The following is a 57,671-nucleotide window of genomic DNA, read 5'->3' as shown; positions in this document are numbered from 1 at the left end:
GGCAGCGATAAGTCATGGGAAAAAGCATTAGGTGATTATGGTAAGTATTTAGGTACCGCTTTTCAGCTCACTGACGATTTACTCGATTACACCGCTGATGCTGAAGAGCTAGGTAAGAATATTGGTGATGACTTAGCAGAAGGTAAACCAACGCTACCACTTATCTATGCGATTAAACATGGCAGCCCATCAGAGCAAGAAATGATCCGTCACGCCATTGAACACGGCGATGGCACTAAGGATATCGATGCTATTATTGCTGCGCTGCGTCACTGCGGCGCTTTGGAATACACTCATCAACGTGCGTTAGAAGAATCACAAAAAGCCATTGATGCCTTAAGCGTATTACCTGATAGCGATTATAAAACAGCATTAGTGTCACTGGCTAAACTAGCCGTTGCCCGTAATCATTAAGCGCATATTGTCTTAATTAGCTTAATGACAGTAGCAACAAGTTAAAGCAGTGCTTTGGCTTGTTGCTCATATTAATCAGTCCTCCGCACTCACTTAACACCACAAACGACACAAACGTTTTAATCAACTGTAAGCGCTCAATATCTAATCGCACCAACAACTGCTTTACCCAGCTTGCCAATAAGGATAAAGTCTTACCACTTAACGATAAAAATCTAAGCCTAACCAACAAAGACGTTATGTTATGGCTCAACACTTTTGAAGATATAATAAACGTGAAAAAACACTCAGGCTTTACTCTGATTGAACTCGTAGTCGTCATTATTATCCTTGGTATCTTGGCGGTCGTTGCGGCGCCTAAATTTATTAATCTTGAAAATGATGCCTTAGACTCCAGTGTTAAAGGCGTCGGCGGCGCTTTTAAATCGGCGGTTGGTATGGCTCATAGCGCTTGGATTGCTAAAGGCGCATCCGGCCCGATGGAAGATGTACCTATTTACTCTAACAATGCAGATCGCTCCGGTACCTTAGATATCAATGCCAATGGGTGGCCAGCGCAGCATTTTCTTGGTCCAGTAGAAGAAAGCCCAAGCCTTGATAGTGTTGACGATTGCATGTCTGTATGGCGCATATTGTTTGCAGGCGCAGAGCCTAGCGTATCAGACACTGCTGAGACAGATAATACTACCTATAAAGCCAATTATACCGCAGCCGGTCAATGCCGCTTCGTGTTAGAACGCGACAATAGTTATTACATAGATTACAACTCAAACACAGGTAGCGTGATTACTCACATTCCTTAATGCTTAGATAATCCTCACCTATGCAAATCTAGTTAGATGAACTGACTTCACTAAGCTCATCTCACTAAGCTCATAACATAAGGCTCATAACATAAGGCTCAGCACATAAAGTTGATCACGTTAAGTTCATCACGTGAAGTACAACTCACTCGTTAAGCATGGCCAATAGCTAAGCTTGAGCCTTATACCTGCCAATCAATCGGAGTTTGGCCGTTTTCTAGCAATAACTCATTGATAGTCGAGAAATGCCGGCAACCAAAAAAACCGCGATAGGCAGACAACGGCGAAGGATGCGGCCCAGTTAATACCTTATGGTGCGCCGCAGTAATCACCTTACCTTTCTTGATGGCATGACTGCCCCAAAGCACAAAAATAATCCGTTGTGTTTGCTGATTTAACAGTTCAAGTACGGCGCCCGTAAACGTTTCCCAGTCAGCCTTAGCGTGCGAGTGAGCCTTGCCCTGCTCAACAGTTAATACTGTGTTGAGCATTAACACCCCTTGTTTAGCCCATGGCTCAAGAAAACCATGATGAGGAATAGTAAACCCCTCAATATCCGCGGCTAATTCTTTATACATGTTCACTAATGATGGCGGCGTTTTCACCCCAGGTTGCACTGAAAAACACAAACCATGAGCCTGCCCGGCTCCGTGATACGGATCTTGCCCTAAAATCACCACCCGCACTTGCGCTAATGGCGTTAATTCAAAGGCGCGGTACACATCACTTGCTGGCGGAAAAATAGTTTTAGTTTGGCGCTCAACAGCTACAAACTGCTCGAGGGTTTTAAAATAGGCTTGCTGCTGCTCAGCGGCAATAAAGGTTGACCAATGGGTATGATTTGACATGCTAGCTCCGCGGCTTACTCTGATGGCGCAAGGGTAAGAGTTAAGTCGCCGCAGAGCAAGCCTAGACGTTATTCTTGATGAAAAGCCGTTTCGCGTTCAAAAGAACATAGCCGCGGGGGCAGATGCAGACGACTTAGGTGGGCTAAGTGAGTTAAAAGAATCAAGATGACCATACATAGCTTGCGGGCGATAATCCCAAACGGATTCAATTAAATCTGCAGTTAAACACTCATTAGGAGTGCCACTAATAACCATGTTGCCTTGGTTTAACACCATAATTTGGTCAGCATATCGCGCGGCTTGATTAATATCGTGTAGCACACTTATCACGCAAAACTGCCTCTCTTTAGCTAAGGTCTGCAATAAGCCTAACACCCTGTGTTGCTGCGCTAAATCGAGCGCCGAGGTGGGCTCATCAAGCAATAACACCGCAGGCCTCGGTGCTTGCGTTAATTGCACTAGTACTCTGGCAATATGCACCCGCTGTTTTTCACCACCGGATAATGCGGGATAGCTCTGCTGCGCCAAATGCGTTAACTGCAATTGCTCGAGCATGGCAGCAACGCACTCCTCACCCGCCTTCATATCTAGGCTCAAGGGATAAAGCCCCATGGCAACCACTTGCTGCACAGTAAAAGGAAAACTCAGACTCGCGTATTGCGGCAATACCGCCATTTGCCGCGCAAGCTCAAGGCGCGGCAAATTTGTAAGCTCTCGATCATAAAGACTTATCTTGCCAGTATGCACTCTTGTATCTTGGCTAATACATTTTAATAAACTCGATTTTCCCGCACCATTAGGCCCAAGCAGTGCAGTAAAAGAGCCATAACTAAAGCGTGCATTGATATCGCGCAAAATAGCTTTATGGCCTTGCTGCACACTTAACTCTGTAATAGTTAAACACTGATGTTGAGCCACCACATACTCCTTAGCCAAGTGCGATGCGCACAGGGTAAAATTCAATTACGCTAAAATCATTCGTTCTACAGCATTCTTGCTAAACCATTCTTTCTCAATAAATGTTTCTACACCAATCTATGGCGCTGCTTGAGTAGCAAGTAGATAAAGAATGGCGCGCCGATTAAGGCGGTAATGAGTCCTACGGGCACTTCCGCGGGGGCCATCAATACTCGCGACCCAATATCCGCTAAGGCTAACAATATCGCGCCGAGCACAGCGCTCATGGGCAGTAACTGACGATGATCTGGCCCTAATAGCATTCTGACTATGTGCGGCACCACTAAGCCAACAAAGCCAATAATACCGGTCGCAGCAACGCTGACGCCGACACCTAAGGCGCACAATAAAATCATGCGGTATTTTAAGCGCTCCACATCTATGCCTAAATGGCGCGCCTCAGCCTCGCCTAACAACAAGGCATTAAGCGCGTTCGCATGGCGTTGAAATTGCCAAGATAAAATGACTAAGAAAGTAAAAGTGAGCCACACATACTCAAAACTCGCGCCAGCAATGGAGCCCATTTGCCAGAGACTTAAATCCCGTAAGGCGCTATCGCTCGCAAGATAAGTCAGCACCCCAATGCCAGCACCAAATAAGGCAGATACCGCAACGCCTGCCAGCAATAACATCACAACAGAAGTACCATCGCGACTTGCCGCCAATTGATACACCAATAAGGTCGTACCTAATCCCCCCGCAAATGCTGCCATGGCCAGTAAACTTGCGGGCGCCACAGGCAAGAGCACTATGCAAATAGCCGCCCCTAATGCAGCGCCTGTAGATACCCCAATAATGCCAGGGTCGGCTAATGGGTTACGAAATAAGCCCTGCATCACAGCGCCCGCTTGCGCCAACATAGCGCCAACTGTCATGGCCAGCAAGGTTCTTGGCAAACGTATGCTATCAATCACCACTTGCTCGTGGGGTGCTATGGCAAACGCATCCATAGCGGTCAAACTATGGAGCAGCGCTTTTAATGCTGAACCAAAACCTATGGCTAATGGGCCAACACTGATAGAAATAATGCTGGTAATCACTAACAGCACTAGCGCGCTATTTCGATAAAAAGAATAATTAGCCACTACGGAAAATCCTTAATCTGGCTTGAATGCTTGAGTGCCTAAATACAAGCACTGGCAAAGCAGTTAATTTAGGTCGATTAATTGATCCGCTAACTCATTGGCCGCTTGTAAGCTGCTGATCCCCAAGCCGCCAATTAATGCATGACTATTGATGGGATACACAGAGCCTTGCAACACCGCTTTGGCATGCTGCAACAATGGCATTTGTTGCAGCAATAATTGCTTAGCATCCATTGGCGTTTCATCGCGCACGCTTACAATAATCACATCGGCATCAAGCGCTAGAATCCCTTCTTGTGACACACTTTTATAGCCCTCAAAATCCGCGGCATTCTTGCCACCAGCTAAATTAATAATCACATCACCGGCTGACCCTTTACCCCCTACTCGCGCTGGGCGCTCTGGCATCATTAGCATAAACAGCACCTTAGGCGCCGCTGGGGCTACTTGCTGCTGTTTTTGCTGCAATAGCGCAAAGTCGAGATCAAGTTTGGTTTTAAGCTGTTGAGCCTGAATTTCACTGCTGAGTAACCGCCCTAGCGCATCAATATTACTCAGCAAACTTAAATAGCTAGTGGGGATAGGCAATTGCACGACATTTACCCCAGCGGCGCGCACTCTATCTATAGTGGTTTTAGGCCCCATTTCAGCGGTTCCAATCAATACGCTAGGTTGCAACGCCAAAATACCTTCGGCCGACAAGGCCCTGTGATAGCCCAAAGTGGTTAACGACAAATCAGCAGGCGCTTGGCTACTGGCATCAATGGCCACTAACTGTGAACCTGCATCGAGCACTAAAATTAATTCAGTCACGCCCGCCCCCGCCGCCACCACCTTGGCATTAGCACCAGCACTAACACCTGCACTAACTTCAGTGCTGGCAGCAATAGCTGCAACACACATCCACGATGACAAGCACAATACACTCACCAACAACCTCAACATAGTTATCTCCTTGTTAGCCAAAACGCGCGCACTCAGCGCTTATGGCTCCATTAAAATTTGGATTTGACTAATTTTTTGTGCCTGTAACATGGCAAGCAATTGCAGCAACAACTGCACTTCGGCCTGCTTGTCGGCGGCAACTATCACTTCAAGTTCTGGCTCCACAGTTAAGCGCCGCGCAACTTCAGCACTAAAATCACTAAAGGCTTCATACCTGTGGCCATCAATCGCCCAGTACGGCGCCTTTGCCATCACATTCACACTGATATTGGGCTTAGGCGCTAATACTTGCGCCTGCTCGCCGCCGTTCGTGGGAACATCAACCGGCAAAGCTAATAATTGGGTGTTGGCGGTCAGCATTAGAAACACTAGCAAGATGAAAATGATGTCGATAAGCGCGGTTAAATCTATGCTGAGCTCTTGATTATCCGCGCCTTTATCAAGCTCTATCACTGCGCGCCACCATGATATACAGCAAGCTCTGGTGTTAACCCCGCCTTGCTATGCACGCCATCAAGCCATAAATTAAGCTCAGTTAAGCCATGTCCGGTGCGCCGACATGTATCTACCACCCAAATATTCATGATTTGTGAAAACGTGAGTGCAGGCAGCGCAATCACTAAGCCTGCGGCCGTGGTATTCATGGCAAGGCCAAGGCCGGCGCTTAACATGGCGGGAGTAATGGGGCCAGCGCTCTGACCTAAACCAGCAAACATGTCAATGAGGCCAAGCACTGTCCCTAATAGGCCAAGTAAAGGACTGATGACTCCAATGGCTTGTAGTACCTTGATGCCAAACAATAATTGCCGCTGCTCTTTGGCTAGCCATAAGGTCATTAAGGCTTCGCGATCACGGCGGTGATGGGTTTTGCTATGCAGCAAGATTAGGCTGCCTCGGGCCAGCATGTCTTGGCGCGTACTGGCGCAAGACTCAAGCTTATCAATGGCTAAACTTGAAACCTTAACCGGAATAATTTGCTGCAATTGCTGGCAAAAAAACTGAGGTCGATGGCGCAAATTAACCAGCATAAAAGCCAAGCGCTCAACAATAATGACCAAGGTCACTAAGGCGCAGCAGACTAGCGGCCAAGTAAGCACGCCTAGATTGAGATCAGCAGCTAACATTGAATTTCCTTACTAATTTAGAGCGAAACGAACCGGCACTTCGACGCGAAACAAACCCGCGCTTAAGTGATTTGGTGCCAAAAAATGCCATTTTTTTACCGCGGCCAGTGCCGCCTCATCTAATACTTGATGACCACTGCTAGTCAGCACAGACAGCGATTGCGCTTGACCATAGTGGTTAAAGAACACTTCAAGCTGCACTGTGCCTTCAAGGCCACGCTTTCTTGCTAATTTGGGATACGTCGGCGGCGTTGGTGCACTGGCATAATCTGCCTGACTGAGTGACACCGGCGCCGCCTTTGATTGAGACTGAGATAAATACTGAGGCTGCGCATTGGCGCGACTGTCTAACATTGAATTTGGCATACGACTTGAGGCAGTTAACGGTTCAACCCTATTAACTTTTGTGGCCTCATTAAGCGCAAGCGCACTCTCATTAAGCACTGTCGTAGCCTCATTATCTTGGACAATTTCAGTCGCTGGCGCATTGTTGCTGGTCTGAACCTTAGGCCTAGCTTCACTGCTGAATGGCTTTGATAACGCTGAGCGTTCCGAGGTAATTTCAGGCTTAGTTGCTGGCTTATGAGCCCTTGTCTCGAGTGGTTTTTCGGCCGTTTTAGTCACTATTGGGCTATTTGGTGAGCTTGGTGCGCTTAACACATGCGAAACGGCAGCAGCTATTGGCTCAAATTTTACTCTTGGTTCAACTATTGATTCAGATGCTGACTCAGATTTTATCTGAGTCGTTGCCGCAGTTAACTGCAATTGCAACCTCTGGCTTACCTTATGGCCTACCCCAGATTTAATGGCCATAGGTTCTGAATGCTGGGCAAATGCTATAGCACACAATGCCAGCGCCAAGGGCGAACATAATAAATAGCGTTTAGGCGTCACAGCGCACTCTCCCAGCCAAAAGTAACCAAGTATTCCTATCTGTGCTTTTAGGCATGTAAGCTTCCATGCTAATCACCACTCCAAGTTGCTTCCACATGAGCTAAGCCACATGAGTTAATGCCGCGCTAGCAAAGACTCAAGTGTTAGTTTCTCAATAAAAATCAATCACTATTTCCCCCTTAACATCAGCTTATGCCCAAGCTTTCGCTAATTAAGATACTCAAGCATTAGCCCAAATGCAAATGGTAATAATTATCATTTGATCTATTATTTGTATTAAAGTAGAGTGCGTGACGTTCGAGTGAACACTGCCAATAACGCCCAACCACTGCGGAACAACAAGACTGAAGCTTATCGCTACTGCGCTGATTTTAATGATAAAAGGATATTGTACATGTCGGTAAAACCTCTGGCCTTGGCCGTTTTAGCAGGACTTAATCTCATCCCTTTGGCTCATGCCACCAGCCCAAATCAAACACTGACTGAAGTCTTAGTCAGCGCGAGTCGCATTGAAGAGCAAGCCTCAGATTCAAGTCGCTCGGTAGCTGTGATAGATGAGCAAGAAATCGCAGTGACTCAACCTCAGTCAGTTCCACAAGCGCTCGCAGGGGCTGCCAATGTCAATGCGACCAATGGCCCAAGAGCTAGCAGTCAAGGCGTTGAAATTCGTGGTATTGGCGGTGATAGAGTGCTGCAAACTGTTGATGGCACCAGGCAAAACGCCAGTTCAGGCCATAGAGGCACCTACTTTTTAGACCCAGAAATGCTCAAATCCATCGAAGTCATTCGCGGCCCTGCCAGCAGCCTGTGGGGCAGCGGCGCCATTGGCGGCGTAGTGGCGCAAAATACCCGTTCAGCTAAAGATTTTTTAGAGGACGAGCAATCATTCGGCGGCTATATCAAGCAAGGTTATGAAGCCAATGGTGATAGAACCAAAACCAGCGGCGCACTCTTTGGACAAGATGATGCTTGGGATTGGTTAGTCAATGGTGCTTACTTTGATGGAAATAACATTGATTTAGGCAATGGCCAGCAATTACAACACAGTGGTAATAATGGTTATTCTTCAATGGCTAAACTTGGCTGGCAAGCCAATGATCTTAATCGCCTGCAATTAACGGGGCGCGTTAATCAAATTAATGAACTGGTTCCAAGTAACCCAGGTGCAGACGTTAGCCGCAGCGTGCCATTAGTGCAGCGCAATACTGACGATAAGCACCTAAGTCTTGATTATCAGTTCCAATCGAGCAGCAGTACGTTACTCGATGGCAATGCCAAGCTGTATTACAACCAAGCTAAGTATGATGAACAGCGCATCGCGCTTAAGCAAACCGACAATACTGACTATCAAACCTTAGGCCTTAGCTTGGTTAATCGCTCACGCTTTGGTGAGCTAGCCTTTATTTACGGTCTTGATGGCTATCAAGATAAATTATCGACAGTGCGCGATGACAGCGGCCAAGTAGGCCAACGCCCCGATGATATTGACGCCAACGCTAAGGTTTGGGGCAGCTTTATTCAGGCCGATATTCCGCTGCTTGAGCATGTCACCTTAAGCCCAGCATTAAGATACGATAGCTTTAACAACACCAGTGACAGCTTAGATTTATCCAGTCGTGATGATAAATGGTCGCCATCTGTGGGGCTTACTTGGAAAACCGCCCAGTGGCTCACGTTAAGCGCTCGTTACGATCAGGCGTTTCGCGCCCCGAGCATGACAGAGATGTTCTCAACCGGTAGCCATTACTGCATTCCATCGATTCCAGGCTTTTTACCCAATGGATTATGTAACCGCTTTAAAATCAACCCCGACCTACAAGCCGAAACCGCTCGCAATAAAGAGTTAAAAGCGCAAGTGCAGTTAAGCGAGCTCATGGGTGATGATGACTTAGGCTTGAGCCTTAACTTATTTCGCAATGACATCGATAACTTCATTATTCAGCAAGTTGAAAATCCGCTCATGGGCATACCAGGCTTTGAGCAAACAACCACTTGGAATAACGTGCAAGACGCGAAATTACAAGGTTTTGAAATTAATGCGCGCTATCGCATCGAGCAAACACACCTAAGCCTCGACTATGGTCAAACTCAAGGCACAGATGATGCTACCGGCGAATATTTAGAGAGTATTCCGGCTAATAAGCTCACCATCGACTTAAGCCAAGGCCTGTGGAGTAACGATGTCACTCTTGGCACGCGCTACATGTATACCGCAAGCCAAAATAAGCTGCCAAGTGCCTCAAGCCACACTGACTTTGACGCTTATGGATTATGGGACGTCTATGTCGCGTGGGAGCCATCAAGTGGCAGCTTAAACGGTTTACGCCTAGATGCTGGCATAGACAATTTAACCGATGAGTATTACCGCCAAGCATGGCAGACCTTGTACTCCCAAGGCCGTAATTTCAAATTATCCGCGCGCTTTACTTTCTAAGGCTCACTATGAATATGATTAACCACCACATAATAGCCACCTTGCAGGCAGAACCCCAAGCAAGCCCAAGTGATCTCGCCCAAAAGCTTGAAGTCAGTGAACTCTTGATTTATCAACATTTACCGCCACAGCAAGTGCATTGGCTGCCAAGCGCGCTGGCGCAAGAGTTACTTGAAGCTCTGCCAGAGTGGGGCAACTTAATGACCATAGTGCTGCTCGCAGGTAATGTTTTTGAATTTAAAGGCCCTTTCCCTAAAGGCAAACTCGGGCACAAGTATTTTAATCTCTACAGTAAGCACGATGGCATGTATGGCCACTTGTTACTGTCAAGCTTTGCCGCCATTGCGCTCGTAAGCCGCCCTCTGCGTGGGCGAGCAAGCTATGCCATCTGCTTTTTTGCGGCCAGTGGCGATGTCATTTTCAAGATTTATTTAGGGCGAGATCACGCGGGAGAATTATTCTCAGAACAAGTACACAATTTCAATCAACTTAAACAGTTAACCGCAGACTGTTAAATCGAAATCATCGCAACTGACGGCTCGCCGCAGTGCAGGACAAATAGAGGCCACAATGACAACCCGTATTGAACAACGCATCGATGAACAGCAGGCTGAAAACCACAAGCAAGAACGTTTAGCCAGTAAACTATTGCCTGAAATTAATCAATTTAAACACAGCCGCCATACCTTGCAGCTCGCCACTTGCGATCAACATGGTTTACCTAACGCAAGCTATGCGCCTTTTGCATTGGCAGATAAAGGTTTTTATATTCTGGTTAGCGATATGGCGCGCCACGGCATGAATCTTAAGCAATCATCTTTAGTGTCTGTCATGCTGCTTGAAGACGAAAACGAAGCCAAAACCGTATTTGCGCGCAAGCGTCTTACCTTTGATGCTCATGCCAAATGCATTGGCCGCGATAACCCTGATTTTAACTTAGGAGTTGCCGCCTTAACCGCGCGATTTGGCGACATGAGCGCTGAACTTGCCGCCCTGGCCGATTTTAATCTTTATCAATTAAGGCCGCAGCAAGGTCTGTACGTTAAAGGCTTTGGCCAAGCATTTAAGCTAAGTGGTGATGAGTTATTAGAAGTGAGTTGGCAAAACGCAGGTCAACATGGTGTAGCGCAACCCCTTAGCCCAGCGTAATTAAAACCGATAGCGCTAGAGCCTTGACCCGTGCTGATACCCGTGGTGGCTCTAGCGTTATTCCTGTCATTGCACTGTTGCTATGCGCCCGCCCTTCTTGCACACTGATGCACTATCTATCATCTGAACATAATGAAAACACTCACGCCTAACCGCGCAAACTAGTGTCATAATGCCTTTGTGTAGCAAGCAATCTGTGTTCAATAACCTAGCCATTTTCAACCCTATTCACCTAAACACGCCCAGACGTCAGTAAAGTGCCTGCACTATCGCCAAGGATACCGAATGAGTGAGTCGAACCACTTAAGCTCAACAGAATCTGTCAAAGTAAGCACGCCCACTGCGGGCCAGCATAAAGCCATAAATCAAACCGCTGACACTGCGCGCATCCCCCTTAAAAACACGCCTGCGGTACTGCGCTGGATTGCTGCATTTCTTAAGCCTTATCGTTATAAAGTCATCGCTGCCTTAGTGTGTTTATTGGTGGGCTCTGTCGCTTGGTTATCTTTAGGCCAAGGGGTTAAATTATTAGTTGATAACAGCTTTAGTCGCGGCGAAACAGAGGCGCTTAATCAAGTGATGCTGACATTACTCCTCATTATCAGCATAAGTAGCACAGCAGTTTTTTGCCGTTTCTATCTAATGAGTTGGCTAGGTGAGCGCGTGACTAACGATATTCGCCAGCACGTCTATCAGCAATTATTGCAACTATCCCCCGCGTTTTATGCCAAAGAGCGCTCTGGCGAAGTGATTAGTCGCTTTACTGCCGATACCAGTCTTATTCAAACCGTTATAGGTTCCAGCTTATCTATGGCGCTGCGCTCAAGTGTCACTGCCATTGGCGCTTTAGTGATGATGGCCTTTACCAGTTGGCAATTAACTGCCTTGGTGCTTGTAGCTGTACCTGTGGTATTTGGCCCCATAATCTTGCTGGGTAAGCGCGTGCGTCAATTATCCCGCACCAGTCAAGACAAGGTGGCAGAGCTTGGCGCTTACATAGATGAAACCTTACATGAAATTCATACAGTGCAAGCCTATGGCCATGAAAGCATAGATAAACGTCACTTTGCTGAGCAAACCCAAACCATAATGCAGGCGGCGACTGAGCGCATTAAGTATCGCGCGCTGCTTATCGCCATAGTGATGTTTTTATCCATTGTCGCCATAGTGTTAGTCACTTGGCATGGCGCCTTTCAAGTCATGAGTGGTCAATTAAGTGGCGGCGAATTATCGGCCTTTTTGTTTTATGCCGTGATGGTAGCAACCGCTATGGCCACGATTAGTGAAGTCATTAGTGATATTCAGCGCGCAGCGGGCGCCACCGAGCGCTTAATTGAGCTTGCAGACTCTCAAAGTGAATTAGTGCAAATAGCGATGCCAACCACGTTGCCGCACTCCGCCAGCTTAGATATTCACTTTGAGCAAGTGCACTTTAGTTATCCAAATCATCAAGAAAACCCCGTATTTAGTGACTTAAACTTGCATATTGCCACAGGTAGCAAAGTCGCGTTAGTGGGGCCAAGTGGTGCTGGCAAGTCGAGTATTTTAGCCTTGCTACAGCGCTTTTATGATGTGCAGCGCGGCAGCATTCGCTTGGCGGGTATTGATATTAAGCAGTTAAGTTTGCAGCAACTGCGGGCGCAATTTGGCCTAGTGCCGCAAGACCCTGTGATTTTTGCCACCAGCGTGCTGGAAAATGTGCGCTATGGCCGCGCAGCCGCAAGCCTTGATGAAGTAAAGCAAGCCTGCAAAGCCGCCAGAGCGGATGAGTTTATTGCCGATTTCCCTGAAGGCTATGACACTTATTTAGGTGAGCGGGGGGTGCGTTTATCCGGTGGACAAAAACAGCGGATTGCCATTGCTCGAGCCATATTAGCCGACCGCCCAATCTTACTGTTAGATGAAGCCACCAGCGCGCTCGATGCCATTAGTGAAATCAAAGTAAAGCAAGCCCTTGATCAGTTAATGCAGCATAAAACTAGCCTCATCATAGCCCACCGCTTAAGCACAGTCATGAATGCCGATTGCATAATAGTGTTAGATAAGGGCCAAATCATAGCCAGCGGCACCCATGGCCAATTGATACAAACATCGCCTTTATATCGCGACTTTGCGAGCTTGCAGTTATTAGATGAACAGCACCCAGATTTTAGGGCGGCAGCAGGCCTTGCTACTTCTTAATTAAGTTACCAGAGATGGATATGAATTAATCGCAGCCATAAAAAAGGCCAATCCTATGATTGGCCGTTATTTATGAAGCGCGGCTTATTTGCCGTCGCCTTCATCTAAAAATTTGCGCCAGCTAATCAGCGCAGTAGCAAAGTCATCTAAGCCACAACTACAGCTAGATTCGGCATCATACAAGCTCATACCGTCTTCTAAATCATAGTCTTCATTAAAACCAATCACGTTAGCGAACACTCGAACTTGCTCAAAATCCATCTCTAAGGTGAAATCACTGCCAACTAACTGAAAATACCCTGCTTCACCTTGCTGCAGTTTAGCGATAACATTCATCAGTTCGCCAATAATATCATCATCTTGCCCAAGTTCTTCCGAGAACCAGCGACCTAATACTTCATGATCCATACTGAAAATAGCTGTGGCTGTTCCATCGAGGGAATTACGCCGAAATTCATACTCCATCGGAGATCTCTTTACTTAGGTAACTAATGTCACAATTCTAACTCATAGCCATTAAAAATTCCCGTTCCAAACGCCTATTGGCTTAAGTTTCAATCAATGGAAGTTAATTTGCTTCAATTGGCCATTAAGGTAACAATGGCGGTAATTTACTGTTAAGAGTGGGAGTGAGTGGATAATGCATTACGATGCACAATTTGCCTATCTGTTAGGGGTCGACGGCGCCCGTAAAATATCAATTGAAGACGCTATTGCTTGGCAACCCAGCTCACCTGATGATACTAACCAGCTGTGGCTGCATTTAGACTATCAATCCACTGACTGTAAAAAGCATTTACTCAAACTTGGACTAGTGCCAAGCGACATTAAGGTGCTGCTATCGGCCTCACCGCGGCCTCGAGTGCAAAGCGCCAGCAATCGCTTACTTATCTGTTTGCGCGGTATTAACCTTAATGCCGGCCATAATCCGCAAGATATGATTGCCATTCGCATCTATCAAGATAAACACAGATTAATCAGCTGTGGTAAACGTCAGCTCGCCTCCATTCGAACGGTTATTGATTCGCTGTCAGAACTTAAGCCTTGCGCCATTACGCCGCTATTAATGAATTTGTGCGATCAGCTCACGCAAAAACAGGCTAAATACGTCGATGGCTTACAAGATAAACTAACGATTTTGGAAGATCAGCTAACGTTAACCCCAGACGATACCTTACATAATTTGCTCAATGATGTTCGCCGCCAAGCACTAGCGTGTCGCCGTTATTTAGCGCCGCAGCGAGAAGCGTTAGCACGCTTAGGTAGCTGCGAGTACCCCTTATCGCAAATCGAGCGCAATCAGCTTAAAGACTATAACGACAGCTTAGTGCGCATGATTGAAGACTTAGATCTTATTCGTGAATTGGTTAAGGTCAATCAAGATGAACTCGCAAGCATAGCCTCTGGCAAGCTTAACCAGCGCCTGTATTTCTTATCTATTATCACCAGTATTTTTATGCCATTAGGTTTTTTAACTGGCCTGCTTGGGGTCAATATCGGCGGTATTCCAGGCACAGAAAGCCATTGGGCATTTACGGCATTTTCAGGCTTTTTAGTGTTATTACTGGCGGTGCAGCTCTACTTGATTGCGCACTTTAAATGGCTGAAATAAGCTGAGCCAAACTAAACAGCAAATGGTAACAAAAAAGGCGCCTAAGGCGCCTTTTGGTTGAGTGCTATTTAATAGCTGAGCTTATTTGGCAGCTTTAGCCGCAGGAGCTTCTGCAGCGCCCGCTTTCTCAACACCTAACAACTCAACTTCAAACACTAAGGTTGAATTTGGTGGAATAGTACCAGTGTCACGATCGCCATAGGCTAATTCAGCGGGGATCACGAACTTATACTTAGAACCGACGTTCATCAACTGCACGCCTTCAGTCCAACCTGGAATAACGCGGTTCAGCGGGAACTTGATTGGCTCGCCACGATCATAAGATGAATCAAACTTAGTACCGTCAGTTAAGGTACCTAAGTAGTTCACTTCAACAGTGTCTTCAGCGCTTGGCTTAGCGCCTTTGCCTTCAACCAATACTTCGTATTGCAGGCCAGATTCAGTTACTTTTACGCCAGCGTTCTTAGCGTTAGCTTCTAAGAAGGCTTTGCTATCAGCCGCTGATTTATCAGCTAATGCTTTAGCTTCAGTCATGCGCTTGTCATTGAGCTTCTTGTCTAAATCTTGCAGAACTGTCTGCATTTCTTCTTCTGTCAGCTTAAGCTCACTATTCAGGCCATTGCTAAAGCCTTCAATAATTAACTTTTTGTCTACTGGCATACCTAAAGCTTCTTGCTCAGCGATATGACCTGACATGTAGGCACCAATAGAAGCGCCAATGCTATATGATTCTTTTTGTTCTGGCGTAGTCAGGGTTGTAGCTGAAGTTGCAGCCACAGATGAAGCGTCTTGCTCCTGGTTACAGGCGGTTAAACCCGTCAGAGCTAACGCTACCAACGAATATTTAAAAATTGATTTCATGAAATGCTTCCTCAGCTTGATGTTGCCATCAAAATTAGCGTAAATGGTTGTAGCGAACTCACTTTATACTAGTTATTAACGATATTCCATTGTCTATTAAAATAGTAAAAATAACTTAAGGATTTGTTTGCTATGGTTTATAGGACAAAATATTTAGGGATGAGTTCATGGAGAAAATTCTTTCGCTCACTTTTCACCCACCTTTGTTAATCACTTTATTTGTGACCTACTCATACCTACAGGACTTTTCGTTCTTAAGTACAGTCAATGCGGCTAAAATGGCAGTATGGGCAAGTCGCAGCAACGAAAAACGCCCAAACTCAAGGCGCCGTTGTATACTCTGTCGCAAAGCAGGCTGACGATTCTTTTTGTCAGCCTCAGTAGTAATGGCCAAGTCGACACTTGGCCCAATGTTCCTTAGCGATTAACGCTACTTATTGATGGATGCAAGATGCAAGATCAAATTGAAGACCTGCAAACTAAACTCGCGTTTGCTGAAGCCAGCATTGAAGAATTAAACCAAGAGGTGATTAAACTTGGGGATCTAGTTGCCAGACAGCAGCATCAGTTATTATTAGTAGTCAATAAATTACGCGACATTGAACCAAGTAACATGGCGTCAGCGTCCGAAGAGACGCCGCCGCCACATTATTAAGGACATGAATGACGACTTCGCCCCAAGCTCTGTGCGCAATAATGAGTGCTACTCGCGCTGGCATAACAGTGTTATTAATGCTGAAGTGCCAAACACTGCACATAGCAGGCTTTGGGCAAGTCGCTGCCAGCAAGTATGTAATCGCACTTCCCTTATGGCCGGGTATGACTCATTATCCCCTCAGGCACTCTTGCCATTGTTATCGCGTTTTTCATCGTCATTGTTATAACCCAAAAAGCCTCACGATTGCAGGAGCTCATTGATGCGGCAAGCAATTTACTCCCTAGGATGTGGTCTGTTATTGCTAAGTGTGCAAGGCTGCGCCTTTAATAGTTTATTTATTAATTACCCAAGCCAACTCACGGAAGTTAAACAAAGCCTAAATAGCCCTAATCCCGCGGCTGCGGTTTCCAGCCTGCAATCAGGATTAAGCGGTGAAGATCAGCTGTTATACGCCCAAGAAGCCGGCCGCGCCGAGCAAATCGCTGGCAATTTTGCCGCCAGTAAAGGCTACTATCAAACCGCCATTGCCGATTATCGCCGCTTCGATGACAAGGCCACCATTAGCGCCAGCAGTATCGGCGCGCAATCATCAAGCTTATTTCTCAACGATAATGTCATCCCTTATCGCGGACCTGGGTTTGAGCGCATCATGGTGCATCAATATCAGGCGCTTAATTACCTCTTTTTAGGCGACAATCAAGGCGCATTAGTTGAAGCGCGCCGCGCCAACGAATTGCAGCAGCAAGAACAAAGACGCTACGAAGCTGACAATGAAAACATTGCCAAACTTGCCAATGGCGCGGTGGATGCGCAAGTGAATCAACTTGAGGCGAGAGGCGATGGCTTAGCCAGCTCGTTTCTGAATGCCTACAGCTATTATGTGACTGGCTTATTGTATGAGTTACTCGGTCAAGCTAACGATGCCTTTATTGACTATCGTAAAGCCGCGCAAATTATGCCGGGTAACCCTTATGTCGAGCAGGATTTAGTGCGTCTAGCTAAGCTACTTGGCATGCCGCAATATCAAGAATTCAGTAAGAAATTTGGCGCGCCCATATTACCGACCGCTTCCCAAGGGCAAGTGATTGTCTTGATTGAGCAAGGCTTTGTGCCGACCAAGCAAGGTTTTACTGTGCCATTTAGTATTAATGGCAATATCCAAACGGCATCACTACCCACTTATTTAGGCAGTAAACCCATATTTACGCCATCGACAGTCCAAGGCTTAGGTAAACCCTTAGTAAGCGCGCCGCTGGCCAACATTGATGCCTTAGCAAGCACCGCCCTTAAAGAGCAAATGCCTGCCATTCTCGCCCGCCAAGCAGCGCGCATTTATGCTAAGGCTGAACTCAATCAATCGGTTAATCGCAATAACCAAGACAATGTCGGCGCGGTTGCCATGCAAATATTTAACGTCATCACAGAGCAAGCTGATAGGCGCAGCTGGCTGACCTTGCCACAAAGCGCCCAATTAGCTCAGTCTTATGTCGAGCAAGGACAATATCAGTTACAAATCAATCGCGGTCAAACCACGGCGATTGAGGTACAAAAAGCAAAAACAACACTGGTTTGGGTAATAGAGACTGGTAATTACCAACGAATTTATTCAATAATCATCTAAATCGTTAACAATGGGACATGTTATGAAAGCAATTAAAGGTGTATTTCTGTTGGCTGCAGTGATTGGCCTTAGCGCTTGTCAATCTAAGGTCGAGTACGGCAATGCCACGGCGGTTGAAACCGTCAATGAAAACTTTGGCTCAACCGATCTGCAGTCTATCACCACTAAAATGGTCGATAGCATGCTAAGTTTCCCTCCAGTCGTGGCAATTACTGCCAATGAGCGTCCAATTCTTTTCGTCGATAGCATTAAGAATAAAACCTCTGAGCACATAGATACTGAGTCAGTCACTGATTCTATCTCCAATCAATTACTGCGCTCTGGCAAGTTCCGCTTTATCGATATGACTAAAGTAGACGCTGTGCGTAAGCAGTTAGATTATCAAAACAATTCAGGCATGGTTGACCCATCAACGGCGATTAAGTTTGGTCGTCAAATCGGCGCTCAATATATGTTGTACGGCAGCTTATCTAGCATAGTGAAACAAGAAGGCGGCACCCGTGACGTCTACTACAAGATGACTATGCGCCTGATGGATTTAGACACAGGCTTAATTGAATGGTCTGATGAAAAAGAAATCCGTAAAACTAAATCAAAATCGTTTTTAGGGCTGTAATCGCCACGAAACAACCCGCGGGGCTAGACTGGCCCCGCTTGTTATATCTCCCACCCAAATAGAAAGGATGCTGTAGTGACTCTATTCATTAGAGCCAGTGCTTGGCTGATGTGTGCGTTGTTCTTGACCGCTTGTCAGTCCATTCCCTTGCCATTGACCAACAAAGCTAAATCCGACGCCGAATTATTAGCGCAGCGACTAAGCGACATTAGTTACGCTTATCAAATGACGTTATCGCCTGAAGACACGTTTAGCGTGAAGGCGGACATTGATTTCAAACTCGATGATAATCAAAAAGATTTGCCGCTAGATTTGCAGCAAGCGCACATTCAGCAGCTCATTATCAATGGTCAAAACATCTATCCTAACTATAACGGTAAGGTTTTAAGCCTGCCCGCGCGCTTACTGCAAAGCGGTAACAACCGCATTCAATTAAGTTATCAAGGCAATTATCGTCAGCAAGGCCAAGGCCTTATTCGCGTAATAGACCCTAATACTCAGCAAGTTTACCTGTATTCACGCTTTGAACCCCATGGCGCTAGCCACCCATTTGCCTTGTTTGACAAGCCCGGGCTTAGGGGCAAAATGAGTTTACGTCTTGAGGCGCCATCTGACTGGCAAGTGATTAGCACTATGGTGCCCAAAATGAGCCGTGAGGCGAGCACAACATGGGAGTTTGCGCAAACGCCGCCGTTAAGCCCTCATCAATTTGCACTGTTTGCTGGCCCCTTTAGCCATTGGCAATATCAGCAAGATGGCGTGCAATTTAGATTGTTTGCCCTTAATAGCACTCAGGATGATGAGCGTTATGAGCAGTGGCTAAGACTCACTGCCGATAATCTCAAGCGCATAGGTCATGTACTGGCAACCCCTTATCCTTTTACTAAGTTTGATCAGATTTTATTGCCTGGCTTATCCGATACCAGCATGTCACAAGCTGCTGCGGTGAGCGTAACCGAGCGCTTGCCGCTAGATGCCAAACCCATCAGTCAACATATGCAAAACAGTCAGTTATTGGCAAAACAATGGTTTGGCAGCTTAATTAGTTTGCCATGGTGGGATGACTTATACCTGCATGCAGGCCTAGGTTTATACCTTGCCAACCAAACCGCCATAAACGCTGGCATTGATGCCTCAGCCCAAGAGCAATATCAATTTTTACAGCAAAAACAACCGGCCTATAAATACCAGTTGCAGCATGAGAGTCTTGACCCATTAAGCGCCACCGCCACTGAAATCCAAGCGCAGCAATTTTTAGCGGTAAAATCAGCCGCTGAGCTCAATCAAATTGCTATGGCCGTGGGCGAGCGCAAATTCACTGAACTACTGCAAACCTTTATTCAGCGCCACTCGTGGCAATCGGCGGGCAATCAAGCTTGGCGGCAACTACTGGCGCCCTTAGGGCTTGAGCGTTACTGGACGCATCAAACATCTGGCGGCATCAATAGCATCAGCGCGCAATGGCAATGCCAAGATGGCGTACTGGAGCGTTTATCGATTACGCAAACCGAGCCGCACTTTCAAAAGGTTAAGGTGGCGTTGTTTTATAAAAATCAGCACGATTTCCAATTAGATAAAACCTTATTAGTCACGCTTAAAGAGTTAACTACTGAAGTGACGAATGCGGGCCATAACGTGTGCCCAGATTTTGTTTATCCCAACTTTCAAGACATGGCTTATGGACAAGTTCTCTTAGATGAGAAGTCACAAGCCGCCGCCATTCGTCACTTAAGCCAGATAAGCGATCCCTTAATGCAAATGATGTTGCTTGAGGATATTTGGCAAGCAAGCTTAACCGATAAGCTGCCGCTAAATGATTATTTGGGCATGATAATGCTTAACCTGCCCAATATCTCAGCGCCGTCAGTGCAGCTTTTAGCGCAGCAGCAATTACAGCAATTACACCAATTACTGCGCCTCATGCCCACATCGTCTGCCAAACAACGCATCTATAACGCCTTAGAGCAATTTAGTTTGCACCAAATTTACCAGCAAGGGCCGACATCCATTTGGCTTGATAGCTATTTGCAGTTTGCGCAGTCCGATGAAGCTATGGATCACTTACAATCTTTGCTTAACGGTTATAGCTGGCCATTAACCCAAGAGCAGCGCTGGCAGGCTATTACCCGTCTCAATCAATTTGGCCGTGATAGTCGCCAAACTTGGCTCAATAAAGAAGCCAAACGTGATACCAGTTTATTGGGGCAGCAACAGGCTTTAATAGCCAGCATGGCAACCCCGAATGCTGCGCTCAAGCGCCGCTATTTATCGGAATTAAGCCAAGCGCCTTATTCAATGCGCGCTAGCATTATTAGCAAGCACTTGTACCCAGGCCAACAACCGCAAGCGCAGCAAGCCGCCTTTGAGCAAATTAGGCAAGTGCTGCCTGAACTGGTAAAGCAAGCTCCCCATCAGGCTGAAGCCATAGTATCAGGCCTAGTGGTACTCACTTGTCGACCAGACAATATTCATGCCATAGAGCAAGAACTCACGACACTTGATGCCGGCGCCCTGAAAGATGCGATCACCAATCATTTGTTAGTGATGAAACAATGCCAACAGTTTTCAAACGAGCTTGGGGCTAACTAAGGGAATTTAAATGGCAATTGGGCGTTTAAGCGGCGCGCTCTTGAATAATCCATAAGGTTGTTAGCGTTTATTGCGTTAACAACCTCTGCGATAACGGGTATTTGAAGCAAGGTGCAAATTAGCGCCAGAGCTAATTAATCGCGACCATTGATGGTCTTGATGGCGTGAATATTAAGCTCACTCTCTAATTCAGATTGGGCGCCGCTGGGGTAAAAATCCCCCTCCACTTTCCAGTGGGTCTTAGGCAATCTAAATAAATAAAAGCGTTCACGATTGGCATCGGTCACAAAACCCATGCCAAATTGCGCCACTTCAAAATGCACGTCCATCACATAATCGTTAGCAAACCGTTGGCGATTAGTCAGCAACAATACATCGTTACGAGTTAAGTACACCCCCTCTTTATGCTGACCCAAGCGTTCTTTAAGCCAACTGGCAAATTCTTTCGCACTTTTCATCGTCGTCCCCTCTCCGATATTAATCGCTGCCCTAAGCTTGGCGCTAAACATCATTAACAGTTATAGCAAATATTCTTGATTGTGGCGGGCAATGGCGCGAGATGAAGTAAGCAAAACGGTGAAATGAAAGCTTATTCATAAGCCTATACAGGCAGTTAGCCAAGTTGCAAACTCAAGCTAAGTCATTGACTCAAGATTAATTGCCAATGCTTAGCTCAGCCATTGGCTTAACCCATGCCGTTTTTCTTAGTCAATGACAGTCTGGACTATACTTAGTGCATTCCAATAACAAGGAAAATAGCGTGGAGACTATCATAAGCTCTGTAAACGAGATAATAACGACTCTGGCCGCCATGATTTGGCAAATATATTGGCCGTTAGCCTTAGGGTTAATGCTGTCATCTCAGCTACGTAATCTAGTGGCTGTGGATATTGTCGCTAAACATTTAGGTCGCACTACGCCCAAAAGCTTAATGTTAACCACCCTGCTTGGCATGCTGTCATCGTCATGCTCGTACGCCGCCGCCTCGTTATCGCGCACCTTACTGGTTAAAAAAGCTAGTCTTGCCAATGCGATGGCATTTTTAGTGGCCAGTACTAACTTGATTTTAGAAATGTTTATCGTGCTAGTTTCATTGCTTGGCTGGCAATTCTTAGTGGGGGAAATTGTAGGAGGCTTATTACTGATAGTGATTGTCGCCATCCTCTTTAGCCGCTTTTACCCTAAACCATTAGAGTTAACTTTAAGGCACACCATAAGCGATTCTGCTCCTAGCACAAGTATGCCCATGGATATGGATATGGATATGAATATGGCTATGGATACCGAGCAAGAGCCTTCACCTAAGGCGATGAAAAACAATGAAATGAAGTGTGGCGGTGAAATGAAATGCGGCGCCCATATGCATAGTGATGCCGATATCAAGCAAGCAAACGACCACACAAACACCCAAACAACCAAGCTTGGTGAGATGAAATGTGGCGCTGCCATGCCAGATATGCCCGATATGGCAGCCACACCTATGGCCCCAACGAAGATGGCGATGGGACGTGGCAATGAGATGCCATCGGGCCAGATGAAAGCCACTGAAATGCAGTGCGGCACCGATATGCATCAAGATAAAAGCGCCTTAGTTCGCGGCGCAGGCTTCTTTCATATGGATATTGCCATGATAGGCAAAGAAATTGTGATTGGGGTTATCATCTCATCACTACTGATTGCGCTAGTCCCCATGAACTGGTGGCAAGCACTGTTTATTAGTGATTCCAGCCTAATGCCAGCTTGGCTGCATTCAGTGTTTGATGTGTTTATCGGTATTTTTGTCGCTGTGATTGCTTATGTGTGCTCGGTGGGGAATCTGTTACTGGCAGCGGCTTTATGGCATGGCGGCATTAGTTTTGGCGGGGTGATGGCCTTTATTTTAGCCGACGTACTAACCATACCTATGACCCATGTGTATCAAAAATATTATGGTAAGGCGCCCGCTAAACGCATAGTACTGTTGCTGTTTTGCGCTATAGCCACTACCGGTTTAATCCTTAATGCGTTAACGGCAGGGTTTGATTGGCAAGCATCGAAAGTGGCGTTATCGCAATTAAATACCCATGTATTTGGCTTTAACTTCACCAGCCTAATGAACATCCTAGTGTTCCCCTTATCCATTGTTTATTACCTTATCGGTAAAAAAGCCAATGCGGGCATGAAGATGTCGATGTGAGTGGCCGCCGTAAATAACCCGCTCAAGCGACAGCAAGCAAAAAGCCACTAGATATAGTGGCTTTTTGTATGAATGCTTATAGCATCAGTATCGCTGAGCTTACTTGAATAAATGCTGGATATTTTTCAAGTCACTCTTGCCTACAGCCAATTCTTGTGGCGTTAAACCAGCAACTTCATGGGGGAACACTAACCACTCATCCGATTCATGGATAAAGTAGTCTGGCTTCATATTCACTTTGGTATTGTTTGGCTTGTAGTATGGGCAGGCAATACGCACGTCTTTTGGCATATTTAAGCGCATTAATTCTTGCAGTTTTTCCATCAAGGCATCAACACTGCGGCCAGAGTCAAACACATCATCAACTATCAGTAAGCTGTCACCGGCATTAGCGTTTTCAACTATGTAGTGCAGGCCATGGACCTTAATTTCTTTGCTCTGCATATCAGAGCTAAGGCCATAGTAAGATGAAGTACGCACGGCAATATGGTCAGTTTCTACTTGTTTAAAGTCGAAGTATTCTTGCACAGCAATACCAATAGGTGCGCCGCCACGCCAAATACCCACGATAAATTGCGGCCGAAAACCACTGTCATACACTTGAGCAGCTAAGCGAAAGGAATCTTCCAATAATTCTTGTGCGGTAATAAAGCGTTTCTCTGACATGAGGTTCTCTTCTTATTAGACGAATTGAGCCGGCAGATGTGGGTCCAAAATACTGGCTAGCTACAAAACTTAATGTGTTCATTAAGTGTAGGCCCCCACCGGATTTTGGACGCGCATTCTACGGTAATTTGCTGGTAATTGCTGCATAAAATCATGGCTATTTTGAACCTAATTGAAAAAAGCCGACCTAGGTCGGCTTTTTAGTGTGCTTGAAAGCTTGGGGAATTATACGGCTTGCAAGCCTTGGCTATTCCAGCGCATCTGCTGACTGCGATTGGTCAGCACTTGGTAATCACGCGTGAGTAAACTATCCACAAATAGCCACTGATTGACAACTTGCTCTGGGGTAAAGGTCAAGATCATGCAGCCGCGATCATAGAGGTTGCAATATTTAAGGGGAGCCACTAACTCAGTGACCGCGCCTTCAATGGCTGCGGTTTGATTGGGATCAAGCTTAAGATAATACTCAAGCCCAGGTGAGCTTACGCTACTGGTGGCAAACTCCACCCCGACCCGATTGCCATTAATATCATTAAGCTCACTGGCCCAGGCATTATGTGTATCTCCAGCGATAACAACTAATTCTTTTCCGCTGCTGCGAGCTGTCGCTAAAATCACTTCGCGCTCATAGGCGTAACCATCCCAAGCATCTAAATTATATGGAATATTTGGCAATTTTAACAAGGCTAACACTTGCGGCGTCAATTGCGCTTGATTCGCTTGCAAGTAAGCTAATTGCTGCGCCGTTAAGCTTGGGTCACCCGCCGCAGCCCTTGCTGCCAGCTGAGCTAATTGCGCTAACCTAGCAAAATCAGTAATAGATAATTGCTGAGTCGCAATGGCTGCCGGTAGCAACATTCGCCCCATCAACACTTGCTGACCTAATACTTGCCATTGAGCGCTGGCGGTTAATAACTGCCCTTGCAGCCATAACAATTGGGTTTGCCCTAGCATGGTTCTTTGGGTATCAGTCACGGCCGCTAAAAACTTGGCGCTATCAAAGGCGCCCGTGGCTGCATCAATAAATTCGCTGTAATCATAAGGCTTGTCACGACCCAGATGACGGGTATCTAACATATGTAAATCGACTAAGTGGCCGAAATTAAAGCTGCGATAAATCTCTTCAAATTCGCCTTCACGCCACGGGCGAATTGGCAGCCATTCAAAGTAAGCCTGCAGCCCCGCAAGCTTGCGCGCATCATAATCACCTTCGCCATCGTTATGATTTTCAGCGCCATGTTGCCACGCATCATTAGCGACTTCATGATCGTCCCACACACAAATAAAGGGCACGGCGGCATGCAAGCTTTGCAAGTCAGTGTCACTGCGATACTGCTGATAGCGGCTGCGATAATCACTTAAACTTAACAGCTCGCCTGCTGGCAAGACTTCACGATTAAGTTTAGCAGCGTTTTCACTGGCATAGCCGCCGCGAGGATATTCGTAAATATAATCACCAAGATGCACCACGGCATCAAGCTCAGTTTGCGTCGCCGCTAAATGGTAAACATTAAAGAAGCCCGCAGGGAAATTAGCACATGACAATACCGCGAGCTTTACTTGCGAGACTTCATGGTTGGCAAGGGTTTTAGTGCGGCCTATCGCGGATGCATTATCCCCGACCGAGAAGCGATAAAAATACTCGCGCCCCGCCTCCAATCCTTGAGCATCAATTTTAACTGTGTAATCGCGCTTATCATTGGTAAGAATACTGCCTTGATGAACTAGCTGAGTAAAACCTTTATCGGTAGCCACTTGCCAGCTAACTTGCACGTCGCCTGCGCGTTCAGGCGTCACCCTAGTCCACAAAATTACCGCTGATGACGTTGGGTCGCCGCTCGCTACTCCTTGCTTAAACGTCGCTGGATTATGCGGGTCGTCATCGCTGCTATTGCAGCCCATGAGTCCATAAGAAATAACCGCAGCACCTATCCCTTTTGCCGAAAACGCTAGAAAATCCCGACGACTTACCTGCCTGTGTTTCATATTTTTATCCTTATGTTCAGGTCATAGCAGTAGTTTGTACTTCACAAGTTACAAATATGTTAACAAGCTGCCAGTGTTTGCCTGAATACGCAAGTGTTGCTGTTATGGCTATTGTTTGGGCATAGCTACTGATTGAGCGAAGGCATGGAGGGGAATAGCTATTGCTGGAAATAACCGTAGATGAGACCGCGGGTAATTGAAAGCAGCGTAGCGCTAACAATTAAAGATTAGCGCTACGACTTATGGAAAGATGACTTATGGACTTATGGAACGACTACTAACCCAGAACATAGGCAAATAATGGCGCGGTTAATACCATGCCAATGCCAGTAAAAATCATAGTCAGGCTTGCGATAACGCCTTCTTGCTGCCCAATTTCATTGGCTTTGGCTGTGCCTGCACCATGGCAAGACGCACCGAGTGCCATGCCTTTACCTAAGGATGAGTTAAGTTTCATCATGCGAAACAGCGGCTCACCTATCAACATACCTATCACGCCTGTGGCAAGCACCAGCATAGCGGTTAATGCCGGCACGCCGCCAAAGGCTGACGTTGCCGCCAGCGCAAATGGGGTCGATACCGAGCGCGCCAAGGCGCTATGGGATAATTCTGGCGGCAAAACTATGACTTGGCTCAAACCCCAAGTGGATAACACCCCAAGCAATAACCCAAATAACACCCCAAAAGATAAGGTCAGTGGATATTGGCGGATAATATGGCGCTCGCGATAAATGGGCAGTGCAAAGGCAATAACCGCTGGCGCCAATAATACCGATAAATAATGGCTGTATTGACTGTAGCTAGTTAGCGGAATGCCTAAGCTCACCACTAAGGCAATCAATAATAAAGGCGCGAGAAAAATCGGCGCAAAAAACCAAATCTTTTTCACTCGATATAACTTTTTAGCGCCGTAATAACACATTAATGTCAGCAATACGCTGCCCCAAGCCAATAACCATTCCATTAGTGATTATCTCCAGCATTCATAGCTTTAGCGGCCAACTTATTGGCTCTCGTTTGGTTTAAGCCTTGCTCAAAAGTAAATAACTTATCGACAGCCCAGCCCGTGCCTAACATCACACTGGCGGTACCCACGACAATGAGCACTAATAACTTAATGCCATAGGTTTCAAGTAAGGGCTCAAAGTGCAATGCTGCAACTACTGGCGGAATAAAAAATAATAGTAAATCGCCAATCAGCCAAGCAGCGCCGATTTGAATCGCGCGCTCAGGCAACCAGTTCATGGCCAGCAAGCCTAAAATAATGGCAAGACCAATCACGCTGCCTGGAATAGGAATACCTAACCATAACGCCAACTGATCGCACGCCCATGACAACAACACTAAGGCTGCGACTTGAATGACTAAAAAACTTACCTTGATTGCACTAGACTGACGACTGGAACCAGCCATGGCCGCTTACTCGTTAATAGAAATGGTGTTCAGTGTAAGACTTTTCTTCACATAGAAAAATTAAATCTTTGGCATAGCATGCATTCCATTTAGTTATCACTAATACCTTGCGCCAGTAAACTTAATTATCTCATTGAAAATGAGCCAATCTTGATGACTAAACTGCCCAAAACCCGCCATCTATGCTAAAACAATGAGCTATCAAATTTTTGGAGATAGCCCATGAGTCAACTCATAGATGTCGTAACCAGTCGCTACACGACAAAAGCCTTTGATAGCAGCCGCTTGTTGACCGAAGCGCAACTGGCTGACATTAAAACTTTATTGCAATTTAGCCCGTCATCGGTCAATTCGCAGCCCTGGCACTTTGTGCTCGCCACCAGTGAAGATGGCAAGCAAAGGCTGGCCAAAAGCACTGAAAAATATGGCTTTAACACCACAAAAATACTCAATGCGTCAGCTGTGATTGTGTTTTGCGGTCGCAATCAACTGGATGATAACTACCTAGCAGAAATCCTGATGCAAGAGCAGCAAGATGGCCGCATTCAAGATGATGCCAGCAAGCAAGCCATTGCCGCTGGGCGCGCCTTCTTTGTGGGTATGCATAATCACGAGCTAAAAGACTGCCAACACTGGGTGGATAAGCAAGTGTATTTAGCCCTCGGCACCTTGTTATTGGGCGCGGCTATGATGGGCATAGATGCCTGTCCGATTGAAGGCTTTGATCCTGCTATCTTAAATCAGCAATTAGGCTTACGAGATAAAGGTTTGGGCGCGACGGTTATGGTGGCATTAGGCTATCGCAGCAATGATGATTTTAATGCCAAACTGCCTAAATCGCGCTTGGCTCAAGCCAAATTATTTACTGAGATTTAGCCCTAGCGCCTAGCCTCATTCTTTTTACTGATTTGCGCATTTCCAAGCCTATGGCATAGTTAATCCATCTTAGGTCGTCAGGTGCTTAGCTATGCTGTTGGAACCCACAAGTCAGGTGACTCTGCCTCATGAGACGGCGTTACCCCAAGAAAACCCGTTGATTTGGCCGCTATTAAGCCTACTTAAGTCTACCAATCAACACTGGAAGATTCACTCGCTGGCAGCAGAACTTAGTCAGCAAGGGCTGCTACATGAACTTGATAGCGACCCACAAAAGAACTTGTTCAAACACAATTTCTTAATAATGAATGCCTTATTTGAAATTCAAACCCTGTTATTGCCTGATAACTGGTTAACTATCCAATCCATGGATATTTATCTTACGGCGCAAATCCCCAGCAACCTTCCCATCGCCTTAGCCCAAACCGCTAACCTTAGAGATTATTACTACGACTGGAATAACTATGATACTTGCGCCAACGTAGTGCGGCAGATGCTGGAATCGTTTTGGAATAAATACCAAAATTACATGGGCTTTGATCAGCAGCCATTAGAAAAAATAGCGGCTTTAGCAGTATTAGAGTTACCGAGCAACGCCAATGCCCGCGACATACGTAAACAGTGGCGAAAATTAGCCTTGCAATGGCATCCCGATCGCCAAGGCGGCAATGCTGCGCGCTTTCGCCAAGTGTGCGAAGCGTGGCAAAGCCTGCGCTAATCTTTGCGGGATAAGCGGTCAATATGGCTTTAAACCTAATTAAGGGATGTCAAAACTTCAAGCAGGCTCACATAATTGCCCCTGTATCTCGGCGCTGATTAAGCGATAATGAAGCCAAGCAACCTAACCTGACAAGTTCAAGGATTAGACCACTTTCATGTTAATTCTGAGGACATTATGATTAAGAAGTTAGCCCTAGCACTGACGTTAGCCATTTCACCATTAGCTACATTTGCTGCTGATTTTGTTGAAGGCACTCACTACACAGTTATTCCTAACCAAGCCGCCTCTGCCGAGCCTAAGTTAACTGAATTCTTTTCGTTCTATTGCCATAACTGTTTTGCGTTTGAAACTCAATACATGCCGGTTATCAAGCCTAAATTAGATAAGAACATTAAGTTTGAAACTAAGCATGTCGATTTCATGAATTCAGAAATTGGCACAGAAGTGATGCGCTCACTGGCGGTTATCCACCAGTTAAATGGCGCAGAAGCACTGAACATTGCCATGTTTAATGCCATTCAAGGCGAAGAAGGTGCTAACGGCCATGACCACTCAGCCCCAGGTCACGCCCATGAGCCAAGCATCAACAACCGTGATGACATTAAGAAAATCTTTGCCGCCCATGGTGTTAGCAGCAAGCAGTATGATGCCTTAGCCGATAACGTTATCACCAACGAAAAATTGGCCTTATGGCGCAGCGAGCAGAACCAATTTAAAGTGCAAAGTGTTCCAGCCTTTATCGTTAACGACAAATACGCCGTTAACTTAGGCCAAATGCGCAGCTTAAGTGAAATGGTTGAGCTGATTAACTACTTATCTGCCCAGAAGTAAATTCAGCAGCATAAAAAAAGCGCCTAGGGCGCTTTTTTTATGGGTAATAATTAACAAAATGTTTATCTATTACTCTGGCAAGTCACTCATTAGCGCATCATATCAACCACATGCAGTGCCGCGCAGACCACGTGCGCCATTAAAGCTCCGACCATAATCCAAGCGCAATCACTATGCACGCTGCGCCACCACAAGGCATCACTGCCGCCTTGCTGCACAAACCACATGCCGCCAGTAATAGCGCAGCCGAGCAAACTCACCAGCAATAAGCCTTCCACCACACTAAATAAGCCAGCGCCGCCACAAACCGGTAATTTACCGCGAGCAAGGGCGCGGCAATCTTGCCCCAAGCCTGTAAAGTTACCCGCTAAATACGGAAAATACAGGCGCCATTGGCCATGGCGACAGTTTTTTATAAGAAATAACACTGATAAAGGTATAAGTGCTAAGCCCATATACACATGCCATAAATCCCAAACACTGGCAGAAGCTCGCAATTGCCGACCCATAAGGATCCACGGGCTAGTCACAAGTAAACTCACGCTCGCCAGCATAAGTAATAGATGCAGCCTAAGCTCAAACTTTTCCCACATGGGCACTCCCTAACAACTGAATGGGGCTACTACTAATAGCTAAACACATGACTCAATAAAAAACGCATGCTAAACATGCGTTAAGGCGTTCATCAACTCAGAGACAGAGTTAGCGCGCTTGGTGAAAACGTTTGGCTAATGCGCTGACTTTATCCCAATCGGTAAAAGTAATGTCGGTATCAGGCGCCGTAGGCCCTTTGGTCATCCACATGATAAAGCGAATGATATTTCTATCCATAGTGCCTAAGCCTGGGTAATTTAAGCGCCCACCGAAGACTTCTAAAATTGGTGGCTGCCACTCGATTTGCTTTAAGAAGGCCTGCATATACGCATTAGTTGTTGGCGTATTTTTACCAGGTTTACGCGCCACTAAACTCACCGAAAAAAAGCCACACACTTTTTGCTCCAGCGCCGCCTGATGTTGGCGCATGTAAGACACTAACGCTGCTTGATGCTTACCGTGGCGAATACTGCCGCCAATCAATACTTTATCAAATCCACTTAAGGCTGGGGCAGTGGCTAACGCAGCCAAGGTGACATCATCGCCCATGGCTTGCAGTTGCGTTTGCAAACGCTCACAAATGAGCTGCGTATGACCATGAACGCTTGCATATAAAATCAGTGTTTTCACTGTGGTATCTACCCGTTAATTAGCTAAATCTATGAGTTTGAGTGTAGAAGATAGTCAGGGCTGAGTATTTGAGAGAGATCACGCCATCTGTCCCCAGTTCGGCAAATATTCAACAAAACGCAAACTATTTCACAAATATTATGAATAACAATATGCTAGTGATTAATACTAATAACAAGAACGGCTAGCGAGTCAATCGACATCGGAGTACGCCAGCGCCACATGACATTAGCCAAGGAGTGAGATCTTAATGACAGATAAGCCTTACGTTCCAGTGCAGGCGCAGCACATTCAGGACAAAGCCATCTCAGCCCGCCAAAAAACCTTGTTAATTGGCCGCCACTTAGGCTTGGCTAGCGATCACTATTATCAAGCCAGTGAAGCGAGCTTAAGTGAGCGCAGCGCCAAACGCCAACAATTATTAGAAGAACAATATCAGCAAAACCTTGAAACCATTTATAAAATTTCGCTATCTATCACGCCATCAGACGTCACAGGCTCTGAGCTTGATAGCGACTGGACCATGCAATTTCTGCAATTAGCCAAGCAAATAAGTCATAGCAAGATGCAAGAGTTATGGGCGCGCATACTGGCCAGCGAAGTAGTAAAACCCGGCCAATTCAGTATTCGTAGTCTACAAGTGTTGCAACAACTCACTCAGCGCGAAGCCATTATTTTAGAGCGAGCTAAATCTTTATCCGGCAACTTAGATAACGATCCGCACTTAATTCTGCTTAGCGGCTATCGCAATACCAGCGGGCTACGGCAATATTGGCGCAAACCGGTCAATACAGGTTTGCCACTCAGTCAATTTGGCCTGCCCTATTCCGCCATACTCACCTTGCAAGAAGCTGGCATACTCCACAAGAGTGAATTTGAAACAGGCTTGCTGGCGCCGAAACAAGTTATCAGTTGGCATAATCAACAAGAGTTACTACAGCTGCGGCCCAAGCACGCCAAGTTAGTGTTAACTTATTATCGCTTTACGCCCATAGGAGATGAATTAGTGCAGCTAATAGGCTCGCGCCACGACAGCCCTTACTGGCAAGCCATGCGCACCTTGTTTGCTCGCGATTTTCAGTGGCTATAATGACTTATCTCGCGCTAATGCCTTATATCGCGCCTTAGTTATGCGGCAAACTAGCTTAAACCGACGACTTTAAGCTAACTATTCCCTTACTGCTGGCTTACTGCTGGCTTACTGCTGGCTTACTGCCAGAGTAAATACCCAGCGATTGTGATTAACATGATTAAGCTTGGATAAAAGCACAAGACAAACCCAAGGGCCCGCGATGGCGCCTAAGCCCACTAGTGCCATTCCCTTTAACACGCAGATTTGCTTATGAGTAGGAGCCATATCCACCTCCTTGTGCCTTAGCCACTTAGTCACTTAGTCACTTAGTCACTTAGTCACTTAGTCACTTAACTTGATATCACCTCTTAAGCGCGTGGACTAACTTAATTTAAACAAGTAGTTAATTAGTGTTTTTGGTGTTGGGTGGGGAAGTGCGGCATTTAGCTAAGAGGTGGGACGTATTGTTTAGCGTATTGTCAGGCGCCTTACACGCCGCAAGCACCCCCCTGTAGTCTCGCCCCCGACAACACACTATCTAAGCTGACTATCCCACCAAATGGTCAGGTTAGCGCTTGAACATCGAGTCAACCAATGAATTCCACACTACTTCAACATTCGTAATAAGGTAAAAAACAGAAAATACACTCTAGGTGTTTGAAAATAATGGTTTCTTTTTCATTTATGGGATTGGCGCTAGGTTAATCACTTGCGGTAGACTGTCGGCAACATTAGTTGGCTGGAATAGAAATGAACATACAAGAGTTTATTGGACAGTACCGAAACCACCCTGTGTTATTCGTAGGTGCAGGTCTAAGTCTACGCTATTTAAATAATGCATTTACATGGGATGGTTTATTAAAAAATATTGCATTTGAGCTTAAAGACAACAATGAGTTTTACCTTGATATTAAAGCAGAGTGTCGAGTTAACGGTAAGTATGACTACACAAAGGTAGCATCAAAGATTGAAGATGAGTTTAATGAAATCCTATGTAAGGATAGAAATGGAAAATTCAAGAAAATCAATGATATTTTCTATCAGGAAATGGAAAGAGAGAATTGCCTTAGCCGTTTTAAAATTTATATTTCACAACTTGTAAGCAATCTTGATTATAAGGATGAAAAACGGGAAGAACTTGCTGAGCTAAAAAAAATTCGTAAAAACATAGGTTCAGTAATCACCACAAATTATGATGGACTAATAGAGGATGTTTTTAGTTTTGAACCACTGGTGGGCAACGATATATTACTCAGCAATCCATATGGCTCTGTTTATAAAATTCATGGCTGCTGCACTAACCCATCAAAAGTAATTATCACAGAAAATGATTACATGCAGTTCAACGATAAGTATGAGTTAATCAGAGCACAGTTACTTTCCATATTCATTCACAACCCAATCATATTCATGGGATATGGCATCGGTGACGAAAACATTAAGAGTTTACTGAAAACTATTTTTACTTATGTCGAACCAAATTCAGATGATGCAGAAAGAATTCGTAACAACTTCCTTTTAGTTGAGTATGAGCGTGACAATCAATCTCACGAAATTAGTGAGCATGATATCGATTTAGAAGGTTTTTCTACAATTAGAATAAACAAGTTAAAAACTGATGATTTCAATGAAATCTATAAATCACTTTCTAATTTAAACTTACCAGTTTCGGCAATGGATATTAGAAAAGTTCAAAGTATTGTTAAAGACATCTATTCCGGTGCTAGTGCTGATGGTAGCAGTATAAAGGTCAACATCACTGAAGATATTGACTCACTTGACAATAGCGATAAGATCCTTGTCATAGGGTCTTCAAAATCAATAACATACGAGCACAAGAGTGCTGCAAGCTTTATGTCTGACTACTTTGGTATTGTAGAAGAATCTAACCATCATTTAATTAGATTAATAGATGCTATTAACATCGCGGTCAGTCAATGGTTCCCGATATATGCATTTGACCAAATTTATAATGAACTTGATAAGGCTACAATTTTAAAAGAACAGCAACTAAGAAAAATTGAAGACTACATTGGAGGTTTACCTAACACCGTTGAAACTACTCACACTTGCTTAAAAGATATATTTGATGATGACTCTGTTACTCGTGCGAATGAACTGAATGCGATCACCTGGTCAATATGGAATAAAAAAATACCTTTAGGTGAGGTAGAGACATTTCTTAGAAGTATGCCTGATAAAAAGGGGACTGGCTATAGAAGACTGCTTTGCGCCTACGACTACATAAAGTATTGTAAATAAATGACAAAATCATTTAACTAAGAAATAAGACAATTACTACCGCCATTATATACAACCAATGAACTTAGCCTTGGCATGGATGCCGTGGCTATTCAAAATTTCAGAGTGCATCAAAATGTAAGGCTCCCATCAACTCAAGCACTGATATCTTTAGCTTTAATAATTTCCAGTGGATCATTAAGGTTTCGACTTGTCTATCAAGCTCGCCATTACGCGCACTGACAGACAAGCCTTTGGGATCGCGCGCTTCACAGACGCTAAGTGGTGTGGCGACATGAATTTCAATATATTGACCCGCTAGAACGCTGGCTCGAATAGCATCGCGCTCACTGCGAGCGGGCGATATAAAAGCCGATAACACCACTAAGCCCGCATCAAGTATTAACTTGGCAATTTCCCCAACCCAGCGCAAATCCTCATCTCTATCAGCTTCGCTAAAGCCTAAATCCTTGCATAAACCATGACGGACATTATTGCCATCGAGCAGATAAGTGTGATGCCAAACGGCAAAAATCATTTATTTATCATTGAATTAAAATGACGAGATCAATTCTGGCCTTTTTTAGAATTTCTTTCTCCATGCATAATTCTTGGTTGAGGGCGTTCAGCACCCTGTGACAGCTCAAAATTCAAACAAACAGGTTGTGCTTGTTGTAATTTCATTACGTAAAGTTGCAACATTGTCGCTTGCGTCACACCATAAACCCAGTTTTCGGTGTAATTTTCTATCACAAAGAGGATTTAGTGAATGCCTTGCTTCACTAAATCTTTTTAGGAGTATTAATCGTGATAGTGACCAATGCACAAGAACTGGATCTGATGATCGAGCGTGTGGCGAAAGCCCAGGCCGAATATGCAACCTTCAGTCAAGCCCAAGTCGATAGCATTTTCCGTGCTGCCGCCCTTGCCGCCGCCGATGCGCGTATTTCGCTGGCGAAAATGGCCGCGGCAGAAACTCGCATGGGGGTGGTTGAAGACAAAGTGATCAAAAACCACTTTGCTTCTGAGTACATTTATAACAAATACAAAGATGAAAAAACCTGCGGGATTTTATCTGAAGATGTCACCTTCGGCACTATCACCATTGCCGAACCCGTTGGCATCATCTGCGGCATAGTGCCCACCACCAACCCGACATCGACCGCGATATTTAAGGCATTAATCAGCCTTAAAACCCGTAATGCGATCATCTTCTCGCCCCACCCAAGGGCCAAAAACTCGACCACAACCGCAGCAAGATTAGTGCTGGACGCCGCCATTGCGGCTGGTGCGCCTAAGGATATCATTGGCTGGATTGATGAACCCAGCGTCGCACTATCGAATCAATTAATGACTCATTCTAAGGTTAATTTGATCCTCGCAACCGGTGGCCCGGGTATGGTAAAAGCCGCCTACTCTTCCGGTAAACCTGCTATTGGGGTCGGTGCGGGTAACACGCCGATTGTGATTGATGAAACCGCCGACATCAAACGGGCAGTCAGCTCAATATTAATGTCGAAAACCTTCGACAACGGCGTGGTCTGCGCCTCAGAGCAAGCTGTGATTGTGGTCGACAGTATTTATGAGCAGGTCAAAGAGCGTTTCGCGACTCACGGTGGTTACATACTCTCGAAAGATGAAACCGCGGCGATGCAACAGGTTATTTTAAAAAATGGCAGTTTGAATGCCGATATCGTTGGTCAAAGTGCCGCCAGTATCGCGCAAATGGCGGGCTTTGAAGTTCCTCATTGGACCAAGGTGCTGATTGGTGAAGTCACCGACATTGGCGACAGCGAAGCCTTCGCCCATGAAAAACTCTCTCCACTGCTTGGCATGTACCGTGCCATCGACTTTAACGATGCTATGGATAAAGCTGAAGCCTTAGTCGCCCTTGGGGGCATTGGTCATACTTCTGGGCTTTATACCGACCAAGACACGCAAACCGAACGTGTGCATGCCTTTGGTTTTAGAATGAAAACGGCGCGCATCTTGATCAACACCCCAGCTTCGCAGGGGGGCATTGGCGATTTGTACAACTTCAAACTAGCACCTTCACTCACCTTAGGTTGCGGCTCTTGGGGCGGCAACTCGATTTCGGAAAACGTGGGTCCAAGTCATTTGATCAACAAGAAAACTGTCGCTAAGAGGGCCGAAAACATGTTGTGGCACAAGCTTCCTGCATCTATTTATTTCCGCCGCGGCAGTTTACCAATAGCACTGGAAGAACTGAGCGATAAAAAACGCGCGCTGATCATCACCGACAGATTTTTGTTTAACCACGGTTATTGCGACGAAACCATGCGGATTTTAAAGGCCCAAGGCCTTGAAACCGAAATATTTTACGATGTCGAAGCCGATCCTACTTTAGCCATAGTTCGCCAAGGGGCAAAGGTCGCTCAAAACTTTAAGCCCGATGTGATTATCGCCCTAGGCGGTGGCTCACCTATGGATGCGGCTAAGATTATTTGGGTGCTGTACGAACATCCAGAGGTTGATTTTGCAGATCTAGCCTTGCGCTTTATGGACATTCGTAAACGTATCTACAAGTTCCCTAAGATGGGCACCAAGGCCATGATGGTGGCTATTCCCACCACCTCAGGTACAGGTTCTGAAGTCACGCCTTTTGCGGTTGTGACCGATGAAGTCACAGGGAAAAAATATCCGATTGCTGATTATCAACTCACGCCTAATATGGCGATTGTTGACCCAAATCTGGTGATGGATATGCCTAAATCCCTCACCGCCTTTGGTGGCATAGATGCGGTCACCCACGCCCTTGAAGCTTATGTCAGCGTGATGGCGAACGAATACAGCGACGGCCAAGCACTGCAAGCCCTCGATTTACTGTGCAAATATTTACCCGATGCCTACCACTTAGGTTCACAAGCGCCTGTCGCCCGTGAAAAAGTTCACAATGGCGCCACCATTGCAGGTATCGCCTTTGCTAACGCTTTCCTCGGGATTTGTCACTCAATGGCGCACAAGTTGGGCGCAGAGTTCCACCTTGCTCACGGCTTAGCCAATGCGTTGCTGATCAACAACGTTATCCGCTTTAACGCAACAGATCTGCCCACTAAGCAAGCGGCATTTAGCCAATACGACCGGCCAAAAGCCCTGTGCCGTTATGCTGCCATTGCCGATCACTTGAAACTCGGCGGAACAACGGATGAAGAAAAAGTTGAACAATTGCTTGAGAAAATCACTCAGCTCAAGAAGTCGATTGGCATTCCTGCTTCTATCCAAGACGCCGGCGTCAACGAAGCCGACTTCCTCGCCAAGTTAGATGAACTAGCCGAAGATGCCTTCGACGATCAATGTACCGGAGCCAACCCCCGTTACCCATTGCTTATCGAGCTGAAACAACTGTTCCTCGATAGCTACTATGGTCGAAACTACAGCGATAATAACTAACATGTGACCTCACTAAACTAGGTCGCTAAGCTAATAAAAAGCCCTTCACTGGTATAAGTGTCAGTAACAGACCTTATACCACAAGGGATTTTTTGCCATTTAACACAGTCTCACTAGGCTTGAAGTGCGAGATAATGGCTGCCATGAGAGATTAGATTAGCGCCATGCACAAGCTCAATAAATCGGCAAGATGTTAACGAGCACAAGATTGACTTAAATGGGTCGAAACGGGTGTTAGCAGTAGATACTGCTCTTGATTAACACTTAATTAGGCTGGCACACGCCACAGGGAGATAAAGTCTAGGCTAGGCTCTGAGCTGTCATTCATATTGACATGATATGTGATACTTAAGGTAGAGGCTTATGCCCCTCAAATACATGAAGGGCATGTCATCAACTCAAGCGTTAATATCTTTGGCTTTAATAATTTCCAGCGCGGTGAGATAGGTCATTAAGGTATCAACTTGCCTATCAAGCTCGCCTTTACTGGTGTCTATGGTGAGTTCAGCGGCTAATGGCGCTTCGTAGGGGGCGGAAATACCGGTGAAATTAGCAATTTTGCCCTTACGCGCACTGACATATAAGCCTTTAGGATCGCGCGCTTCACAAACGGTCAGTGGTGTGGCCACATGAATTTCAATAAATTGCCCCGCGGGCACGCTGGCGCGAATAGCATCGCGCTCACTGCGAGTGGGCGATATAAAGGCCGATAACACCACTAAGCCAGCATCTAGCATTAACTTGGCAACTTCCCCAACGCGGCGTAAATTCTCATCCCTATCCGCTTCGCTAAAGCCTAAATCCTTGCATAAACCATGGCGGACATTATCGCCATCGAGCAGATACGTGTGATGCCCAGCGGCAAATAAGGCTTGCTCTAAGGCGCCAGCTAAGGTGGATTTACCCGCGCCAGAAAGCCCAGTAAACCATAAGATCACAGGTTGCTGCTGCTTTTGCGCGGCGCGCTCAAACCCAGTGACCAGATGCTGATGCCACACTATATCTTGCCCTTGAATAACCTCGGCAACTGGCGCTGATACTGCTGATTTCATACACACCTCACATCATTAAAAAGGAAAGCATAAAGGCACTAAGATGAGCACCGCGGCCGAATACACTATGGAGACAGGTAACCCCAGGCGCACAAAATCTTTAAACTGGTAATTACCGGCCGATTGCACCATTAAGTGGGTTTGATAACCATAAGGGCAAATAAAGCTGGCACTGGCGCCAAACAGTACCGCAAAAATAAATGGGCGAGTATCAACGCCATAACTCATGGCCACCGCATAAGCGATAGGAAAAGCTAAGGCGGCCGCGGCATTATTGGTCATGAGTTCAGTGAGCGCTAGCGTTAAAAAATACACTAAGATAAAGGCGGCCATGACGCCCATACCGCCACTCATAGTAAGCAAGCTTTTAGCTAAATTATCAGCAAGCCCCGAGGCCAACATTAAGTTGGCCAGACTCAAGGCGCTGCCCACCACCAGTGTTAACCCGATAGGAAAACGGCTACGGATTTCATCTAAGGTGATAGCCCCTATACCAACATAAAATAACAGCAATAGGCTTAAGCCCTTAGCTAAAGGAACCCACTCCAACACGCTTAATAAAATAGTGAGGGCAAACGTCGCTAACACTGTGGTATTGCGTTTTTTATCTAAACGCACACTGATATCAAGGCCACTGATGGCTAAGAAATCATGATTAAGATCAGGGTGCTGGCGAAAGGTTTTGCCCGGTGCTAGCACTAACATATCGCCCGCCATGAGCTCAATATCGCCAAGCCCCCCTTTTAATGGCTCAGCACCGCGGCGAATCGCCACCACAGCGGCATCAAAATGCTCACGAAACTGCGCCTGTTTGAGTGAGCGCCCAACTAAAGCCGATGCTGGCGATATGACGGCTTCCAGTAAATTTTGGCCGCGAGCCTGCTGCTTACCAAACCACTCTAAGCCATCAAATTGCTCCAGTACTGCCATGGCATCCACAGCGCCAGAGAAACGTAACACATCACTGGGTTGCAGCACTAATCCTGGCGGTACTGGGCAAATACGTATGCCGCCGCGCTCAAGCTCCACCAAATATAAATGCTTAAGGGCGCGTAAGTGATTGTCTTGCACACTCTTACCCACCAAGTTGCTGTTAGCAATCACCCGCGCTTCTAACAAATACCAGCCTTGCTGCGCGCTGCCCACTTGCCTGTCGGGCAAGTACATGGCGCCTAACACTAAGACGATTAAGCCCGCAATGGCAGCGACTATGCCTACCTGAGTAAACTCAAAAAAGCCTATAGGTGGCAAGCCTGCCGCCACCACAAAAGAGTTCACTATTAAGGAGGTCGAAGTACCAATTAAGGTTAAAGTGCCGCCTAAAATCGCCGCGTACGATACCGGCAATAACAGCTTAGTGGGCGCATGACCTGTGTTATGGCGCACTGCGCCAATTAACGACGCCACCACAGCTGTGTTATTGGTAAATGATGAAATTAGGGCCGTAGAAATACTTAAACGGGATAGGGTTGAGGCTAATGAACCGCGGCCAATGGCGCGGCTCATTTGAGTTAATATGCGAGTTTTCTCTAATGCTTGGGTGACTAGCAGCAAGAGCACTAAGGTCACTAAGCCTTCATTGGCAAAGTTAGTCAGTAGCCCTTGCAAGCTCACGTAACCCAATAAATAACAACTCACCGCAGCTAAGCTAAATAGCAACGCAGGACTCGATACCCCTCGAATCAAGCCTATGACTAAGGCGATTAAAATCAAACCTATGCCAAAGGGCTCAACCGATATCCATAACTGATTAGCAGCACTGAACCATGTGGACATTATGCTTACTCCAAGGTGGCAATATCTATGGCTTGCCAATGCGGATATTGGCTGCGAATAAGCGCATTGAACTGCTTTTCAAAATCACTAAATTGCGCCTTAGGTGCTTGATTAACACTGGCCACCAGCATGGCCGCAGCAACTGTGGCATTGCTGAGCCTATCAATTAAAATCACGCTGCCGCTGTGGCGTAATTGTTGATAAGCATCAAAGGCTAATGGCTCACTTAAGCGTAAATTTACCCGAGCTATGCCGTTTAAATGCAGGCTAGTGGCCGCCAATTGTTGATAGCTATTGACGTCTAACTGGTATTCAATCGCCGTCACTGTTGCCTGAATTAATTTATGGCCAGCTTTAACATTGTAAAGTTTGCCAAGCACCAGTGGCGCTTCATCCATCCATACCAGATCGGCGCTCACTTCACTGGCTAATTGCGGCGGCGCATCAACACTTGCCAGCATATCGCCGCGGGAAATATCCAGCTCATGGTTTAAGGTCACAGTAATGGCTTGCCCAGCAATGGCGCGCGGTAAGTCGCCATCAAAGGTCACGATTCTGGCAACGGTTGAGCGTTTAGCAGAAGGCAGCGCGATTATCTCATCACCAACCGCTAAGGTGCCGCTTTGCAAGGTGCCTGCATAGCCGCGAAAATCAAGATTTGGGCGCTGCACATACTGCACAGCTAAGCGCACTGGCTCAGTATTAAGCGAGCGCCTTGTATCAATAGTTTCTAACAAGCTCAATAAGCTTTGGCCTTGATACCAAGGCATATGCTCACTGCCATTAACTACGTTATCCCCCACTAAGGCAGAGACAGGAACATAGTTAATGGTCAGTTCGCCAAGTTCAGCGGCAAAACTGGCAACATCATCAACAATTTGCTGATAACGACTTTGCGAGTAAGCCACTAAATCCATTTTATTAATGGCAACAACCAGATGCTTAATCCCAAGTAAGGAGGCAATTAACGCATGACGGCGAGTTTGACGCTGCACGCCATGGCGCGCATCCACCAGCACTATGGCAAGCTCACAGGTTGACGCGCCTGTGGCCATATTGCGGGTATATTGCTCATGGCCTGGGGTATCAGCAATGATGAATTTGCGCTTATCGGTAGAGAAATAACGATAGGCGACATCAATAGTGATCCCTTGCTCGCGCTCGGCCTGCAAGCCATCAACCAACAAGGCTAAATCTAGGGCATCGCCCGTAGTTCCTACCTTGGCACTGTCGGTTTTTAAGCTGGCTAAATGGTCTTCATAAATTTGGGCGCTGTCATACAATAAGCGGCCGATTAAGGTGCTTTTACCATCATCGACACTGCCACAGGTTAATAATCGCAATAAGCTTTTATGTTGCTGCTGCGCTAAATACTGACTCACTGGCTGGGCTGTATTTTTCATTATTGATTCCTCGCCTTAGAAATAACCCTGACGTTTTTTAAGTTCCATTGAGCCACTTTGATCGCTATCTATCAGTCGACCTTCGCGCTCACTTGAGCGAGCCAGCAGCATTTCTTCAATAATGTCATCTAAAGTAATGGCTTGTGATTCCATGGCGGCCGTTAATGGATAACAACCTAAAGTGCGAAACCTGACCGTTAGATGGCGCACTTCATCACTGGCTAATAACGGCATGCGCTCGTCATCCACCATAATGAGCTGGCCTTGGCGCTCCACCACAGGTCGTGGTTTGGCAAAATATAACGGCACGATTTCAATGTTTTCTTGTTTGATGTATTGCCAAATATCCAGCTCAGTCCAGTTAGATAACGGGAACACGCGAATACTTTCGCCAGGGTCAATAGCGGCGTTATAGGTATTCCATAATTCAGGGCGCTGATTTTTAGGGTCCCATCTGTGCTGCTTATCGCGAAACGAATAGACTCGCTCTTTGGCGCGGGATTTCTCTTCATCACGACGCGCGCCGCCAAACGCAGCATCAAACTTATGATGATCTAAGGCTTGTTTAAGCGCTTGGGTCTTCATTATGTCGGTATGCTTAGCGCTGCCATGATCAAAGGGATTAATGCCTTGAGCTAAGCCATCAGGATTAGTGTGCACCAATAAATTCAAGCCAAACTTAGCCACTTGCTGCTCGCGAAAGGCGATCATCTCTTTAAATTTCCAGCCGGTATCTACATGCAGCAAAGGAAATGGCACCTTGCCTGGATAAAACGCCTTACGCGCCAGATGCAGCATCACAGATGAGTCCTTACCAATGGAGTACATCATGACTGGATTGGCAAATTCGGCAGCAACTTCGCGAATAATATGAATGCTCTCAGCTTCTAATTGCGCGAGATGACTGAGTTGTTCTGGGACCATCTTGATTCTCCCTCTTGGCCGCAGCCGTTAAATAAGTACTGAACTAAAAACTGAAATCGTGTTTTCTTAAACAGCTCATTGCAGTGCTATTTATCACTTTGCTAGCTGAGTGCTATATTCCGCCGCATTACCTTCAAACCATTTAAGCTCAGCGGCTAAACGAGTGACTTCACCAATAATCAGCAGCGCTGGCATAGGAATATCTCGCACACTATCGGCGGCTAATTGCGCCAAGGTACAAGGGTGCAAAGTTTGATTATGACGACTCGCATTGGCCACAAAGATGGCGGCAGTATTGGCGTCACGTCCTGCCGCGATAAGATTGGCAGCAATAGTCGCCGCCTTTTCAACCCCCATGTAAATCACTAAGGTCATTTGCGCCGAGCGATATTCTTGCCAACGACTGACATCATCATTTAACGTGTGGCCAGTAATAAAACTAACACTGCGCGCCATTTCTCTATGAGTTAATGGAATGCCGGCATACGCCGCCGCGCCGCTTGCGGCTGTAATGCCGGGCACCACTTGATAAGGCACACCAGCCGCTTTCAAACTTAAGCACTCTTCACCGCCGCGCCCAAAAATAAACGGGTCGCCACCTTTAAGCCGCACAACATGGCGACGGGTATAAGCTTTAGTGATCAAAAGTTGATTGATTTCCGCTTGAGTCGCACTGTGCAAACCTGAACGCTTGCCTACCAAGATACGCTCAGTGGTACTTGGAATGAGCGCTAGGATGTCATCGCTCACTAAGGCGTCAAACAACACGGTATCGGCTTGCTGTAAAGTTCTTAAGGCCTTAATGGTCAATAAGTCAGGATCGCCTGGGCCTGCGCCCACTATGCTCACAAGCCCAGGAGTCGCTGTGGCATAAGCGAGTGATACTACGTCATTTTGCTGCGCCATAGCGCCTCCGCAATCTTCATTATCCAATGTCAGCCACTATAGGCGTAACTTTATAATTAGATAAATAGACAAACGGCAGAGCTTACAACTAAAAGATATATAATGCGCCACGAATCTAGCAGACGACTATTATGCCGTCAGCAAGCCTTAACCTTATGCCCAGCAAGCTAAACTTAGCAGCACTACGCGCCCCTTAGTCCCAGCACACATAACAAATCCCACCAGCGATTTTTGGCGTTAGACAAATTTTTCAACAATACTTATCCACTTTATGGTGAAAGTCAGATGAATCCATGCCCACTCCAGTTCGGAATGGGGCAATCACTCAACGATATCCTTTAGCTGCCGCGCAATTTACGGCAAAAGGTCAAGGAAAGGCGATGCATACGGGTTATCGAACTATCTATATTATCTTGCTTGCAAGTCTTGCCCTGTGCGTAGGGCGCTTAGCAAGCCTGCACTGGCCAGCAGCAACACCGCCAGCAACCTTATCCCAGCAGGAAATTACTGAGGAACTGATTGAACTAGAGGGCTTGCTACAAAGTCACGGTGCGTTTTTGAGCTTAGCTTCAAGCGATTGGTCGATTGAATGGCGCCACTGGCAGAAGCAAATGTTCAAGCTCAGTGAATACGGCATGGCTATCAACGAGTATCAATTACGGTTAAGCCAGCGCTTAAGCCTACTTAACGATCCTAATTTGCATGTCAGTGCCAGTCACTCTTATGTGGCGGCGCAGCAAGACTATGATTATCAAATTGAATACTTTAATGATCATTTTATTGCTAAAAACAATCGCGGCCGCTTGCTGGATAAAACCGCCAGCATAGTCAGTTTTATTGACGGTATGCCACTTTCGCGCTGGATAAATGTCATTCGCACCTTGTTACCCAGATCTCAGTGGCAAGATCAAACTAAGATAGCCGCGCTACTTAGCCAAGCGCATCGACTTAGGCCATTGCTGGGCATAAATCCTGAGCAAGATTTACGTATTACCCTCACCAACAACCGCGGCCAAATTCGCTATCGCCACTTACCTATAAAGGCGCGCAGTACCGCGGTGGGATCTGAGCTATGGCGTCAATATCATCATCTTAAGCTGTCATTGCTGCCGCTACTGCAACGGCCGTGGTTTAATCAAGCCCATGCCAGTGAAACTATTACCTTAACCCCTTCAAAACAAATTAAACCTAAGCCAATTCAAACCAATATTGAACCAGCAAAGAGTGCACAAGATAAACAAGAGTTAGCCTTAGTGCCAAACGTGATAATTACTGAGGTCATCAATCAAGCGCTTATTTTACCGCAAGCCATACCTGTGACCGAGAGTGATGATCCCCCCTCACCTGGGCAAGCCTTAGATGGTGAACATTGGTGGTTAGCCGTTGATGATTTAGCGGCCATGGAAGACAGTCAACTGCAAGCTCAGCTGCAACAAGCCTTACAGTATTACCCAACCGTGATTATCGATATTCGTAAAGCCCATGGCCGCAGTCAAGCGTTACTGCATTTACTCAATCAAAGATTTGGACCCGAGGAGCCCACTCTGCTCGGTGCGACTCAATATACTTTGGGGCATTATCGCAGCGCGCAAACACTGCAACTGTGGGGCTTCTCCCATGAGACTACTAAACAGCAGATTAAGGCGCAGCGCTTAAGCACTCAATTGCAGCGCTTTTTGCCTGCCCGCTCTTCTATGCCGTCAGAGCCTGCGCAAGTGCTACCTGCGCGCGTGCTGTTAGTGACTGGACCTGAATGCATTCAAGAGTGTGAGTGGCTTGCGATTGCTGCGCGCCATTGGCCGCGGGTAGATGTGATAGGTCAAGCGACCCAAGGCCGCACAGGGTTAACTAAAAGTTTTGATTTGCCGCACTCCAAACTGAGCTTACATCTAAGCACTAGCCTTGAGTTTGATGCTAATCAGCAGCTAATTTCAGCCCACGGCATCAATTCAGCCAAGACTTGGGAGCAAATGGCAATGAGTCACCCTGCAAGCTTATTGAGTAAACTGCCGCTTAGCGCCAATAAAAGCTGATGAATTAATCTAGAGGCCAAGTTAACTGTGGCAAATTAACTGTGGCAAATTAACTTGGGCCAATTAACCTTGGCAAAGCTCAATTTAGCATCTGCAAACCATAAAAAAGGAGCCTAGTTGGCTCCTTTTAACTTTTTATGCTTAGCGTCTTTAGGTCCACAGGCTGAACTCTGAGTTAGAGTCAGCCACGACCAAAAGCATTTAAGGCTCAAAATTACTTAACGCTTGGAGTAGATAGCATTTGGGTATTAAAGATAATGCCTTGTGGCGCCATCAAGAGTTCAAAGCCCACTTGCATTGGCTGATTTTGCAGTACCGCGATATCGGCTGGCACTTCTTCACCACTTAACTCTAACGCCATCACTAAAGGCTGATAAATCTTCTGATAATCAACGCCACCGGCAATAATGCCATTAGACACTAACGCCTGCGCCGCTAAACCGTCGGCCCACTGCTTAGCCTTGGCGCCGCTATATACCACTAAATGCTCGCCCTTAATGGCTATCATAGGATCAAGGGGTAAAAAGTCTGGCAGCTGTAAAATAGGGGCCAGCGACACCGGCGTGCCATCGCTAGGAACTTGGATGGATGCAAACATAGGGTCAATATTGGTTAGCAAAGACACTAAGGTGCTCGGGCGTGGAGTCGATACACTCACTGCGGCGTCTAAGGTTTTTAGCTCACCTTGCTCATTTATCTGATAATCAAACAAACTCATGGCTACGCCCATAGCGCCATCAGCCATACCTGCACCCATAGTCACCATAGCAGGGTTCTCTTCTGCCAATGATAATTGCAGCTCACGCAGAGGTTCACACGCAGCGGCAGGTTCAGTCAATTGCAGCCAAATGTCAGCCACTGAACCCGCTAATTTGGCGGTATCAGTACCAAACGCCATAGTCATGATCCGACCATCTAATTGCGTCATACCCGCGGGAATAAAGCCCTGCAAGGCAGAAAGCGCAGTCATCATAGCCGTGTTATTACTTTCGATAACGCTCTTAAGGGTAAACTCAGTGTGATTTGGAGTAATCGACATCTTAGTTGCGCCAATTACAGTCTTTGGCCAATTGCTGGCAATGCTGGCTAATTAGGTTTGGCAGGTAGGGGTTTGCCACACGCTTAAACCACTATCATCACTCGTTGCCATGATTTGTTTAATTTGTGTCGCCAGCAGGCCTGTGTCTTTGCCTGTGATACCATTAACAATCGACTCATGGTTAATGAATGTCAGACTATCTGGCAGCAAACCATGCTTAGTTAGCATCTTGCCAACCATATCCTTGGCAGCTAACGAGTTAGTAATAGGGGTTTTACCGAGCGCCATAGGTAATAGGCTAGGATCGGCTTGCTTAATATCAAGGGTCAGTGTCATCCAGCCGTCTTGATAAGCCACCACTAACGCCGCCTCTTCATCAAAGATGTAGCGGCGAACGTCAACACCATCAATAGTCCCTGCTTCCATTTTCACAGAGCTAGCAGCGGCGGCCTTGTCAAATTGAGCATTCATGGCATTCGGATTGGCGATTTGCCATTTAGCCACAGGCAATAAACCTAAGGTATAGAAATAAGCTTGGATGTTATCACTCATGCCAAAGCCCGCTAATAAGGCATTAGGATCAGGCAATAAGGTCATGTACTGCTTGTATAACGAGAAAAAGAACTGCTCAGTTGGGCCTGTGCCTACTACCTCAGCTAGCGCGTCGTCTTGATATACATCTTTGATATTATTTAGATAATCTTTGATTGGAAACGGGGTTAATTGGCCAGAGAAAAACGGCGTGTCGGCGGGGATATGCACCAATATGGTCATATCTCCGCCCTTTTTCATCGATGTTTCTTGGCTTATCCAATAACCCACACCGCCAATAATAATTAGCACGATTATGGTTAACAGGTTTTTCATGCATGCTCCCGCAGCTAGTTGGTGACACATTCAATATTAGCTGTAAAAGTATCACAGCCATCAAGAGTTACTAACAAACAAGCAACTTTATGTACAAATTTTCATTGCTATCAAAAAATCAGGACACCACTAAAAAACGCTATTAATCCGCTACCTGCAACAACTCCAAGAGTGACTTTAAATCCCCTGCCGCTTAAGCGCCATTTCTAAGGCTAAGATAGTGAGCTCACGGGGCAGCTCAATTCCCGACGTTTTACCGCGGCCATAAACTTTATTAAAGGGAAAACCATGGGCTCCTTGCGCGGCTAAATAGGCAGAGATTTCATCATCAGGTTCTGTGGCATCGCCGCGCATTAAAATGATATCACTGCGGCGCAAACGCTCAGTCACTTGCTCGCGATGCCAGACGTTGGCTTTATTTTGCTGGCAAATACTGCACCAGTCAGAAGTAATATCAACCACCACCACGTAGCCTGCATCCACTAAGGCGGGAATTTTATCAGCATCCAGCCGCTGCCACTCTAATTGGCGCCACGCCTGATAATCTTCAGTGAAACTCACAAAATAACCGACACTACCCAGACAAAAACTGGCCGTCAGTAAAATCACTATCACCATAGTCGGTAAGGGATAGCCGCGGATTTTTAAGTAGGTAAAATAGCCAGCCGATCCTAAGAGTCCGGCTAACACCAACAACAAACCAATTTGTAACCCACTCATGTATCATCCTTTACTTATTCAATTGCCACTCGTTCCACGAGTTTGTATTCTGCATCACAATCAATGATTACTTCAATGTAACACAAAGGAATATATGGATATTTCTGCCGTTATCAGTTTATTAGCCATTTGTTTACTCGGCGCCATGTCTCCAGGCCCAAGTTTAGCTATGGTGGTGCGCCACACATTAGGCAGTGGCCGTCGGCATGGGATTATTTGTGCGTGGTCACATGCGCTCGGCATTGGCATCTATGCGTTAGTGACATTGCTGGGATTAGCGACTGTGTTAGCGGCCTCGCCTCAAGTCTTTAAAGGCATTACTCTGTTAGGCGCCTTGTATCTAGCCTATTTAGGGGTGCAAGCCCTGCGTACTCAAGGTCAAGGGCCGGGCTTGTGGCAAGGGGGGCAAGCTATTAGTTATCGACAAGCCGCGCAAGATGGCATAGCGATTTCACTATTTAACCCTAAGATTTTATTATTCTTTACCGCGCTTTTTAGTCAGTTTGTGATGTTAGCAGACAACATGAGTGGCCAAGCCCTCATAGTGCTAATGCCTATGGTGATTGATGGTTTGTGGTACACCTTAATCGCGTTCGCGTTTTCTCACCCTAAGGTGTTGGATAAACTCAAAGCTAAGGCGCATATCATAGATAAGTTAAGTGGCGTGGTATTACTCTTGTTAGCAGCGAGAGTGATTTACAGCCTCTAAGCCTTGGTTCTAAGTTTTAGGCATTTGGCATTAATTGCCTGTAAGTGAATGCACTTACAGGCACACACGCAATTAACCTTTAAAAATCTCAACGTCCGCTTGTGGATCTATGTTTTCCACTGGTGGAGTTGCGATATGATCATCAAGATTATCACTCAACATTTCTTTAAAATCTTGGCTAAACCATTCCAGGGCATTGTCTTTTTCAGCGGCTAAATCGGCAGATTTCAGCGCCGCCTCAAAGGCATTAAAGCGCGCGGCAGCAAATCTCAGCGCAGAACCCACTTTACCAACATCTTGTTGCTGCTGGGCTAATTCATTGGCTAACGCGATAAATTGATCGGCTAATTCATACAAGCTCGCCACTTGGGCTGGCTGATTTTCAGATTGTTGTGACATGTCAACGCCACTCCTTTATGGCTAATATTTGCGAGGGATTCTACCCCAAAACTAAGATAAATGCGGTAAACTCAGGCGCAAATTTGATGCAAACGCCAGAGTTTAATGAAGACCGACATTTCTCATGAATCAAAAGAGCAAGCCAATAAGCTTGCCAAAGCGACCCAAAAGCCAGGGCAAACCAAAGAACAAACAAAGTTGATTGCTCAAGGCATAGAAAAAGGCATAGCTGAATTTAAAAAGCAGCATAAAGCCCAAGCAAGAGACAGAGATAAATTTAAGAAAAAGCTTAATAAACAAAAGCAAGTAAGCACAAGCGTTAGTACTGATGATGACTATGCACCTATGCCAAGCCAAGCGGCATCACACCTGCCTTGGTTATTATTAGCCATAAGTTGGCTAGGGTTTGGCGCTTATCTAATGTGGCGTTAACCCTTAGCCACTCGCTAGTTCAATACATTAACGCCCTGAATCACTCAGGGCTTGCTCCAATTGCAGCCAATGGGTTTCAACCCAAGTCGGCGCTATCGGCCCCCAGTCCTGCAAGCAATACACGCCGGCATTATTGCGTTCACCTTCTTGTTTAAACTCAATCACTATACCGATATCTTGGCATGCCACTAAGGTATCTTGCAGCGTGCGTCTTGGCATACCAGTGCGCGCTTGCAAACTCACCATGTTTTGCGGCTCACTGGCAATGAGCCCAGCTAAATACAATTTTCGATAAAACGCGATTTGCGGTTTTGATGCGATGACATCCATTGTTAACTCCAATCCATCTATGACATAGGTTGAGACATAAACCAGACCACTGCAGTCGCCTTGATGACAAAATTCTAGCCTACAATTTTGCAACAAACATGCGCTATTGACTGATATAGTCTATCTAGCAACACTGACTTAAGTCTTTAATAAGGCATGCTACAAGGATTACCACTGATGGCCAAGATTGAATTTATTGCCCCGCAAGACTATCCCGAGCTATCGGTGCCACTGTGCCAAGCCAATTGGCCACCATTAAACGCCACCGAACGCATGCCAGTCGATGCTAATTACCACATCCAAGTGCAAGTTGAAGTGCTGCTAATAAGTAGCATACCTGCCATAGTTGGGCTCATTTTATTAGTCGTTAAGCCTTATCCGCCGCAGTGGCTACTCCTATGCCTAGGCTTAGCTTGGCTAGCCATCACCACTGGCTTTTTGTGGCTACGAGTGCAGCACGCCAAGCGCCTCACTTATTGCGTTTATCCCGCTGCCATTCAAATTGAATCTGGCTTATGGTGGCAAGATATTACCGCCATGCCTATCAGTCGCTTACAACACGTGAGCCTGTCGCAAAATCCCTTAGAGCTGCGCTTTGGCTTATGTCAGCTCAAATGCTTTAGCGCTGGCAGCGGTAGTGCTGAAATTAATTTACCTGGGTTATCGATAGCGACCGCAGAATCCCTAAGACAAGCGCTACTCTCTTTGGCGGCACCGCAGCTAGCGCAAGGTAACCCAGACAATGCCGCTTAACACTGGGGAAACTAATCTTATTCGGCTATCCCCGTGGGCGATAGTCAGCGTGGTCTTTGGCCATTTAACTAAGCTAGTTAGCAATGCCTATACGCTCATCCCCATCCTTTACGCTAGCTGGAAAATGGACTTTGATAGCAAGTGGTTAATCATAGGGGCCAGTGTCGTCTTTAGTATCTCGACCATAATAGCGGTGGTGTATTGGCTTAGATTTCACTATCAAGTTAACCGCGACAAACTCATAGTGCAGCAAGGATTATTGTTCAGCAAAATCGATGAAATCCCGTTAGATAAAATCCTCAATGTGCGCATAGAGCAGCCGTTTTACTTTAAACCCTTAGACTTATTTACCTTAGTGGCTGAAACCGCAGGCTCAAGTAAAGATGAGGTGCAATTGCGTGCCCTTAGTGCCAGTGTCGCCAAAGAGCTACAAGCGGCCTTGGTGGGGAATAATAATGTCAGCGCCAATAGCGCGGCTAACGCTATAGAACAGGCGCACGCAACTCATGCCATTGACTCAAACAACACTATTGGCTCGACCCATGCCACTACTAACATGGCCGCCAACGAGCCACCGCTCTGGGTTCATAGAAACGGTGATGATCTGGTGTTATTTGGTTTATATCAAAATAACTTACTGTGGCTCGCCTTAATTTTAAGTCCAATACTTGGACAGCTTGATTACGACAAGCTATCAGAGCAAGTGTGGTTTCAAGCCCTTTGGGGGCAAGCCACTCGGCTCACCCATGGCGATTTATGGCTGGGAATAGTGTTAGCCAGTACCTTGTTATTGGCAGTACTGGGGATCCTCAGTCTGTTATCTGTGCTGTCGGCCATTTTAAAATATTACCCTTACCATTTACGCTTTGATGGCCGCACTTTAGTGCGCACTGGTGGGGTTATCTCCCATCAGCAAGATGCCCTAAAAGTGCACCGCATCCAGTTATTGCAACTTGAGCAGCCTTGGCTTGCCAGACTCCTTGGCCGCTGGAGCTTAAGATTTAAACAAGTCCAAGGCCAAGAAGTTGAGCAGCAGATAAAAGGTAATATGCTCATTCCAAGCCTTCGCACTAGCGAGCTAGCGACGATTTTAACCAGCATAAATCCAAGCCGATTACCCGCGCACGCCTTAGCGCAATTAAGTCTGCCTAAGTCTTACTGGTCGGTGCATTGGTTGTGGCTCGCTAAACGCATGCGGGCTCCCTTTATGCCAGCGTTCTTTAGCCTATTTGCGGGGGAGTTGTGGATATCGTGCGCACTTGCCTTGGTTGGCGTCGCGCTTTGTTTGTTCTTAATCATCTATTACTGCCAGCTTGGCTATCACATTAAGCGCTCAGGCATTTGGTTACATACGGGCTTACTTGGCCAGCAATGGCGCTTTATTCAGTATAAAAAAATCCAAACGGTTAACTGGCACACCTCACCAGGACTTAGGCGCCGCGGCCTTTGCACTCTAACCCTTGGCCTTGCTAGCGGCAATGTAACTATTCCTTGTATACCAGTGCGCCACGCTAATCATATTTACCGCCAAACTATGATGGCAACTGGCACTGACTTTAACAATTGGATTTAAGCGGAGGCAAGATGCACTATCAAACCGTGCTAGATTTTTGGTTCACACAACTCAGTCCATCAGACTGGTTTAAAAAAGATGTCGACCTTGATGCCAAGATATCTCAGCAATTTGCAGACACGTTAATGCAAGCCAGCGCTGGTGAATGCTGGCGCTGGCGGCAAACTCCCCAAGGACGTTTGGCTGAGATTATTGTGCTTGACCAATTCTCGCGTAATATTTATCGCGATACCGCTAAGGCTTTTAGTCATGACGCTATAGCGCTAGTGTTAGCCCAAGAAGCCGTGAGCCAAAAACTTGATGAAACCCTTACCCCTAAAGAAAAACCATTTTTATAAATGCCATATATGCACAGCGAATCAGCCATAATTCATGAGCAGGCATTACCTCTGTTTAAAGGGTGCAGCGCAGCGAGTCTTGAGTTTGAACTGCGCCATAGCGCCATCATCAGCCGATTTGGCCGCTACCCTCATCGCAATCAGTTACTTGGCAGACAATCCACTCCTGAAGAATTCGCTTTTTTACAGCAAGCAGGTAGTAGATTTTAATATCACACAAATATTTTACTCACCTTTTTCACTCACCTATTTCACGCAAAAAAGTGCTGCTAGTCATCTCTACAAATTCAAGATAATAAAAAGCCGCGGTAGGTTATTAACCGCGGCTGATATCAACAGACCTTTACCTTAGAGAAACCACTTAGGCTTGCTGTAAGTAAGCTTCAACCGCTTGAGTTAACTCATCTTTGCGCTCTTGAGAGATAAAGCTGGCTTCAATGGCATTTAAGCTAAATTGGGCAAGTTCAGCGTTAGAGATAGCAAACGCCTCAGCTACCGCCATGAAGTTAGCTGTCATATAACCGCCAAAATAGGCAGGATCATCTGAGTTAATAGTGACGCACACGCCTTGCCTTAATAACTCCACCAGATTGTGTTCTGTCATGTGCTCAAACACTTTAAGCTTAGTATTGGACAGTGGGCAGACAGTTAATGGCATGCGCGTAGCCGCAAGACTTGCCACTAATGCCGGGTCTTGCGCGCAGCTAACGCCGTGATCGACGCGGTTTACCTGTAGCAATTCAATGGCATCGACAATATTTTGCGCCGGCCCCTCTTCCCCCGCATGAGCCACAGTTAAAAAGCCCAAGGCTTTGGCCTTAGCAAAAACTCGCGCAAATTTTTCAGGGGGGTTGCCTTGCTCAGAAGAATCTAAACCAACGCCGATAATCTTATCTTTAAATGGCAGCGCCATCTCTAAGGTGGCAAATGCTGCATCTTCATCAAGATGGCGCAAGAAACACATGATAAGTTGACTGCTAATGGCTAGTTCTTGCTCGGCCTTAGTCAGCGCCGCGCAGATACCATTGACCACAGTCGCAAAGGCCACACCTCTGTCGGTGTGTGTTTGCGGGTCAAAAAAGATTTCACAGTGCTGCACGTTATCAGCGCGGCAGCGCTCAAGATAAGCCCAGGTTAAATCAAAGAAATCCTGCTCAGTCAGCAGTACATTGGCGCCTTGATAATAGATATTTAAAAATGACTGCAGATTAGTGAATTGATAAGCCGCGCGCACTTCATCTGGGCTTGAAAAAGGGATGGCCACCTGATTGCGCCGGGCTAGCTCAAACATAAGCTCCGGCTCTAAACTGCCTTCAATGTGCAGGTGTAATTCAACTTTAGGTAATCCAGTAACAAAACTTTTCATCATTAACTCTCAAATTGGGATGACGAGAGAAAGACGGCTTATCTGATTATAGTGACAAATAACCATACAAAGAGATAAGCAATCAATCGCTTAGCTCTTCGTAATCAGAATTTTACGGATTCTGGTAGAGACCCCTGTACCGGATTAACAGGGTTATACGAAGTTATAGGCTGATATGACATCAGCCTATGGGCGCGGATTGTGGCATAAAAGTTTATGTTGATAAAGGCTGAGGTGTATTAGTAGATCACAAATCAGAAACAAATCTATTGGTGACTCGTCAGGGCGCCTTCGCTGCCGCCATTATTGCGGCATTCGATAAGTCACTGACACTTTGCCAGAATCACTATCCTTAAAGGAAAATTGGCGTTCATTGATAGACATTATGATGACACAAAATGAATGATCGACCAGATGACTGATCTCTTCTGATACCTTGGTATATCTAGCGCAGCTTTTCTTTTGGCCATTGTCATAAAGATTAACGTACACGCCTTCAGCTTCGTAATCACCGCCCTCGGGCAAACTGCCCCAGACTCTAAAGGTGCCGTCTTTAAGGTATTCATCAAAGCGGGAAAACGTGGCGCCACCATCATTAGAATTGCCCCAGATACCATAAAGTAAAGGTTCAGACACTTTTATCCAGCCAGAAGAAGTCGATGCCAGTACTGACAGGCTAGATGACATCATCAATAGCAGAGCTAAGCTGCGCATAATTGCATACTTCATCGTATGTGTTCCTTAACTTTACCTAAGTACATCTCAAGCCGTGCTAATGGCAATCAGTCACATCATCAACACTAGGCTTTACCACTTTCATTCACACTATCAAGGTAACTTATTAGTAATACATTAAAAACAGATCACCCAAATCCAAATATACCACAAACAAAAAACCAACATAACCACTAAAAACTAACAGATTTTTCATTGTTAATGTAAGAATGCATGTGCCGGCTAAAAAACATTGTCTTGATGAGGTGTGATTAAGGAAATGCATGATGACGGGTATAACAAGGCGAAATGCCAAGAGCGGGACAAACATAGAATGAAATGATAACGCTAGCGGGCGGCTAGCGTTAAGGAACTACCATTTACGCATGACTTACTTAGGTTAGAATAAGCAGCGCCAGCGGCTATTTAACAATAAGCACAGGGCAATGTGCCTTGTTAGCCACTTGCTCAGACACGTTATCATTAAGTAGATGTGCCAAGCCTTGGCGGCCATTACTTGCCATGACTATCATGCCGCAATCACTGTCGTGGGCTTCTTTAATGATTTGCTCGGCGATGTTGTTTTCTTCGCAGCGGCGCACCACAGTTTCTATGGTTAAATGAGTCTCTAAGCCATTTAATAAAATTTGCATCCGCGCGGCGGCGTCCCTTTCCATCGACTGCATCAGCTCTTCAGGGCTTATCACTAATATTTGAAAACTTTCCGCACCGCTAAGTTGCTCGACCACATGCAATATCCGTAAACTAACTTGATACAGATTAGCCATTTCAATGGCATAGCTAAGAGCATGTGACGATGTCGTTGAAAAGTCGGTTGGCCATAGAATTTTACGTGAGCGCATAAATTATTCCCTCAATAACAACACTTAGTGAAATGAGTGTACCAGTATTGCGCAAGCTGTGTGCATGATTTTCTATTCATGATTAAGCCATTATAAGGCGTTGAATTTATCGTGAAAAACATTCAAACAGCTCGCCTGCAAGCCTGTTAACCTTACCACTGATGCGCTCTGTTGCTCAAATAACATTGTACTTGCCTAAGATTACTAACAACTTTACTCTGAGCCTATTAATACATAGGTAATTCATTGAAGAATATGGCCGATTTACATTAAGCATTATGTAATGCAGCCACAGGCTTAGTTCGCCCACACAAGGGCATATCTGCAGAGTTAAGGTATTTAGGTTATGTCAGCACCGGGATTTGAAACCCATATTCAGGCGTTATTTCAGCAGCAACAGTTGGCCTATCAGCAGCAACCTATGCCAACGCTTGCCCAGCGTAAAAGTGATTTATTTCGCCTAAAAGCGGCGCTACTGCAACATCAAGAACCATTGGTGGCAGCGTTAAATCAGGATTATGGTCATCGCAGCACAGATGACAGCTTAATCGCAGATGTTTTGCCGGTCATTAACAACATTAATTACTGTCTAAAACACTTAGCTAAATGGATGAAACCAAGCCGCCGTCACGCCGGATTACTGTTAGCGCCTGCCACAGTGCGCGTGCATTATCAGCCACTTGGAGTGGTTGGCGTGATTGTGCCTTGGAACTTCCCTGTGATGTTATCCCTTGGCCCATTGGCGTCATTAATGGCGGCGGGAAATCGCTGCATGCTTAAATTATCTGAATTTACTCCAGCGACTAACCAAGTCATAAAACGCATCTTAATGGATTGCTTTAGTGCTGATAAAGTGGCGGTTGTGGAAGGTGAAGCCGAGGTTGCCAGCTATTTTTCAAGCTTAGCCTTTGATCATTTACTGTTTACTGGTTCCACTACCGTGGGACGCTATGTGATGCAGGCTGCCGCTAAAAACTTAACGCCAGTGACTTTAGAGCTCGGTGGTAAATCACCTGTGATTATTGCCGATGACATAGATATCAATACCGCAGTTGAGCGCCTCATTTATGGTAAGTGCCTTAATGCCGGTCAAATCTGCGTGTCGCCAGATTATGTCTTATGCCCAGCCAGTAAAGTGCAAACCTTTGTCAGCGCTTATCAGCAAAAGTTTCACCAAATGTATGGTGCCATGGCGGACAACCCAGATTATGGCAATGTGATTAACGATCGCCAATTTGCGCGTCTGCAGGCCTTGTTGCTTGATGCAAAAAACCAAGGAGCCCAAGTAATTAGCGCCTCAGGCGAGGGCGTGAAACCCGATTCACGCAAACTAGCGACCCAGCTAGTACTCAATGCCAATGATGATATGCAGATTATGCAAGAAGAAATTTTTGGGCCGTTATTGCCAATTATCCCTTACGACTCTTTGGCTGGTGCTGTCACTTATATTAATCATCGCCCAAGACCATTAGCGCTTTATCTCATGAGTTTTGACGAAAATACTCAGCAATACGTGTTAGCGAACACTCACTCTGGCGGCGTCTGCATCAATGAAACCGTGTTTCATGTGGCCGCCGATGATGCACCCTTTGGTGGCATAGGCCCATCTGGCATGGGGCATTATCATGGTCATGAAGGCTTTTTACGTTTTAGTCATGCAAAAACCGTATTGCAGCGCGGCAAGCTTAATACCGGCAAATTAGTGCACCCGCCTTACGGCACTTGGGTGCAAAAATTATTACTTAAGTTCTTCTTACGCTGATATCAGTAAGCCTTATCTGGCAGCACCAATAACGCTGTGGTGATAATGCAGATGTGATAGTGCAGCTATGATAGTGCCGCTCAATAATAACGCCCACAGATGTGGGCGTTATTTGGGGTTAAACTTGCGGCTAATCTAGGTCATTAACGGATTTCAAACTCACCATAGCGAGTCGGCTCACCGCCGCGCACTAAGGCTTGGCCGCGACTCCAGACACTATCAATCGTTAGCTTGGCATCAAGCAACACTAAATCAGCATCTAACCCCACCGCCAATTGGCCTTTGTGTTTAAGTTGTAAGTTTC

At 46.0% G+C, this 57,671-nt stretch carries 55 protein-coding genes, 2 pseudogenes and 1 riboswitch (2 of these 58 running past the window's edge); of the genes and pseudogenes, 25 read left to right on the top strand and 32 right to left on the bottom strand.

What is annotated here, in order from left to right:
• Window positions 1-414, top strand: partial view of an octaprenyl diphosphate synthase gene (gene ispB, locus AC1HDP_RS16545; protein WP_479639591.1) — the 3' portion only. Its footprint begins 558 nt before the window's first position; only the last 414 of its 972 coding nucleotides appear in the window; the start codon falls outside the window, past its left edge; the stop codon is at window positions 412-414.
• A gap of 239 nt (window positions 415-653) precedes the next feature.
• Window positions 654-1,217, top strand: coding sequence for a type II secretion system protein (locus AC1HDP_RS16540; RefSeq protein ID WP_479639590.1), 564 nt, complete (start codon window positions 654-656; stop codon window positions 1,215-1,217).
• Between the two features lie 182 nt (window positions 1,218-1,399).
• Here AC1HDP_RS16540 and ung read toward each other — a convergent pair whose 3' ends face one another.
• The 7 genes from ung to AC1HDP_RS16505 form a co-directional block, all read right to left on the bottom strand.
• The gene (gene ung / locus AC1HDP_RS16535) at window positions 1,400-2,065 is read right to left on the bottom strand and encodes a uracil-DNA glycosylase (protein WP_479639589.1); all 666 of its coding nucleotides are present in this window, start codon (window positions 2,063-2,065) and stop codon (window positions 1,400-1,402) included.
• A 96-nt stretch (window positions 2,066-2,161) separates the two neighbouring features.
• Window positions 2,162-2,983, bottom strand: a complete 822-nt coding sequence (locus tag AC1HDP_RS16530; protein ID WP_479639588.1) for a heme ABC transporter ATP-binding protein — start codon at window positions 2,981-2,983, stop codon at window positions 2,162-2,164.
• 107 nt (window positions 2,984-3,090) lie between these two features.
• The gene (locus tag AC1HDP_RS16525; protein ID WP_479639587.1) at window positions 3,091-4,107 is read right to left on the bottom strand and encodes a FecCD family ABC transporter permease; all 1,017 of its coding nucleotides are present in this window, start codon (window positions 4,105-4,107) and stop codon (window positions 3,091-3,093) included.
• Window positions 4,108-4,170: 63 nt separating this feature from the next.
• Complete coding sequence (locus AC1HDP_RS16520) at window positions 4,171-5,052, bottom strand: heme/hemin ABC transporter substrate-binding protein (protein WP_479639586.1); 882 nt, start codon at window positions 5,050-5,052, stop codon at window positions 4,171-4,173.
• A 39-nt stretch (window positions 5,053-5,091) separates the two neighbouring features.
• Complete coding sequence (locus AC1HDP_RS16515) at window positions 5,092-5,505, bottom strand: ExbD/TolR family protein (protein WP_479639585.1); 414 nt, start codon at window positions 5,503-5,505, stop codon at window positions 5,092-5,094.
• Window positions 5,502-6,176 (bottom strand): MotA/TolQ/ExbB proton channel family protein, encoded by a 675-nt coding sequence (locus AC1HDP_RS16510; protein ID WP_479639584.1) that lies wholly within the window; start codon window positions 6,174-6,176, stop codon window positions 5,502-5,504. Before AC1HDP_RS16510 ends, AC1HDP_RS16515 begins: the two co-directional genes overlap by 4 nt.
• A gap of 12 nt (window positions 6,177-6,188) precedes the next feature.
• Window positions 6,189-7,070 (bottom strand): energy transducer TonB, encoded by an 882-nt coding sequence (locus tag AC1HDP_RS16505; RefSeq protein ID WP_479639583.1) that lies wholly within the window; start codon window positions 7,068-7,070, stop codon window positions 6,189-6,191.
• A gap of 394 nt (window positions 7,071-7,464) precedes the next feature.
• On the opposite strand from AC1HDP_RS16505, the gene AC1HDP_RS16500 reads away from it, so the two are divergent.
• The 4 genes from AC1HDP_RS16500 (at window position 7,465) to AC1HDP_RS16485 (ending at window position 12,834) form a co-directional block, all read left to right on the top strand.
• Entirely contained in the window at window positions 7,465-9,504 is a 2,040-nt protein-coding gene (locus tag AC1HDP_RS16500; protein WP_479639582.1) for a TonB-dependent hemoglobin/transferrin/lactoferrin family receptor, read from the top strand.
• A gap of 8 nt (window positions 9,505-9,512) precedes the next feature.
• Window positions 9,513-10,019 carry a heme utilization cystosolic carrier protein HutX gene (gene hutX, locus AC1HDP_RS16495; RefSeq protein ID WP_479639581.1) on the top strand — a complete coding sequence of 169 codons (507 nt, stop codon included), beginning with the start codon at window positions 9,513-9,515 and terminating at the stop codon, window positions 10,017-10,019.
• A 55-nt stretch (window positions 10,020-10,074) separates the two neighbouring features.
• Complete coding sequence (hutZ, locus tag AC1HDP_RS16490) at window positions 10,075-10,653, top strand: heme utilization protein HutZ (RefSeq protein ID WP_479639580.1); 579 nt, start codon at window positions 10,075-10,077, stop codon at window positions 10,651-10,653.
• A gap of 285 nt (window positions 10,654-10,938) precedes the next feature.
• Window positions 10,939-12,834, top strand: a complete 1,896-nt coding sequence (locus tag AC1HDP_RS16485) for an ABC transporter transmembrane domain-containing protein (RefSeq protein WP_479639579.1) — start codon at window positions 10,939-10,941, stop codon at window positions 12,832-12,834.
• 84 nt (window positions 12,835-12,918) lie between these two features.
• Here the strand turns inward: AC1HDP_RS16485 and AC1HDP_RS16480 are convergent, their stop codons facing one another.
• Complete coding sequence (locus tag AC1HDP_RS16480; protein WP_140931177.1) at window positions 12,919-13,299, bottom strand: YacL family protein; 381 nt, start codon at window positions 13,297-13,299, stop codon at window positions 12,919-12,921.
• 175 nt (window positions 13,300-13,474) lie between these two features.
• Between AC1HDP_RS16480 and AC1HDP_RS16475 the strand changes: the two genes are divergently transcribed.
• Window positions 13,475-14,446: a CorA family divalent cation transporter gene (locus tag AC1HDP_RS16475; RefSeq protein WP_479639578.1), complete on the top strand. Its 972-nt coding sequence runs from the start codon at window positions 13,475-13,477 to the stop codon at window positions 14,444-14,446.
• Between the two features lie 81 nt (window positions 14,447-14,527).
• Here AC1HDP_RS16475 and fkpA read toward each other — a convergent pair whose 3' ends face one another.
• Entirely contained in the window at window positions 14,528-15,307 is a 780-nt protein-coding gene (gene fkpA / locus AC1HDP_RS16470) for an FKBP-type peptidyl-prolyl cis-trans isomerase (RefSeq protein WP_140931171.1), read from the bottom strand.
• Window positions 15,308-15,758: 451 nt separating this feature from the next.
• Here fkpA and AC1HDP_RS16465 point away from each other — a divergent pair, with 451 nt between their 5' ends.
• The 4 genes from AC1HDP_RS16465 to AC1HDP_RS16450 all read left to right on the top strand — a co-directional run bounded on the left by AC1HDP_RS16465 (window position 15,759) and on the right by AC1HDP_RS16450 (window position 20,791).
• Window positions 15,759-15,962, top strand: coding sequence for a SlyX family protein (locus tag AC1HDP_RS16465; protein WP_140931168.1), 204 nt, complete (start codon window positions 15,759-15,761; stop codon window positions 15,960-15,962).
• Window positions 15,963-16,224: 262 nt separating this feature from the next.
• Window positions 16,225-17,586 (top strand): COG3014 family protein, encoded by a 1,362-nt coding sequence (locus AC1HDP_RS16460; RefSeq protein WP_479639577.1) that lies wholly within the window; start codon window positions 16,225-16,227, stop codon window positions 17,584-17,586.
• A gap of 22 nt (window positions 17,587-17,608) precedes the next feature.
• Entirely contained in the window at window positions 17,609-18,202 is a 594-nt protein-coding gene (lpoB, locus tag AC1HDP_RS16455; RefSeq protein WP_479639576.1) for a penicillin-binding protein activator LpoB, read from the top strand.
• A gap of 75 nt (window positions 18,203-18,277) precedes the next feature.
• Window positions 18,278-20,791, top strand: coding sequence for an ERAP1-like C-terminal domain-containing protein (locus AC1HDP_RS16450; protein ID WP_479639575.1), 2,514 nt, complete (start codon window positions 18,278-18,280; stop codon window positions 20,789-20,791).
• A gap of 134 nt (window positions 20,792-20,925) precedes the next feature.
• Here the strand turns inward: AC1HDP_RS16450 and AC1HDP_RS16445 are convergent, their stop codons facing one another.
• Window positions 20,926-21,249 (bottom strand): hypothetical protein, encoded by a 324-nt coding sequence (locus AC1HDP_RS16445; protein WP_479639574.1) that lies wholly within the window; start codon window positions 21,247-21,249, stop codon window positions 20,926-20,928.
• Window positions 21,250-21,551: 302 nt separating this feature from the next.
• On the opposite strand from AC1HDP_RS16445, the gene AC1HDP_RS16440 reads away from it, so the two are divergent.
• Window positions 21,552-22,967, top strand: coding sequence for a permease (locus tag AC1HDP_RS16440; protein ID WP_479639573.1), 1,416 nt, complete (start codon window positions 21,552-21,554; stop codon window positions 22,965-22,967).
• Between the two features lie 99 nt (window positions 22,968-23,066).
• On the opposite strand, the gene AC1HDP_RS16435 is transcribed toward AC1HDP_RS16440, so the two are convergent.
• The 4 genes from AC1HDP_RS16435 to AC1HDP_RS16420 all read right to left on the bottom strand — a co-directional run bounded on the left by AC1HDP_RS16435 (window position 23,067) and on the right by AC1HDP_RS16420 (window position 27,032).
• Window positions 23,067-23,633 carry a phosphoribosyltransferase gene (locus AC1HDP_RS16435; RefSeq protein WP_479639572.1) on the bottom strand — a complete coding sequence of 189 codons (567 nt, stop codon included), beginning with the start codon at window positions 23,631-23,633 and terminating at the stop codon, window positions 23,067-23,069.
• Window positions 23,634-23,858: 225 nt separating this feature from the next.
• Window positions 23,859-25,619, bottom strand: a complete 1,761-nt coding sequence (locus tag AC1HDP_RS16430) for an alkaline phosphatase D family protein (RefSeq protein ID WP_479639571.1) — start codon at window positions 25,617-25,619, stop codon at window positions 23,859-23,861.
• A 277-nt stretch (window positions 25,620-25,896) separates the two neighbouring features.
• Window positions 25,897-26,583, bottom strand: a complete 687-nt coding sequence (locus AC1HDP_RS16425) for an LrgB family protein (RefSeq protein ID WP_479639570.1) — start codon at window positions 26,581-26,583, stop codon at window positions 25,897-25,899.
• A complete protein-coding gene (locus AC1HDP_RS16420; RefSeq protein WP_140931151.1) occupies window positions 26,583-27,032 on the bottom strand; it encodes a CidA/LrgA family protein in 450 nt (149 codons plus the stop codon). The genes AC1HDP_RS16425 and AC1HDP_RS16420 overlap by 1 nt, the downstream gene beginning before the upstream one ends.
• A gap of 222 nt (window positions 27,033-27,254) precedes the next feature.
• On the opposite strand from AC1HDP_RS16420, the gene nfsB reads away from it, so the two are divergent.
• From nfsB to AC1HDP_RS16405, 3 genes are all read left to right on the top strand, one after another.
• A complete protein-coding gene (gene nfsB, locus AC1HDP_RS16415) occupies window positions 27,255-27,908 on the top strand; it encodes an oxygen-insensitive NAD(P)H nitroreductase (RefSeq protein WP_479639569.1) in 654 nt (217 codons plus the stop codon).
• 91 nt (window positions 27,909-27,999) lie between these two features.
• Window positions 28,000-28,626, top strand: coding sequence for a DNA-J related domain-containing protein (locus AC1HDP_RS16410; protein WP_140931147.1), 627 nt, complete (start codon window positions 28,000-28,002; stop codon window positions 28,624-28,626).
• 177 nt (window positions 28,627-28,803) lie between these two features.
• Window positions 28,804-29,460 carry a thiol:disulfide interchange protein DsbA/DsbL gene (locus AC1HDP_RS16405; RefSeq protein WP_140931146.1) on the top strand — a complete coding sequence of 219 codons (657 nt, stop codon included), beginning with the start codon at window positions 28,804-28,806 and terminating at the stop codon, window positions 29,458-29,460.
• An 89-nt stretch (window positions 29,461-29,549) separates the two neighbouring features.
• Here the strand turns inward: AC1HDP_RS16405 and AC1HDP_RS16400 are convergent, their stop codons facing one another.
• Window positions 29,550-30,053, bottom strand: coding sequence for a cytochrome b/b6 domain-containing protein (locus AC1HDP_RS16400; RefSeq protein ID WP_479639568.1), 504 nt, complete (start codon window positions 30,051-30,053; stop codon window positions 29,550-29,552).
• Between the two features lie 109 nt (window positions 30,054-30,162).
• Window positions 30,163-30,684, bottom strand: a complete 522-nt coding sequence (hemG, locus tag AC1HDP_RS16395) for a menaquinone-dependent protoporphyrinogen IX dehydrogenase (protein ID WP_479639567.1) — start codon at window positions 30,682-30,684, stop codon at window positions 30,163-30,165.
• 250 nt (window positions 30,685-30,934) lie between these two features.
• Between hemG and AC1HDP_RS16390 the strand changes: the two genes are divergently transcribed.
• Window positions 30,935-31,774: a TIGR03899 family protein gene (locus tag AC1HDP_RS16390; RefSeq protein ID WP_479639566.1), complete on the top strand. Its 840-nt coding sequence runs from the start codon at window positions 30,935-30,937 to the stop codon at window positions 31,772-31,774.
• Between the two features lie 108 nt (window positions 31,775-31,882).
• Here the strand turns inward: AC1HDP_RS16390 and AC1HDP_RS16385 are convergent, their stop codons facing one another.
• On the bottom strand, window positions 31,883-32,041 hold the full coding sequence (locus AC1HDP_RS16385) for a hypothetical protein (protein ID WP_479639565.1): 159 nt from the start codon (window positions 32,039-32,041) through the stop codon (window positions 31,883-31,885).
• Window positions 32,042-32,506: 465 nt separating this feature from the next.
• Between AC1HDP_RS16385 and AC1HDP_RS16380 the strand changes: the two genes are divergently transcribed.
• Complete coding sequence (locus AC1HDP_RS16380) at window positions 32,507-34,018, top strand: SIR2 family protein (RefSeq protein WP_479639564.1); 1,512 nt, start codon at window positions 32,507-32,509, stop codon at window positions 34,016-34,018.
• Between the two features lie 199 nt (window positions 34,019-34,217).
• Here AC1HDP_RS16380 and AC1HDP_RS16375 read toward each other — a convergent pair.
• Window positions 34,218-34,520 (bottom strand): annotated as a pseudogene (locus AC1HDP_RS16375) (adenylyl-sulfate kinase); the annotation flags it as partial.
• Between the two features lie 284 nt (window positions 34,521-34,804).
• Here AC1HDP_RS16375 and adhE point away from each other — a divergent pair.
• Window positions 34,805-37,408, top strand: a complete 2,604-nt coding sequence (gene adhE / locus AC1HDP_RS16370; RefSeq protein WP_479639563.1) for a bifunctional acetaldehyde-CoA/alcohol dehydrogenase — start codon at window positions 34,805-34,807, stop codon at window positions 37,406-37,408.
• Between the two features lie 398 nt (window positions 37,409-37,806).
• Here the strand turns inward: adhE and cysC are convergent, their stop codons facing one another.
• The 5 genes from cysC to cobA form a co-directional block, all read right to left on the bottom strand.
• Entirely contained in the window at window positions 37,807-38,460 is a 654-nt protein-coding gene (gene cysC, locus AC1HDP_RS16365) for an adenylyl-sulfate kinase (protein WP_479639562.1), read from the bottom strand.
• Window positions 38,461-38,475: 15 nt separating this feature from the next.
• Window positions 38,476-40,236, bottom strand: a complete 1,761-nt coding sequence (locus AC1HDP_RS16360) for an SLC13 family permease (protein ID WP_479639561.1) — start codon at window positions 40,234-40,236, stop codon at window positions 38,476-38,478.
• Window positions 40,237-40,241: 5 nt separating this feature from the next.
• Window positions 40,242-41,639 carry a sulfate adenylyltransferase subunit CysN gene (gene cysN, locus AC1HDP_RS16355; RefSeq protein ID WP_479639560.1) on the bottom strand — a complete coding sequence of 466 codons (1,398 nt, stop codon included), beginning with the start codon at window positions 41,637-41,639 and terminating at the stop codon, window positions 40,242-40,244.
• 15 nt (window positions 41,640-41,654) lie between these two features.
• Complete coding sequence (gene cysD / locus AC1HDP_RS16350) at window positions 41,655-42,563, bottom strand: sulfate adenylyltransferase subunit CysD (RefSeq protein WP_140931133.1); 909 nt, start codon at window positions 42,561-42,563, stop codon at window positions 41,655-41,657.
• Between the two features lie 93 nt (window positions 42,564-42,656).
• On the bottom strand, window positions 42,657-43,469 hold the full coding sequence (gene cobA, locus AC1HDP_RS16345) for a uroporphyrinogen-III C-methyltransferase (RefSeq protein ID WP_479639559.1): 813 nt from the start codon (window positions 43,467-43,469) through the stop codon (window positions 42,657-42,659).
• A gap of 380 nt (window positions 43,470-43,849) precedes the next feature.
• Here cobA and AC1HDP_RS16340 point away from each other — a divergent pair, with 380 nt between their 5' ends.
• On the top strand, window positions 43,850-45,502 hold the full coding sequence (locus AC1HDP_RS16340) for a S41 family peptidase (protein ID WP_479639558.1): 1,653 nt from the start codon (window positions 43,850-43,852) through the stop codon (window positions 45,500-45,502).
• Between the two features lie 214 nt (window positions 45,503-45,716).
• Here AC1HDP_RS16340 and AC1HDP_RS16335 read toward each other — a convergent pair whose 3' ends face one another.
• The 3 genes from AC1HDP_RS16335 to AC1HDP_RS16325 form a co-directional block, all read right to left on the bottom strand.
• Window positions 45,717-46,541: a hypothetical protein gene (locus AC1HDP_RS16335; RefSeq protein WP_479639557.1), complete on the bottom strand. Its 825-nt coding sequence runs from the start codon at window positions 46,539-46,541 to the stop codon at window positions 45,717-45,719.
• A gap of 51 nt (window positions 46,542-46,592) precedes the next feature.
• Complete coding sequence (locus AC1HDP_RS16330) at window positions 46,593-47,408, bottom strand: hypothetical protein (protein WP_479639556.1); 816 nt, start codon at window positions 47,406-47,408, stop codon at window positions 46,593-46,595.
• 177 nt (window positions 47,409-47,585) lie between these two features.
• The gene (locus AC1HDP_RS16325) at window positions 47,586-48,128 is read right to left on the bottom strand and encodes a thioredoxin family protein (RefSeq protein WP_140931125.1); all 543 of its coding nucleotides are present in this window, start codon (window positions 48,126-48,128) and stop codon (window positions 47,586-47,588) included.
• A 94-nt stretch (window positions 48,129-48,222) separates the two neighbouring features.
• On the opposite strand from AC1HDP_RS16325, the gene AC1HDP_RS16320 reads away from it, so the two are divergent.
• Window positions 48,223-48,837 (top strand): LysE family translocator, encoded by a 615-nt coding sequence (locus AC1HDP_RS16320; protein ID WP_479639555.1) that lies wholly within the window; start codon window positions 48,223-48,225, stop codon window positions 48,835-48,837.
• A 72-nt stretch (window positions 48,838-48,909) separates the two neighbouring features.
• Here AC1HDP_RS16320 and AC1HDP_RS16315 read toward each other — a convergent pair whose 3' ends face one another.
• Window positions 48,910-49,236: a DUF3144 domain-containing protein gene (locus AC1HDP_RS16315; RefSeq protein ID WP_140931121.1), complete on the bottom strand. Its 327-nt coding sequence runs from the start codon at window positions 49,234-49,236 to the stop codon at window positions 48,910-48,912.
• Window positions 49,237-49,341: 105 nt separating this feature from the next.
• Between AC1HDP_RS16315 and AC1HDP_RS16310 the strand changes: the two genes are divergently transcribed.
• Window positions 49,342-49,668 carry a DUF2956 domain-containing protein gene (locus AC1HDP_RS16310; protein ID WP_479639554.1) on the top strand — a complete coding sequence of 109 codons (327 nt, stop codon included), beginning with the start codon at window positions 49,342-49,344 and terminating at the stop codon, window positions 49,666-49,668.
• A 27-nt stretch (window positions 49,669-49,695) separates the two neighbouring features.
• On the opposite strand, the gene AC1HDP_RS16305 is transcribed toward AC1HDP_RS16310, so the two are convergent.
• Entirely contained in the window at window positions 49,696-49,998 is a 303-nt protein-coding gene (locus tag AC1HDP_RS16305) for a helix-turn-helix domain-containing protein (protein WP_479639553.1), read from the bottom strand.
• Window positions 49,999-50,175: 177 nt separating this feature from the next.
• On the opposite strand from AC1HDP_RS16305, the gene AC1HDP_RS16300 reads away from it, so the two are divergent.
• From AC1HDP_RS16300 to AC1HDP_RS16290, 3 genes and pseudogenes are all read left to right on the top strand, one after another.
• Window positions 50,176-50,751, top strand: coding sequence for a PH domain-containing protein (locus AC1HDP_RS16300; protein WP_479639552.1), 576 nt, complete (start codon window positions 50,176-50,178; stop codon window positions 50,749-50,751).
• The gene (locus AC1HDP_RS16295; RefSeq protein ID WP_479639551.1) at window positions 50,741-52,324 is read left to right on the top strand and encodes a PH domain-containing protein; all 1,584 of its coding nucleotides are present in this window, start codon (window positions 50,741-50,743) and stop codon (window positions 52,322-52,324) included. The genes AC1HDP_RS16300 and AC1HDP_RS16295 overlap by 11 nt, the downstream gene beginning before the upstream one ends.
• An 11-nt stretch (window positions 52,325-52,335) precedes the next feature.
• Window positions 52,336-52,872, top strand: a pseudogene (locus tag AC1HDP_RS16290) (DUF924 family protein).
• A gap of 151 nt (window positions 52,873-53,023) precedes the next feature.
• Here AC1HDP_RS16290 and AC1HDP_RS16285 read toward each other — a convergent pair.
• The 3 genes from AC1HDP_RS16285 to AC1HDP_RS16275 form a co-directional block, all read right to left on the bottom strand.
• Complete coding sequence (locus AC1HDP_RS16285; protein WP_479639911.1) at window positions 53,024-54,028, bottom strand: adenosine deaminase; 1,005 nt, start codon at window positions 54,026-54,028, stop codon at window positions 53,024-53,026.
• A gap of 81 nt (window positions 54,029-54,109) precedes the next feature.
• Window positions 54,110-54,209, bottom strand: a riboswitch (purine riboswitch).
• A gap of 122 nt (window positions 54,210-54,331) precedes the next feature.
• A complete protein-coding gene (locus tag AC1HDP_RS16280; RefSeq protein ID WP_479639550.1) occupies window positions 54,332-54,757 on the bottom strand; it encodes a hypothetical protein in 426 nt (141 codons plus the stop codon).
• A 407-nt stretch (window positions 54,758-55,164) separates the two neighbouring features.
• On the bottom strand, window positions 55,165-55,605 hold the full coding sequence (locus tag AC1HDP_RS16275) for a universal stress protein (RefSeq protein ID WP_479639549.1): 441 nt from the start codon (window positions 55,603-55,605) through the stop codon (window positions 55,165-55,167).
• A gap of 346 nt (window positions 55,606-55,951) precedes the next feature.
• On the opposite strand from AC1HDP_RS16275, the gene AC1HDP_RS16270 reads away from it, so the two are divergent.
• Window positions 55,952-57,367, top strand: a complete 1,416-nt coding sequence (locus AC1HDP_RS16270) for a coniferyl aldehyde dehydrogenase (protein WP_479639548.1) — start codon at window positions 55,952-55,954, stop codon at window positions 57,365-57,367.
• 143 nt (window positions 57,368-57,510) lie between these two features.
• Here the strand turns inward: AC1HDP_RS16270 and iadA are convergent, their stop codons facing one another.
• Window positions 57,511-57,671 carry the 3' portion of a beta-aspartyl-peptidase gene (iadA, locus tag AC1HDP_RS16265; protein WP_479639547.1) on the bottom strand. The gene runs 1,012 nt beyond the window's last position, so only the last 161 of its 1,173 coding nucleotides appear in the window; its start codon lies off the right edge, out of view; its stop codon occupies window positions 57,511-57,513.

Source organism: Shewanella sp. ISS20, assembly GCF_056522965.1.
Note: the sequence above shows the minus strand (reverse complement) of the source record. Positions and strands in the feature narration are given on the sequence as shown.

What these genes read in the sequence shown, in the direction of transcription:
- fkpA (WP_140931171.1), bottom strand. Translation starts at nt 15,307, where the DNA reads ATGAAATCAATTTTTAAATATTCGTTGGTAGCGTTAGCTCTGACGGGT.
- AC1HDP_RS16270 (WP_479639548.1), top strand. Translation starts at nt 55,952, where the DNA reads ATGTCAGCACCGGGATTTGAAACCCATATTCAGGCGTTATTTCAGCAG.
- hutX (WP_479639581.1), top strand. Translation starts at nt 9,513, where the DNA reads ATGAATATGATTAACCACCACATAATAGCCACCTTGCAGGCAGAACCC.
- AC1HDP_RS16410 (WP_140931147.1), top strand. Translation starts at nt 28,000, where the DNA reads ATGCTGTTGGAACCCACAAGTCAGGTGACTCTGCCTCATGAGACGGCG.
- cobA (WP_479639559.1), bottom strand. Translation starts at nt 43,469, where the DNA reads ATGGCGCAGCAAAATGACGTAGTATCACTCGCTTATGCCACAGCGACT.
- cysN (WP_479639560.1), bottom strand. Translation starts at nt 41,639, where the DNA reads ATGAAAAATACAGCCCAGCCAGTGAGTCAGTATTTAGCGCAGCAGCAA.
- AC1HDP_RS16460 (WP_479639577.1), top strand. Translation starts at nt 16,225, where the DNA reads ATGCGGCAAGCAATTTACTCCCTAGGATGTGGTCTGTTATTGCTAAGT.
- AC1HDP_RS16385 (WP_479639565.1), bottom strand. Translation starts at nt 32,041, where the DNA reads ATGGCTCCTACTCATAAGCAAATCTGCGTGTTAAAGGGAATGGCACTA.
- AC1HDP_RS16520 (WP_479639586.1), bottom strand. Translation starts at nt 5,052, where the DNA reads ATGTTGAGGTTGTTGGTGAGTGTATTGTGCTTGTCATCGTGGATGTGT.
- AC1HDP_RS16485 (WP_479639579.1), top strand. Translation starts at nt 10,939, where the DNA reads ATGAGTGAGTCGAACCACTTAAGCTCAACAGAATCTGTCAAAGTAAGC.
- AC1HDP_RS16540 (WP_479639590.1), top strand. Translation starts at nt 654, where the DNA reads ATGTTATGGCTCAACACTTTTGAAGATATAATAAACGTGAAAAAACAC.
- nfsB (WP_479639569.1), top strand. Translation starts at nt 27,255, where the DNA reads ATGAGTCAACTCATAGATGTCGTAACCAGTCGCTACACGACAAAAGCC.
- AC1HDP_RS16325 (WP_140931125.1), bottom strand. Translation starts at nt 48,128, where the DNA reads ATGAGTGGGTTACAAATTGGTTTGTTGTTGGTGTTAGCCGGACTCTTA.
- AC1HDP_RS16425 (WP_479639570.1), bottom strand. Translation starts at nt 26,583, where the DNA reads ATGGAATGGTTATTGGCTTGGGGCAGCGTATTGCTGACATTAATGTGT.
- cysD (WP_140931133.1), bottom strand. Translation starts at nt 42,563, where the DNA reads ATGGTCCCAGAACAACTCAGTCATCTCGCGCAATTAGAAGCTGAGAGC.
- AC1HDP_RS16380 (WP_479639564.1), top strand. Translation starts at nt 32,507, where the DNA reads ATGAACATACAAGAGTTTATTGGACAGTACCGAAACCACCCTGTGTTA.
- AC1HDP_RS16280 (WP_479639550.1), bottom strand. Translation starts at nt 54,757, where the DNA reads ATGAAGTATGCAATTATGCGCAGCTTAGCTCTGCTATTGATGATGTCA.
- AC1HDP_RS16335 (WP_479639557.1), bottom strand. Translation starts at nt 46,541, where the DNA reads ATGTCGATTACTCCAAATCACACTGAGTTTACCCTTAAGAGCGTTATC.
- AC1HDP_RS16310 (WP_479639554.1), top strand. Translation starts at nt 49,342, where the DNA reads ATGAAGACCGACATTTCTCATGAATCAAAAGAGCAAGCCAATAAGCTT.
- AC1HDP_RS16300 (WP_479639552.1), top strand. Translation starts at nt 50,176, where the DNA reads ATGGCCAAGATTGAATTTATTGCCCCGCAAGACTATCCCGAGCTATCG.
- AC1HDP_RS16315 (WP_140931121.1), bottom strand. Translation starts at nt 49,236, where the DNA reads ATGTCACAACAATCTGAAAATCAGCCAGCCCAAGTGGCGAGCTTGTAT.
- AC1HDP_RS16435 (WP_479639572.1), bottom strand. Translation starts at nt 23,633, where the DNA reads ATGTCAGAGAAACGCTTTATTACCGCACAAGAATTATTGGAAGATTCC.
- AC1HDP_RS16480 (WP_140931177.1), bottom strand. Translation starts at nt 13,299, where the DNA reads ATGGAGTATGAATTTCGGCGTAATTCCCTCGATGGAACAGCCACAGCT.
- AC1HDP_RS16390 (WP_479639566.1), top strand. Translation starts at nt 30,935, where the DNA reads ATGACAGATAAGCCTTACGTTCCAGTGCAGGCGCAGCACATTCAGGAC.
- AC1HDP_RS16275 (WP_479639549.1), bottom strand. Translation starts at nt 55,605, where the DNA reads ATGCGCTCACGTAAAATTCTATGGCCAACCGACTTTTCAACGACATCG.
- AC1HDP_RS16445 (WP_479639574.1), bottom strand. Translation starts at nt 21,249, where the DNA reads ATGAAAAGTGCGAAAGAATTTGCCAGTTGGCTTAAAGAACGCTTGGGT.
- AC1HDP_RS16320 (WP_479639555.1), top strand. Translation starts at nt 48,223, where the DNA reads ATGGATATTTCTGCCGTTATCAGTTTATTAGCCATTTGTTTACTCGGC.
- AC1HDP_RS16305 (WP_479639553.1), bottom strand. Translation starts at nt 49,998, where the DNA reads ATGGATGTCATCGCATCAAAACCGCAAATCGCGTTTTATCGAAAATTG.
- AC1HDP_RS16500 (WP_479639582.1), top strand. Translation starts at nt 7,465, where the DNA reads ATGTCGGTAAAACCTCTGGCCTTGGCCGTTTTAGCAGGACTTAATCTC.
- AC1HDP_RS16360 (WP_479639561.1), bottom strand. Translation starts at nt 40,236, where the DNA reads ATGTCCACATGGTTCAGTGCTGCTAATCAGTTATGGATATCGGTTGAG.
- AC1HDP_RS16405 (WP_140931146.1), top strand. Translation starts at nt 28,804, where the DNA reads ATGATTAAGAAGTTAGCCCTAGCACTGACGTTAGCCATTTCACCATTA.
- AC1HDP_RS16400 (WP_479639568.1), bottom strand. Translation starts at nt 30,053, where the DNA reads ATGTGGGAAAAGTTTGAGCTTAGGCTGCATCTATTACTTATGCTGGCG.
- AC1HDP_RS16295 (WP_479639551.1), top strand. Translation starts at nt 50,741, where the DNA reads ATGCCGCTTAACACTGGGGAAACTAATCTTATTCGGCTATCCCCGTGG.
- lpoB (WP_479639576.1), top strand. Translation starts at nt 17,609, where the DNA reads ATGAAAGCAATTAAAGGTGTATTTCTGTTGGCTGCAGTGATTGGCCTT.
- cysC (WP_479639562.1), bottom strand. Translation starts at nt 38,460, where the DNA reads ATGAAATCAGCAGTATCAGCGCCAGTTGCCGAGGTTATTCAAGGGCAA.
- hutZ (WP_479639580.1), top strand. Translation starts at nt 10,075, where the DNA reads ATGACAACCCGTATTGAACAACGCATCGATGAACAGCAGGCTGAAAAC.
- AC1HDP_RS16510 (WP_479639584.1), bottom strand. Translation starts at nt 6,176, where the DNA reads ATGTTAGCTGCTGATCTCAATCTAGGCGTGCTTACTTGGCCGCTAGTC.
- AC1HDP_RS16465 (WP_140931168.1), top strand. Translation starts at nt 15,759, where the DNA reads ATGCAAGATCAAATTGAAGACCTGCAAACTAAACTCGCGTTTGCTGAA.
- AC1HDP_RS16475 (WP_479639578.1), top strand. Translation starts at nt 13,475, where the DNA reads ATGCATTACGATGCACAATTTGCCTATCTGTTAGGGGTCGACGGCGCC.
- AC1HDP_RS16430 (WP_479639571.1), bottom strand. Translation starts at nt 25,619, where the DNA reads ATGAAACACAGGCAGGTAAGTCGTCGGGATTTTCTAGCGTTTTCGGCA.
- AC1HDP_RS16285 (WP_479639911.1), bottom strand. Translation starts at nt 54,028, where the DNA reads ATGAAAAGTTTTGTTACTGGATTACCTAAAGTTGAATTACACCTGCAC.
- ung (WP_479639589.1), bottom strand. Translation starts at nt 2,065, where the DNA reads ATGTCAAATCATACCCATTGGTCAACCTTTATTGCCGCTGAGCAGCAG.
- AC1HDP_RS16420 (WP_140931151.1), bottom strand. Translation starts at nt 27,032, where the DNA reads ATGGCTGGTTCCAGTCGTCAGTCTAGTGCAATCAAGGTAAGTTTTTTA.
- AC1HDP_RS16330 (WP_479639556.1), bottom strand. Translation starts at nt 47,408, where the DNA reads ATGAAAAACCTGTTAACCATAATCGTGCTAATTATTATTGGCGGTGTG.
- AC1HDP_RS16340 (WP_479639558.1), top strand. Translation starts at nt 43,850, where the DNA reads ATGCATACGGGTTATCGAACTATCTATATTATCTTGCTTGCAAGTCTT.